This is a genomic window from Herbaspirillum sp. (assembly GCF_017744395.1).
Taxonomy (GTDB): Bacteria; Pseudomonadota; Gammaproteobacteria; order Burkholderiales; family Burkholderiaceae_D; genus Herbaspirillum.
On sequence record NZ_JAGIBI010000002.1, the window covers coordinates 506,785 to 562,320 of the forward strand.

The following is a 55,536-nucleotide window of genomic DNA, read 5'->3' on the forward strand; positions in this document are numbered from 1 at the left end:
ATCTGGATGTTGCCCGAGTTCTCCAGGGCATCCTTGAGCGCCGCACGGAAGGCGGGCGTACCGGGTTTGGCTTTCTTCAGCGCTTCCGGCACCACCTTCTGCAGCACCAGCTGGGCATCGTAGATGTGGGCCGCGAACAGGTTGCGGGTGCCGGCGCCGTATTGCTTCTCATAGCGCGTGACGAAATCGGTGGCCAGCTTCTTCGAGGCGTTGCTGTCGGGCAGCGCTTCCGGCACCACCGCCGGGCCGGACACCACGAAGGAACCCTCGACATCCTTGCCGCCCAGGCGGATCAGGTCGCGCGAGGCGGCGCTGTGGGTCTGGTAGATCTTGCCCTTGTAGCCGCGTTCGACCAGGGCCTTGTGCGGCATCGCCGCGCCGCTGCCGGAGGCCACCACCAGCACCGCATCGGGGTTGGCGCTGACTACCCGCAAGGCTTGCGCGGTGACGCTGGTGTCGGCGCGCGAGAAGCGCTCCACCGTACCGACCTTGATGCCGGCGGCCGGCGCCAGGCGCTGGACTTCCTTCAGCCAGTTTTCGCCGTAGGAGTCGGAGTAGCCGAGGAAGCCGATGGTTTTCACGCCTTGCTTTTTCATCTGGTCCACCACGCCGCCGGCCATGACCGCGGTCGACTGCGGCAGGCGGAAGGTCCAGGCATCCTTGCCTTCAGGCGTTTCGATCGGGGAGATGGCCAGTTGCACCGTCTGGGTTTCCAGTGCCACGTCGGCGATGGCCAGCGTCGGCGGCACCGCGGCCGAACCGATGATCAGGTCGACCTTGTCCTCGGCCACCAGGCGGCGCGCGTTCTTGCTGGCCTGGGTCGGGTCGGTGGCGTCGTCCAGCACGATCAGCTTGACCTTCTCGCCGCCGATGCTGTCGGGCCACAGCGCGAAGCCGTTCTTGGCGGGAATGCCCAGGCCGGAGCCGGGGCCGGTCAGCGACATGATCACGCCGATGGTCAGTTCGGCATGGGCGGCGCCCGCGCAAGCCAGCATCGATGCCAGCAGGCTGGCCTTGAATACTTGTTTCATCTTCATTGTCGTCTCCTTGTATTTATAAGATTTCTATTAGCTACACATTTCCCGGATGTCGGCCGGAATGGAGATGGCCTTGATACGGGCAGGATCGTCCGGATGCCGGATGGCGAATACCCGGGTATCGCGGCCTTCGGCCAGCAGTTCGCCATCGCGCTTGAGTTCGTGCCGCATGACGAAGGTCTTGTCGTTCCACTCGACGATGGTGGAGTGGACTTCCACGCGGTCGCCGTAGGTGGCCGGCCGCACGAAGCGCGAGCTGATGTCGACCACCGGCGTGCCGATGATGCCGCGCGTCTTTTCCGTCTCGCGCCAGGGCGGCACGCCGCATTGGTGGAAGAAGTTGCGCGAGGCCGCGTCGTACCAGCGGAAGAAGTTGGGGAAGAACACGATGCCGGCCGGATCGCAGTCGCCGAATTCGACGTTGAGGGGATAGATGACGGTTTTGCTCATGGCATGGCTCCCTTCAACGCGGCGCCAGGCGCAATGCGCCGTCGAGGCGGATCACTTCGCCGTTCAGCGACAGGTTGCCGGCGATATGCAGCGCCAGCTGCGCGAATTCTTCCGCCTTACCCAGGCGCTTGGGGAAGGGGATGGAAGCCGCCAGCGATTGCTGCACCTCTTCCGGCAGCTTGTAGAGCAGCGGCGTGAGGAACAGCCCCGGCGCGATGGTCACTACGCGGATGCCGTATTGCGCCAGGTCGCGCGCCAGCGGCAGCGTCATCGAGGTGATGCCGCCCTTGGAGGCGGCATAGCCGGCCTGGCCCACCTGGCCGTCGTAGGCGGCCACCGAGGCGGTGGCGATCACCACCCCGCGTTCGCCGTCTGCCATCGCCTCGGCGCCGGCCATGCGCGCGGCGGCCAGGCGGATCATGTTGAAGGTGCCGACCAGGTTGACGTTGACGATGCGGCTGAAGTCCTCCAGCGGCATCGGGCTACCGTCCTTGCCGACCATCCGCTTGGCGCCGCCGATGCCGGCGCAGTTGACCAGGATGCGCGGCGTGCCGTTGGCTTCCTGCGCCGCATCCAGCGCCGCTTCGACGGAAGCGCTGTCGGTGATGTCGCAGCGCGCGGCGTGGCAGCCCAGTTCGGCCGCCAGCGCTTGGGCGGCTTCGGTATTGACGTCGAGAATCGAGACGCGGGCGCCGGCGCGCGCTAGCTGGCGCACGGTCTCGGCGCCCAGTCCTGAAGCGCCGCCGGTGACCAGCGCGGCTTGTCCTTGCAATTGCATGTTCGGTTTCCTTGTCGGTTCAATGGGAGGCGGAAGGGTTTTCCAGCAGCAGTGCGATGCCCTGGCCGCCGCCGATGCAGGCCGAGGCCACGCTGTAGCGCGCGCCGCGGCGGCGCATCTCGCGCGCGGCGGTGATCGACAGGCGCACCCCGGTGGCGGCCAGCGGATGGCCCAGCGCGATGGCGCCGCCGTTGACGTTGAGCTTGCTACGGTCCAGGCCCAGCTCGCGCTCCACGGCCACGATCTGCGCGCCCTGCGCTTCGTTGATTTCGAAACAGCCGATATCGTCCAGCGACAGGCCGCTGCGTTCCAGCAGCAGGCGGATCGCCGGCGCCGGGCCGATGCCCATGATTTCCGGCGGCACGCCGACCACGGCGGCGGCGGCCACGCGCGCCAGCGGCGCGCAATCGTTACGGCGCAGGTAGTCGCCCGAGGCCACCACCGTGGCGGCGGCGGCATCGACCAGCGCCGAGCTGTTGCCGCCGGTCTGCACCCCGTCCGGGTACAGCGTGCGCAGCTTGGCCAGTACTTCCAGTGGCGAGGGGCGCGGGTGGGTATCCTGCGCGACCTGGTCGATCTTGCCCTGCAGCTTGATGTGGCGGTCGTTGTAGCCGTCCAGCCGGAAGGTTTCGTTGCCGACCGGGACGATCTCGCCGGCGTGGAAACCTTCTTCCCGGGCGCGCAGCGCGCGCTCGAATGACAGCGCGGCGTATTCGTCGACCGCGGCGCGCGCGATGCCGTATTTCTTCGCCAGGTTCTCGGCGGTCTGCGGCATGGTGATGCCGGGGGCGGGGTCGACCAGCGCTTCCCACATGTAGTCCTGGAAATCCACCGGCGCGCCGAGCTTGAAGCCGGTGCGGTGCGAGAAGGCGGCGATCGGGTTGCGCGTCATCGATTCGCTGCCCACCACCAGCGCGGTCTCGGTATAGCCGCGTTCGATCTGGTCGCCGGCCTGGCGGATCAGTTCGAACCCGGTGCCGCAGATGCGCTGGACCATGATCGCCGGCACCGTCACCGGCACGCCCGCATACAGGCCGATGTGGCGCGGCAGCATGTACTGGTAGGCATCGCCCGGCGCCATGTTGCCGGCGATGACCGAGCCGATGTCGGCGGCCGGGATGCCGGTGCGCGCCAGCACTTCGCGCGCCACCTTGATGCCCATGTCGGTGGGCGAGAGCTGGCTGAAGGCGGTGCAGTAATCGACCATGGGCGTGCGTACGCCGCCGGCCATCCAGACGTCCTTGAAACTGGAATAGAAAGCTTGTTGTGCCATGTCCTGTTGATCCTTAATGGGTGGCGACAGCATGTGCGGTCAAGACGGCGGCATCGCTGCCCTGGTACAGGGCGTCGACCAGGGCCGCACGGTGCGTCAGCACGGCGCGCTGGTTGATCGAACCCTTGTCGGTGATTTCGCCCTTGTCGAAGGATGGCGGGTCGACCAGCACCAGCGCGCGCACGACGCGGTTGGAGCTGCCCGTAGCGTGCTGCTGCAGGCGTTCCAGCATCTCCTGGAAGAACGCGCGCACCGGCGGCGCGGCCACCACCTCGGCGCGCGAGGCATCGGCGGGCAGCCGCGCCAGCTGGCGGCAGCGCTCGATGTTGGGCAGGATCAGCATGCCGACCTCGTGGCGATCCTGGCCGGTGATGACGGCGTCCTGCAGGTAGGGCGCGCCTTCATGCGCGATCAGCGCGCGCAGCGGCCCGACGCTGACCCAGGTGCCGGTGTAGAGCTTGAAGTCTTCCGCCACGCGGCCGTCGAACATGAAGCCGCGGTCGTGATGTTCCGGATCCAGCCAACGCACCGCGTCGCCGGAGCGGAAGAAACCCTCGTCGTCGAAGGACTCGGCGGTCTGTTCCGGCGCCCGCCAGTAGCCCGGCGTCACGTTGGGGCCGCGGTAGCGGATCTCCAGCTTGTCGCCGTTGGGCACCAGCTTGATTTCCATGCCCGGCGTGGGGATGCCGATCTGTCCCGCGCGCACCTGCTCGTCGACCACGAACAGCGCCGAGGGCGCGGTCTCGGTCATCCCCAGTCCGCACGACATCACGATGCGCTCGCCGCAGGCCGCTTCGGCGGTGGCGTGCAGCTTGTCCCACACCGGCTGGGCCAGTGCGGCGCCGGCGTAGAACTGCATGCGCAGGCGGCGGTAGAAGGTCTTGCGCAGCGCTTCATCCTTTTCCAGCGCATGGGCGATGCCTTCCCAGCCGACCGGGACGTTGAAATAGACCGTGGGCGAGATCTCGCGCAGGTTCTCCAGCGTCACGGCCAGGCCTTGCGGGGTCGGCTTGCCTTCGTCGATGTACATGGTGCCGCCGTTGTAGAGCACGATGCCGACGTTGTGGTTGCTGCCGAAGGTGTGGTTCCACGGCAGCCAGTCGACCAGCACCGGCGGTTCTTCGGCCAGGAAGGGGAAGGTCTGGACGATCATCTGCAGGTTGCTGCAGATCATGCGCTGGGTATTGATCACCGCCTTGGGCATCTTGGTCGAGCCCGAGGTGAACAGGAATTTGGCGATGGTGTCAGGCCCGGTGGCGGCGTGGGCGCGTTCCACTTCCTCGCCGGCGACGGTGGCCTCCAGTTCGGAGAACAGGGTGCAGGCGCGTCCGGCGGGCGGCGCTTCGGTCACTACGAATTCGATATCGGGCGCCACTGCATTGACGGCCGCGGCGAACTTCTCGCCGTGCGCGGCGAAGATCAGGCCGGGGGTGAGCAGCTGCACCGCGTGGCGCAGCTTGGCGTAATCCTTGGACAGCAGCGAATAAGCCGACGACACCGGCGCGTAAGGCACGCCGGCGTAATGGCAGCCCAGCGCCAGCATGGCGTGTTCCAGGTCGTTTTCCGACAGGATCAGCAGCGGCCGTTCGGCCGACAGGCCACGCTGCAGCAGCGCCTGGCCGATGCGCCTGGCGCTTTGCAGCGCTTGCCCATAGCTGATGCGGCGCCAGCCGCCGGCAGGGTCGCGGCGCGCCATGAAGGTACGTTCGGGATCGATCCCGGCCCAGTGGACCAGTTTGTCGGCCAGCCGGTGGGGGTAGTCCTGCAGCGGCTGGCGGGTCTTGACGATGGCCTGGCCGTCAGCGGCGGGAAATACGTCGACGCCGCCGATGCCGAACCTGACGCTGCGATAGCGAGGTGGAGTGTTCATACATGTCTCTGTTTATGTGATCCGCACGGTCGTTGCCGCGCGGTCTTGTCGTTATGTGCTGCTGTATTACTGACTGCTGGCCGGCGCTGTCCTTTATGCCGGCTTGACCTTGTTCTGCTTGTGGTCGAGGAAGGCCGCCAGGCGCCGTTTGGTGTCGGGATCGCTGCCGGCCACCGCGGCCATCAGCGACTCGGTCATCAGGCCGTCCTGGATCGACTGGTCATGGATGCGCGGCAGCACATGCATGACGCCGTAGTTGGTCATGGCCGCATTGCCGGCGATGCGTTCGGCCAGTTCGCGCGCCTTGTCCAGGCCTTTCCCGGCGGCGGTGGCGTATTGCGAGATGCCGGCCTGGTGGCCTTCCTCGGCCGACAGCACGCGCCCGGTCAGCATCATATCGGCCATGCGCGCCACGCCGATCAGGCGCGAGATGCGCACCGAGCCGCCGCCGCCGACGAACAGGCCGCGCTGGCCTTCCGGCAGTCCATAGAAGGCGCTGTCTTCTGCCACGCGGATATGCGCCGCCGCCGCCAGTTCCAGGCCGCCGCCGATGACCGCCCCATGCAATACCGCGATCACCGGCACGCGGCCGAACTGGACCTGCTCGAAGGCGGCATGCCACATGCGCGAATGGTGCATCGACTCCGGCGTGCCGCGTTCTCGCAATTCCGAGAGGTCGAGGCCGGCGCAGAAGTGTTCGCCCTTGCCATAGATGATGGCCGCCTTGACGCCTTCGGGCAGGTTTTCAAAACAATCGCGGATGGCGCGCACCAGCGGGTCGCTGAGCGCGTTGCGCTTGGCCTCGCGGTTGATGGCGATTTCGGCGATGGCGCCGCGGTGGTGGATTTCCAGGAGTTCGCTGCTGTGGATGCTCATGCTTTTGCTCGTCTCGCCGTTGCTGGTTTTTAAATTTAGTTATAAATTAGAACTGTTATTTAGTATAAATATGTGACGGGTAAACGCAAGGGCCATGCTGATGCAAGTCTGTTCGATATTCATAAAAGAGGGCGGTAACCGAACAAAATTGCGGCGTGTGGTGATGCATGGAAATGCTGCGTTGCAGGGAAAGAATCGCTCGATTCACGCGGTGGCGGAGCGTAGCCGAAGCACAATGCGGCCGCAGCAAGAAAAAACGCCGGTGTGCAATGCATCACCGGCGTTTCCTTGTTGTGTCGGACGGGATTTACTTGCCCGTGTCTTTCATGTTCTCGAACTTGTCGAACTCGACGTTGTAGGCCTCGTTGCCGATCTTTTCGACCTTGCGCACGTACACCGTCTGCACGATGTCGCGGGTGGCCGGATCGATGGCGATAGGGCCGCGCGGGCTGGTGAACTTCATGTTCTTGAGGATGGCCATGGCCTTGTCGCCTTCGATCTTGCCGTTGAGCTTTTTGGAGACGTCGTAGATCGCGGCCATGCCGTCATACGCGGCCACCGCCATGAAGTTGGGGCGGCCGGCGCCCGGGTTGGCGGCGGCGAAGCTCTTCAGGAATGCCTTGTTCTCCGGCGAATCGTGCGCGGCCGAATAGTGGAAGGTGGTGATCACGCCCAGCGTGGAGTCGCCCATGGCCGGCATGACGTGGTCGTCGGTCAGGTCGCCGGTGGCGATGACCTTGATGCCGGCTTCGGCCAGGCCGCGTTCGCGGTAGCCCTTCATGAAGGCCACGCTCTGTTCGCCGGCCGGAACGAAGATGAACACCGCCTGCGGCTTGGCGTCCTTGATGCGCTGGATGAAGGGCGCGAACTCGGGGTTGCGCAGCGGCACGCGGATCGACTCCAGCACCTGGCCGCCGCCGCCCAGCAGGTTGGTCTTGAAGGCGGTCTCGGCATCGATGCCGGGGCCGTAGTCGGCCACCAGCGTGACCACGCGCTTGATGCCGTTCTTCAGCGCCCAGGTCGCCATGGGGCCGGAGACCTGCGGCAGCGTCATCGAGAAGCGCGCGATGTAGTTGGACTTGGTGGTGATCACCGAAGTGGCGGCATTCATGACGATCATGGGCTTCTTGGCCTGTTCGGCGATCGGCGCCACGGCCAGCGCCTCGGGCGTCAGGCCGAAGCCGGCCAGGAAGTCCACCTTGTCGCGCACCACCAGTTCCTGCGCCAGGCGCTTGGCGATTTCAGGCGAAGGGCCGGTGGTGTCCTTGATGATGATTTCCACCTTCTTGCCGGCGACCTTGTCTCCGTTCTGCGCCATGTAGGCCTTGATGCCGCCTTCCATCTGCTTGCCGTAGTCGGCGAAGGGACCGGAGAAGGCGGCGATCAGGCCGACCTTGATAGTGTCTTCGGCCTGCGCGTGCGCGGCCGCGATGAAATTTGCTCCTGCCAGCAGCGCCAGCAAAGCGGTTTTTTTGCGTGTCATTTTTTGTCTCCAGGTTGCGCGTATTTCGTCGAGGTGAAACCGGTTCTTCTGCCGCCGCTATTTTCGCATCGCAGGCTTTTGTTGTTGCATCAAGGCGACGCGTTGCCTTTTCTTCCAGCCCGCGTTTTGTTGACAAGCCCCGGCGAGGACAATAGTATCGTATCGAGTGTTCGGTTAACAACATATTGTTCGATAATCGCACATCAAATAAAACGCCAAAAAATAGAAGAGCGGAGACGGTTCTTCCCCAGGCATCAGTCGATGCCATTGACATGGCTTGATGCGGTATACGTGCTTCATCGTGCGCCGCGCATCACCGCAAAACATCCCGCGCCGAGGGCGTACGCCATGCGGCCAGGGCTTGCTTGCGCCCGCGCAGGCGCGCAGGGCGAGGCAGCGCAGCACCGAAAAAGAAAGACGAAGGCATTCGCAGCAAAGAAGGGCAAGCGGACGGCGAGCAGCGAATCGCCGGCACGCGCCGGATCATGGCGCGGCCACCGGCAGCAGACCGGCCAATAACAATCGTTCACACAATAGGAGGAGACAACAATGGCAAGAAAGACGGTATACGGCGCAGTCGCACTGGCCGGGGCATTGTGCGCGGGATCGGCAATGGCCCAGAGCTCGGTCACCATCTACGGCATCATCGACACCGGCGTGGTGTACACCACCAACGCCAACGCGGCCGGCAATTCGAATTTCAAGATGCCGTCGCTGACCGGCTCGTTCCCTTCGCGTATCGGGTTCAAGGGGACGGAAGATCTCGGCGGCGGCCTGCAGGCGATGTTCGTGCTTGAGTCCGGATTCGCGCCCGACACCGGCGCGATGGGGCAGGGCAACCGCCTGTTCGGCCGCCAGTCCTTCGTCGGCCTGAAGGGCGACTGGGGCCAGGTCATGCTCGGCCGCCAGGTCAACATGACTTACCTGTCCGGACTGAAGACCGACGTGATGGGCCCGAACATCTTCGCCATCGGCAGTATCGATCCTTACCTGCCCAATGCACGCAGCGACAATGCGATCGGCTATCTGGGCACATTCAGCGGCTTCACCGTGGGCGCGACCTACAGTTTCGGCCGCGACACCGCATCCTCGGGCGGACCGGCCGCCACCAACTGCGCAGGCGAAGTGGCCGGCAACAGCAAGGCCTGCCGCCAGGTTACCGCCATGCTGGGTTATGACGGCAAGGGTTTCGGTGTCACGACTTCCTATGACATCCTGTACGGCAATACCGGCGCAGCGAATGGCTTGAGCAGCAGCGACAACACGGACCAGCGCGTGACCCTCAACGGCTACGTCATGCTGGGCGAGGCCAAGATCGGCGCCGGTGTGATCGATCGCCGCACCCGTGCGGCGGCCAATACCAATACCGACTCCGATCTGTACTACCTGGGTGTGAGCTATCCGTTCTCGGCGGCGCTGGTGCTGGATGCGCAGATCTCGCGCCTGGATGTGAAGAACAGTCCCAACGACGTCAACCTGCTGGTGGCGCGCCTGACCTACAACCTGTCCAAGCGCACCGCGCTGTACACATCGGTGGGCCGCATCACTAACGGCGGCACATCGGCGGTCGCCATCGATGCCGGCGGCACGGTCGGCGCCGGCAAGAACCAGGTCGGCGTGATGACGGGTATCCGCCACACCTTCTGAGCGGCAGTGGGAAAGTCTTGAGGAGAATGGCGAAGACGGTTTCCGTCTTTGCCTTTGGCCCGGCCATCGGAATGGATGGCCGGGCTGTTTTCTTTGCGGGAGCGGAAAGGAAGCGGATAACGCTCAGGGCAGCAGCACCGACAGTTCCTGGGCGCCGCGCAGCAGCACCGGCAGGATCTCTTCTTCCATCTGGCGCCGCGATACGCGCGCGGCTTGCGCGCCGACGTTGAGCGCGGCCAGCACATTGCCGGAGGCGCCGCGCACCGGCACGGCGATGGAACGCAGGCCCACTTCCAGTTCCTCGTCGATGATGGCGTAGCCCGCTTCACGCACGCCGGCCAGGATTTCCCGCAGGCGTTTTTGCGAGACCACGGTCTTGTCGGTCAGGGCGCGCAGCTTTACCTTTTCGAAATAGGCTTTCAGCTGGTCATCCGGCAGGTGGGACAGCATGACGCGTCCCAGAGAGGTGCAGTAGGCCGGCAGGCGGCTGCCGGTGTTGAGCGCCACCGACATCACGCGCGAGGCGGCCGAGCGCGCCACGTACAGTACTTCATTGTCGTCCAGCACGGCCAGCGAGCAGGATTCGCCCAGCGTGCGGCTGATGTTGTTGAGGTAGGGCTGGGCGGAAACCGTCAGCGGCGTCGATGACAGATAGGAGTAGCCCAGCGTCAGGATCTTCGGGCGCAGCGAGAAGTTGTTGACTTCGGAGTCGGCATAGCCCAGTTGCTTGAGCGTATGCAAGCAGCGCCGCACGGCCGCGCGCGGAATGCCGGTCTTCTGGCTGATCTGGGCGATGGTCAGGCTGCGGCGCGAATCGCTGAAGGCGCGGATCACCGCCAGCCCGCGCGCCAGCGAGGTCATGAAGCTGGGATCGGTGAGGGCGTCGATTTCCTCGGCGATGGTCAGTTCGCGTTCTTCAACGGCTTCCTTGGGCTTGGCCCTGGTCTTGCCGGTGCTGGCGGGAGTGGTTTTGCGGGCCTTCGGGGCTGGAGTGGTCGGCATATTCGATCGGTTTGCGATAACGGTCGGATGTTGTCAGGTCGGCACGGCTACGCGAAGATTTTAAACGCATGTGCGGCAAACGAACACATCCGGCGAGTTTTTCTTGACGGCGGCCAAACCGGATCGCTAAACTCTTTTTGTGCGAAAAACAAACATTAGTTCGTTTATCGAACAAAACAGGGGCGAATAAAGCTACCCTGTGACGATAATAAAAACCACTGGAGACAGCGCCGGGACGAGCCATGCAGGCGGCTTGGGCATCGGATTCATGCATCTGCCGCTCGAACTGCGGCAACAAAAGAGAGTGCAACGTGATCGATAAAACTTTTGAGTCTTTGGAACAGGCGGTGGCCGACATCCATGACGGCGCCACCATCATGATCGGCGGCTTCGGCAATGCCGGCATGCCGGCCGCGCTGATCGATGCGCTGATCGCCCAGGGCGCGCGTGACCTGACCATCGTCAACAACAATGCCGGCAACGGCGACACCGGCCTGGCCGCGCTGCTCAAGACCAAGCGGGTGAAGAAGATCATCTGCTCCTTCCCGCGCCAGGCCGATTCCCATGTGTTCGACGCGCTCTACCGCGCCGGCGAGATCGAGCTGGAGCTCACGCCCCAAGGCAACCTGGCCGAACGCATCCGCGCCGCCGGCGCCGGCATCGGCGGCTTCTTCAGCCCCACCGGCTACGGCACCATGCTGGCCGAAGGCAAGGAAACGCGCGTCATCAACGGCCGCAACTACGTGCTGGAGTCGCCGATCCACGCCGACTTCGCGCTGATCAAGGCGCTGCGCGGCGACCGCTGGGGCAACCTGGTGTACCGCAAGACCGCGCGCAACTTCGGGCCGATCATGGCCATGGCCGCCAAGTGCGCCATCGCCCAGGTCAGCGAAGTGGTGGAGCTGGGGCAGCTCGATCCGGAAGCCATCGTCACGCCGGGCATCTTCGTGCAACGGGTCGTGCAAACCAAGGAGGCACAGCAATGAACCGTTTTTCCCGCGACCAGATCGCCGCGCGCGTCGCGCAAGATATCCCCGAGGGCGCATATGTGAACCTCGGCATCGGCCTGCCGACCAAGGTCGCCAATTACCTGCCTGCCGACAAGGAAATCTTCCTGCACAGCGAAAACGGCCTGCTCGGCATGGGCCCGGCGCCGGCGCCTGGCGAGGAGGATGAAGACCTGATCAATGCCGGCAAGCAGCCGGTGACGCTGCTGACCGGCGGTTCCTACTTCCATCACGGCGACTCGTTTGCGATGATGCGCGGCGGCCACCTCGACATTTGCGTGCTGGGCGCGTTCCAGGTGTCGGCCGGCGGCGACCTGGCCAACTGGCACACCGGCGCGCCGGACGCAATCCCCGCCGTCGGCGGCGCGATGGACCTGGCCATCGGCGCCAAGCAGGTGTTCGTGATGATGGAACACCAGACCAAGAACGGCGAAAGCAAGATTGTCGGACAATGCACCTATCCGCTGACCGGCATCGGCTGCGTCAACCGCATCTATACCGACCTGGCCGTGATCGACGTCACGCCGCAGGGATTGCAGGTGCGCGAGATCGTCGACGGCCTGTCCTTCGAAGAATTGCAAAAGCTGACCGGTGCGCCGCTGCTGCCGGCGGCTTGAGTTGCATCGGAATAGCATCGGAACCATGAGGAAGCCATGAAAGACGTATTTATCTGCGACGCCATCCGCACCCCGATCGGCCGTTTCGGCGGCGCCTTGAAGGACGTGCGCGCCGACGACCTCGGCGCGGTGCCGCTGCGCGCCCTGATGGAGCGCAATCCGCAGGTCGACTGGAGCGCGGTGGACGACGTGATCTACGGCTGCGCCAACCAGGCCGGCGAAGACAACCGCAACGTGGCGCGCATGTCGCTGCTGCTGGCCGGCTTGCCCAAGGAAGTGTCCGGCTCCACCATCAACCGCCTGTGCGGTTCGGGTATGGACGCGGTCGGCACCGCCGCGCGCGCCATCAAGTCGGGCGAAGCGCAACTGATGATCGCCGGCGGCGTGGAATCGATGACGCGTGCGCCGTTCGTGATGGGCAAGGCGGAGAGCGCCTTCTCCCGCAACGCGACCATCCAGGACACCACCATCGGCTGGCGCTTCGTCAATCGCCTGATGAAAGAGCAATACGGCGTCGACGCCATGCCGGAGACGGCGGAGAACGTGGCCGACGACTACAAGGTCAATCGCCTCGACCAGGACAAGTTCGCCGTGAACAGCCAGGCCAAGGCGGCCGAAGCGCAGAAGAACGGCACCCTGGCGCAGGAGATCGTGCCGGTGGTGATCCCGCAGAAGAAGGGCGATCCGGTTACTGTTTTGCAGGATGAGCATCCGCGCGCCACCAGCATGGAGGCATTGGCCAAGCTGAAGGGCGTGGTGCGCCCCGATGGCACGGTCACGGCCGGCAATGCCTCGGGCGTGAACGACGGCGCCTGCGCCTTGCTGTTGGCCAGCGCCGAAGCGGTGGAAAAATACGGCCTGAAACCGAAGGCGCGTATCCTCGGCATGGCCGCCGCCGGCGTGGCGCCGCGCATCATGGGCATCGGCCCGGCGCCGGCCAGCAAGAAACTGCTGGCGCAGCTGGGCCTCACCATCGACCAGATGGATGTGATCGAACTGAACGAAGCCTTCGCCTCGCAAGGACTGGCGGTGTTGCGCGAGCTGGGCGTGGCCGACGACGATGCGCGCGTCAATCCCAACGGCGGCGCCATCGCGCTGGGCCACCCGCTGGGCATGAGCGGCGCGCGCCTGGTGACGACCGCGGCCTACCAGCTGCAGCGCACCGGCGGCCGCTACGCGCTGTGCACCATGTGTATCGGCGTGGGGCAGGGCATCGCGATGGTGATCGAGCGGGTCTGACGTCAACCGGCGGCGCCGCGCGTGGGCAGCGCCGCCGGGAAGACGTACAAGGAAGTACCAGGAAGCACCAATACAAAAAATATCCAATGACGAGCCGCCGGAAAAAAGAGCGGCGCAAGTGCAGAAGAGGAGACCTGCAGCAAATGTGCACGCATTGTCATTTCACGCCCGCAACGGGCGCACGGCGGCAGCGCCGGAACGGGAGGCAGCCATGATCGGCAACCTCTTCGGCGTATTGTTCGACGGCATCGCCTACGGCAGCCTGCTGTTCCTGATCAGCGTCGGCCTGTCGGTGACGATGGGCATGATGAACTTCATCAACCTGGCGCACGGCGCCTTCGCCATGCTGGGCGGCTATGTCTGCGTGACTCTGCTCAACCGCATGGGCGTACCGTTCCTGGCATCGTTGCCGCTGGCCTTCCTGGCCGCGGCCGCGGTCGGCCTGGTGCTGGAGCGTTCGCTGTATCGCCGCCTGTACAAGGCCAGCCACCTGGACCAGGTGCTGTTCTCCATCGGCCTGACCTTCATGGCGGTGGCCGGCGCCACCTGGATGTGGGGCCCGACCCAGCAGCCGGTGGTGCTGCCTGACTGGCTGCGCGGGCAGGTTTCCCTGCTCGGCCTGGACGTCGGCGCCTACCGCCTGTTCCTGATCGGCGTCGTGGTGCTGGTGACGGCGGCGCTGGGCCTGCTGATCGAGCGTACCCGTTTCGGCGCGCAGATCCGCGCCTCGGTTGACAACCAGGTGGCCGCGGCCGGCCTGGGCATCAACGTCAGCCGGGTATTCAGCCTGACCTTCGCGCTCGGCTCCGGCCTGGCCGGGCTGGGCGGCGGCCTGGGCATCGACGTGCTGGGCCTGGATCCTACCTTCCCGGTCAAGTACATGGTGTACTTCCTGCTCGTGGTGGCGGTCGGCGGAGCCGGCACCATCAAGGGGCCGCTGCTGGCGGCGATCATCCTGGGCGTGTTCGACGTGGCCGGCAAATACTATGTGCCGCAGATCGGCGCCTTCGTCATCTACGGCCTGATGGTGGTGCTGCTGATCCTGTTCCCGGCCGGTCTGGTCAGGAGGCGCGGATGAATACCGTCACTTCCACCCGGCCGCATCCGGAACGCGCGGCCGGTTCCTCGGCAACTACCCAGGGCCCGACCATGAAGCCTTCGCTACGCCTGCCCAACGGCCGCTGGACGCCGTTGGAAATCATCTTCTGGCTGCTGCCTGTGGCCGCTTACTTCGTCTTTCCGGACTACCTGATCCTGATCAGCCAGATCATGATCGTCGGCCTGTTCGCGTTGTCGCTGGACCTGATCCTGGGCTATGCCGGCATCGTCTCGCTCGGCCATGCGGCCTTCTTCGGCGTGGGCGCCTACACCGCCGGCCTGCTGGCCGCGCACGGCTGGGGCGAGCCGATCAGCGGCCTGCTGCTGGGCGGTGTGGCGGCGGCCGCGGCCGGTTTCCTGGTCAGCTTTTTGGTGGTGCGCGGCGGCGACCTGACGCGCCTGATGGTGACGCTGGGCATCGGCCTGATGCTGTTCGAGGCGGCCAACAAGGCGGCCTTCATCACCGGCGGCGTGGATGGCCTGTCGGGCATGGCGATGGACAAGATCTTCGGCCTGTTCGAATTCGACCTCAACGGCAAGGTGGCCTACGTCTACAGCTTCGTGGTGCTGTTCATCCTGTTCGTGCTGTTGCGCCGCATGGTGAATTCGCCGTTCGGCCTGGGCCTGAAAGGCATCCGCGAAGGCGGCCGCCGCATGCCCGCCATCGGCGCCGATGTCAGCCGCCGGCTGGTGGCCATCTTTACCGTGGCCGCCGCGGTCGCCGGTGTGGCCGGCGCCTTGCTGGCGCAGACCACCCAATTCGTCGGCCTCGACGTGCTGGGCTTCCCGCGCTCGGCGGAGCTGCTGATCATCCTGGTGCTGGGCGGCACCGGCCGCCTGTATGGCGGGCTGGTCGGCGCCGTGGTCTACATGCTGGCGCAGGATTACCTGTCCGGCCTGAATCCGGCCTACTGGCAATTCTGGATCGGCCTGCTGCTGATCGTCATCGTGCTGTTCGCCCGCGGCGGCCTGCTGGGCGGGCTGGCGGCGCTGCGCGACAAGTTCTTCAAGGGAGGCCGCGCATGAGCACCGCAATCCAAAGTGCAGATACCACGCTGCGCACCGAAGGCCTGACCAAGCGCTGGGGCGCCTTCGTGGCCAACAGCGAGGTGTCGCTGAGCTTCGCGCCGGGCGCGCGCCATGCGCTGATCGGCCCCAACGGCGCCGGCAAGACCACCTTCATCAACCTGCTCACCGGCGGCTTCGCGCCCAGCAGCGGCAAGGTCTGGTTCGGCGGCGACGACATCACCGCCTTGCCGCAGCACGAGCGCGTCAAGCGCGGCATGACGCGCACCTTCCAGATCAACACCCTGTTCGCCGGCCTCACCGTGCTGGAGTCGGTGGTGCTGGCGATCCAGGAACGGCGCGGCATGCAATACAAGTGGTACCAGACCGTGGCGCAGCAAGGCGACGTGATCGACGAGGCGATGGCGCTGCTGGCATCGCTCAAGCTCGACGGCGAAGCCAACAGCATCACCCGCAGCCTGGCCTACGGCAAGCAGCGCCTGGTCGAGATCGCGCTGGCGCTGGCTACCAAGCCCAAGGTGCTGCTGCTGGACGAGCCGGCCGCCGGCATTCCTTCGGCGGAGAGCCGCGAACTGTTCGAGGTGATCGCGCAATTGCCGCGCGACGTCACCATCGTCTTCATCGAACACGACATGGGCCTGGTGTTCCGCTTCGCCGAACGCATCACCGTGCTGGTGGGCGGCAAGGTGCTGGTGGAAGGCACGCCGGCCGAAATCGCCGCCGACAAGCGGGTCAAGGAAGTCTATCTGGGGGAGGCCGAACATGAGTGAGCTGCTGGCGCTCGACAAGGTGACCGCCGGCTACGGCGAGTCGATCGTATTGGAAGACGTGTCCTTCGCCATGCGGGAAGGCGAAAGCCTGGCGCTGCTGGGGCGCAACGGCGTCGGCAAGACCAGCCTGCTGGTCACGCTGATGGGCCTGACCCGCCTGCATCGCGGCAGCATCCGCTGGCGCGGCGCCGACATCGTGCGCGTGCCCACCCACAAGCGCGCCCATGCCGGCCTGGGCTGGGTGCCGCAGGAGCGCTTCATGTTCCCCTCGCTGACCGTGGAGGAACACCTGAGCGTGGTCGAACGCGGCGGCGAATGGAACCTGAAGAAGATCTACGACATCTTCCCGCGCCTGCAGGAGCGCCGCGGCAACATGGGCAACCAGCTCTCCGGCGGCGAACAGCAGATGCTGGCGATCGCCCGCGCGCTGATGGTGAGTCCGCGCATCCTGTTGCTGGACGAACCGATGGAAGGCCTGGCGCCGATCATCGTGCAGGAACTGCTGAAGGTGATCCGCTGCCTGGTCAGCGAGAACGGCATGTCGGTGATCGTGGTGGAGCAGCACGCGCGCATGGCGCTGTCGCTGACCCAGCGCGCCATCGTGCTGGACCGCGGGCGCATCGTGCACGAGTCCGACAGCGAGAGCCTGATGGCCGACGGCGATAAGCTGGACCGATTGGTGGCGGTGGCTTGAGGCGTACTGTCATGCAGCAAGGAAAAACGGAGGCAGTGGCCTCCGTTTTTCTTTGTCATCGCTGGCGTTACAGATCGATTTCCAGCACCGCAGACTTGGCCCGAGACACGCAGGGCATGAACCATTTCCCCGAGGCCTTTTCCTCCTCGCTTAAGAAGCTGTCCCGGTGATCGGCCTGGCCGTCTAGCAAGGCAGTCTGGCACGTGCCGCACACGCCGACTTCACAGGAGCAGGGTATATCCACGCCGGCTTCGTGCAAACAGGACAGGGCGGAGCGATCCGCTGCTACGCTGATTTCGCGTCCATCTTTCAACCGCAGTAAAAATGGTGCATCGCTGGCTGAGGGCTGCGGTGCGTTGAACGATTCCTGATGGAAGCAGGCCGCGCCGAAACGGGCGGTCGCTTGTTCGGCGACGGCAGCCATGAAGGGAGCCGGGCCGCAGGTATAGACCTGGGCGCCGGCGAAGCCGGACAGCAGGGCGGCGATGGCGGCGGAAGTCTGCGGCACATCCAGTCCTGTATGAAGACTGACGTGCGCTCTCAATATCGAATCCTGCAACTCGTGGCGAAATGCCAACGACGCATCATCGCGGGCGAAGCAGGCCAGGCGGAAATCCTCGCCCCGGCGCGTCAGCGCATGCGCCATGGACAGCAGCGGCGTGATGCCGATGCCGCCGGCCAGCAACAGGTGCGGGCCGGCGCCGGTGGCCAGTCCGAAGGCATTGCGCGGCGCGCCGATCTGCAAGATGTCGCCGGTTGCCGCTGTCTCATGCAGCCAGGCCGAGCCGCCGCGCGAAACCGGTTCGCGTTTGACGGCAATGCGGTAGGACGCGGGCGAGGGCTGCCGGCAGCAGAGGGAATATTGGCGCACCAGGCCATTGCCCAGCGTGACGTCGATATGGGAACCGGGCGCATAAGGCGGCAGCGGTACGCCGCCGGCGCCGGTCAGTTCGAAGATACGGATGCCCGTACCGTCGTCGGTAATGGAAGTAATGATGACATTCATGGATGTGCATGGCCGCCGGTCGCCTGGAGGCGGCCGGAGCGGTGAGTGAAAAGAGATCGGGAAGCCGGCCGAGGCATGCCGCTCCGGCCGGCAGTTCAGGCGGCTTGCTGTACCTGTGCGTTCAGCGCGTCGATGATGCGGCGCGCGCGGTTGGCGCCGGCGTCGACGTGGATGTCGATCATGCCTGCGCCGGGGAACCGGCGCATGTTGCGATATTGCGCTTCGATGATCACGCGGTCTTCCTCGAAGGTCGCGGCGGTTTGCTGGTAGACCGTTTCCAGGTTGTCGGGCGCATCCGGATGGGTGGAGCAGGCCATGGTCCAGAAGTAGTGCGAAGTGGTCTCGGTCTCCGGGGTAATGCCGTGGAAGCCGCGCATATGGAAACCGCCGCGTTGCGGATCGTCGAGCGATTCCGTCCCGGCATCAACCGCGCCGGTAAAGATGTTGAGGTGGCTGACGTGGAAGTCGATTTCCTGCCAGCGGTCGATCAGCCCCTTGAACGGCCACGCCGCACTGTAGGTGGCCGGCGGTTGCGATGCCGGCATCCTGCGCACTACGCGCACGTGTTGTCCGTCGCTGCTAACCTGGGTAGGCGCTTCCATGTGCGTCTTCGCGTTGCCGCCGATGGTCTTGGTGTGCACGTAGCCGACGTGGCTAAGGTCGAGCAGGTTGTCGTGGATCAACTGGTAGGGCGCCTGGTAGTGGAAAGCGCCGCCCTTGTAGCGATAGCGCGGGTTGTCGTGGGCGGCGATCTCGGGCGGTTCTCCCGCGACCCCTTCGCCCAGCCAGATCCAGATGATCTGGTTGCGCACGGCGACCTGGTAGGACTTGACGCAGGCCTTGCCCGGTATTTTCAGTTGGCCCGGGATTTCGACGCATTGGCCGCTGGGCGCGTACAACAGCCCATGGTAGCCGCAACGGATGCCGCCGTTTTCCAGCATGCCGCAAGACAGCGGCACGCTGCGGTGGCAGCAGCGGTCTTCGAGCGCGGCGACGGCGCCGTCGGGGCCGCGGAACATCACCACGGGATGGTTGAGCAATGTGCGGGCCAGCGGCTTGTCCTGCAATTCCCAGGCGAAGCCGGCGACATACCATTGATTGAGCGGAAACATGATGGACTCCTTGCTTGGTTGATTCCTGCGGGCCTACTTGGCCGGATCCTTGACAGAGTCATAGCGGTCGATCTCGGTGGCGATGTATTTGCCGTCCTTTTTGTCGATGCGGCGGATATAGATGCTCTGCACGATATCGCGCGTGGCGGCGTCGATGGCGACGGTGCCGCGCGGGCTGGCGGCGCTGTAGCCCTTGACCGCTTCCATGAAGGCGGCGCCGTCGGCCTTGCCGCCGGTCTTGGCCAGCGCGCCGGCGATCAGGCCCATGGCGTCATAGGCCGAGACCGACAGGAAGTTCGGCTTGAAGCGTCCGCCCACGGTCTGGGCGAACGCATCGAGGAACCTGGCGTTGTCGGCGCCGGGGCGCGAATAGGCGTAGAAGCCCGCGGTGTAGATGCCCAGCATGGCGTCGCCGCCCATGCCCAGCACATCCTCGTCGGCCCAGCCTTCGCCGCCCAGGAAGCGGATGCCGGCCTTGTCCAGGCCCTTCTCCTTGTAGGCCTTGATGAAGGACACCATGGGCTGGCCGTTGGGCAGGAACACATGGATGGCGTCGGGCTTCTCATCCTTGATGCGCTGGATGTAGGCGCTGTAGTCGACCGTGTTCAGCGGCACCCGCACCGACGAGGTCACGGTGCCGCCCAGGGCGGTGAAGGTCTTGCTGAACCAGGCGTCGGCATCCAGGCCCGGCGCGTAGTCGGAAACGATGGAGAAGACCCGGCGCGAGCCGGTCTTGTAGGCCCACTCTGCCAGCGGCTTGACCGATTGCGCGATGGTGTACGAGGTGCGCGTGATGTAGGGGGACTTGGTGGTGACGGCGGAAGAGGCGGCGTTCATCACCACCATCGGTTTCTTCGCCTTGTCGGCCACCGCGGCGGCGGCCATGGCGTTGGGCGTGAACACGAAGCCGGCCACGATGTCGGCATTCTCGCGGCCCAGCAATTCAGTGGCAAGCCGCTTGGCGACATCGGCCTGCGGGCCGGTGTCGTCCTTGTAGAGCACTTCCAGTTTCTTTCCGGCGATGGTGGCGCCATGCAGGCGCAGCCAGGTATCCACGCCGGCCTTCATCTGTTCGCCGCTTTGCGCGGCCGGGCCGGTCAGCGAGGTAATCACGCCGATGCGGATGGTGTCGGGGGCATTGGCGGCTTGCGCGCCGGGTTGCCAGGCCAGCGTCGCCAGTGTGGCCAGCGCGGCGGCGCAGGTGGTGGTGAAACGCAAGGCGATGCCTGTCCCTGCAAGCCTGGTGTGTCGCATGGTGTCTCCTCGTTGATTGTCATGGCGGCCGGCTGCGGATGCCGTGCCGATGCGGGTGCTTGTTTTTTATTGATGCATCCCGATGCCGATCGATCATACCGAAGCGAAATTATTTGAAAATAGAATTTTCAGAATAATATTTATTCGATTTTCAAATTTAATATGCAAGCTTGGCATGGCACTCTGCGGCTTGGATACATGGAAAAAAGGAGGAGGCATGGCATCGTTCGACCTGAACCTGCTGCCGATCGCGCTGGCGATCTTCGAGGAGCGCAGCGTCAGCGGCGCGGCGCGCAAGCTGGATATGAGCCAGCCGGCGGTGAGCGTGGCGCTCAACAAGCTGAGGCTGGCGCTGGGCGATCCGCTGTTCGTGCGCACCGCGCATGGCATGGAGCCGACGCCGCGCGCGCTGACGTTGATCAGCCCCACGCGCGACATCATGCAGCGGCTCCATACCGATGTCCTGGCCAGCGAAACCTTCAATCCAGCCAGCACCACGCGGCGCTTTACCATCGCGCTGTCGGATATCGGTGAGATGACCTTCCTGCCGAAGTTGCTGGACCGTTTGCGGCGCGATGCGCCGCAGGCATCCATCTTGTCATTGTCGATGGCGCCGCTGGAATTGTCGGCGGCGCTGGAGAATGGCGAGGTCGATCTGGCGGTGGGTTATTTCCCCGACCTGAAGAACCGCAATTTCTTCCAGCAACGGTTGTTCTCGCACGACTTCATCTGCCTGCTTAGCGCCGACCATCCGCATCGTTCGCGCAAGATCAGCATTGAACAGTTCCTGCAGATGGGACACGCGGTGATCAAGGCGGAAGGGCGCAGCCAGGAGTTGTTCGAACAGTTCCTGATACGCCGGAAGATACAGCGCCGCATCGTGCTGTCGACGCCGCACTTCATGTCGATTCCATTCCTGATCGCCTCGTCCGACCTGATCGCTACCGTGCCGCGCGCGGTGGGCGAGTCCTTCGCGCAATTCTCCAACATCAAGCTGGTGGAGCCGCCGTTCGAGATTCCACCCTTCGACCTGCGGCAGCATTGGCACCGCAAGTACCACAAGGATGGCGGCAATGCCTGGCTGCGCGCCGTGATCGCCGAGATGTTCTCGGCCTGAGCCCGGCTTATTCTTCCTCGCCCTGGCCGTCCTTGAGCTTGGCCAGCGGCGCCCGGCTTTGCGGGTTGTTGATGTGCACCAGTTTGTCGAGCAGGTACATGAACTGTTCCTTCTCGCCTTCGTCCAGCGGTTCGAGGATGCGCTTGCGCAGCCGTTGCAGACCGGGAATCAGTTGTTCCAGCAATTGCTCGCCCGCGGCGGTGATGCGCAGCGCGCGCTGGCGCCGGTTGTGCGGGATCACTTCGCGCACCAGCAAGCCTTTTTCCTCCAGCCGCGCGCAGACGGTGGCGCCGGTCGAGGTGTCGATCGCCACCAGGCCGGACAGCGTCACCTGGTCGATGCCGGGATGGTTGGAGAGCATGCGCAGGATGGCGTATTGCACCGGCGTGACCACGCCTTCGATTTCGTCATGGAACATCGAGACCGATATCTGCTGGGCCCGGCGCAGCAAGTGGCCGGGATGCTCGTACAGGTCCACCAGCTGGCTTTCGGCTGGCGGCTGGTTTTTCTTCGCGCTGTTTCTGGACATGGTGGAAGTCGCTGATGAGCAGGTTAGGTCATTTGCCTGGGGTGCGGCCGGCAGTGTAGCGCGCGGCCTTGTACCCGTGGCAAGTTTGGTGCGGTGCGCAACAAAAAGTTTGTCGTCCGAGTTTACTTGCGGCGCGGATTGGCGGATACTTTTTCAAACATTCAGTGTACTGAATATTAAATCAAAAAAACAGAGACCCGACAGCATCCGGATCGATCACGGACTGCGGAACAAGAACAGCAAGCATGGCGCGCCGGACATCGGCAGGAGCAGGAAGACGCGTTGTCGCCCGGTGACGGCGACCGTGAGATTCCGATGCGCGCCCATTGAGGAATTCACCCAAGGAGGAGAACGGCATGTTCCCGAAAAATACCTGGTACGTCGCATGTACCCCCGATGAAATCGAAGGCAAGCCGCTGGGTCGCCAGATCTGCGGCGAAAAGATCGTGTTCTACCGCGGCGCCGAAGGGAAAGTGGCGGCGGTGGAAGACTTTTGCCCGCACCGCGGCGCGCCCCTGTCGCTGGGCTTCGTGCGCGACGGCCAGCTGGTGTGCGGATACCACGGCCTGGAGATGGGCTGCGATGGCAAGCCGGTCGGCATGCCCGGCCAGCGCGTGCGCGGTTTTCCGTGCATCCGCAGCTTTCCGGTGGTGGAGCGTTACGGCTTCATCTGGGTCTGGCCGGGCGACAAGGAGTTGGCCGACCCGACGCAGATCCACCACTTCGAATGGGCCGTGAGCCCGGAGTGGGCTTACGGCGGCGGCCTCTATCACATCAATTGCGACTACCGCCTGATGATCGACAACCTGATGGACCTGACCCACGAGACCTATGTCCATGCTTCCAGCATCGGCCAGAAGGAGATCGACGAAGCGCCGGTCAATACCAAGGTCGAGGGCGAGCAGGTGGTCACCAGCCGTTTCATGGAGAACATCATGGCGCCGCCGTTCTGGCGCATGGCCTTGCGCGGCAACGGCCTGGCCGACGACGTGCCGGTGGACCGCTGGCAGATCTGCCGCTTCTCGCCACCCAGCCACGTGATGATCGAGGTCGGCGTGGCGCACGCAGGCAAGGGCGGCTATGACGCCGATCCGCAGCACAAGGCATCGAGCATCGTGGTCGATTTCATCACCCCCGAGACGGAAACCTCGCACTGGTATTTCTGGGGCATGGCGCGCAATTTCCGTCCCGAGGACAAGGAGCTGACCGCCACCATCCGCGAAGGGCAGGGCAAGATCTTCGGCGAAGACCGCCAGATGCTGGAGATGCAGCAGGCCAACCTGCTGAAGCACCCGGAGCGCCGCCTGCTGTCCTTGAACATCGACGCCGGCGGCGTGCAGTCGCGCCGCGTTCTCGACAAATGGCTGGCCAGGGAGGCGCAAGCCTCGTCGGCTCCGGCGGCGTGAAGGAACGGCCATGAGCCAACTGCAAGTCAAGGTCACGGCGCGCCGTGAAGAGGCCGAAGGCATCGTCAGCCTGGAACTGGCGGCGGCCGACGGCAAGCCGCTGCCGCCGTTCTCGGCCGGTTCGCATATCGATGTCCACCTGCCCGGCGGGCTGGTGCGCCAATACTCCTTGTGCAATCCTCCGCATGAAAGCCACCGTTACCAGATCGGCGTGCTGCGCGATCCCAATTCGCGCGGCGGGTCGGCGGCGGTGCATGAGGCCGTGCGGCCTGGCGACGTCATTTCCATCAGCGAACCGCGCAACCATTTCCCGCTGGTGCAGGCGCGGCGCACGCTGCTGCTGGCCGGCGGCATCGGCGTCACGCCCATCCTGTGCATGGCCGAACGGCTGGCTGCGGACGGCGCCGAATTCGACATGCACTATTGCGCGCGTTCCCCGGCGCGCACCGCGTTCCGCGAGCGTATCGCGCAATCGGCGTTCGCCGGCCGCGTTACTTACCACTACGATGATGGCGAGCCCGGGCAGAAGCTCGATCTGACAGGCCTGATTGCCGTCCCCGATGTCGATACGCATATCTATGTCTGCGGGCCGTCCGGCTTTATCGGGCACGTCGTCGACACCGCGAAGGCTATTGGCTGGCCTGCCGCCAACGTGCATTTCGAATACTTTGGCGCGGCGCCTTCCGCAGGCGACAGCGCTGGCGATGCGCCGTTCGACGTCAAGCTGGCCAGCAGCGGCCAGGTGTTCACTGTTCCCGTCGGCCGCACCGTGATCCAGGTGCTGGCCGAGCATGGCGTCGAGTTGCCGGTGTCCTGCGAACAGGGCGTGTGCGGCACTTGCCTCACGCGCGTGCTGGAGGGCGAGCCCGAGCATCGCGACCTCTACCTCACCGACGAGGAACGCGCCGCCAACGACCAGTTCACCCCTTGCTGTTCCCGCGCCAGGAGCGCGTTGCTTGTGCTGGATGTCTGACCCCATAAAAACCAAGAGAGGAGATGCAATGAACGACACCATCAATTCGCGCCGCCGCCATCTGGTGCTGGCCGGCGCCGCCATGGCTGCCGGCGCCATGCCGTTGGCGGCCATGGCAGCCGATCCGGTCAAGGTCGGCCTGATCGTGCCGATGTCCGGCCCGTTCGCTTCCACTGGCCGCCAGATCGAGGCCGCCGTGAAGCTGTACCAGCAGAAATACGGTGACAGCGTGGCCGGGCGCAAGGTCGAGATCCTGCTCAAGGATGATGGCGGCGTTTCTCCCGACGTCACCAAGCGCCTGGCGCAGGAGTTGATCACGCGCGACAAGGCGCAGGTGCTGATGGGTTTCGGCCTGACGCCGCTGGCGCTATCGGCCGCGCCCATCGCCACGCAAGCCAAGGTGCCGATGATCGTCACCGCCGCCGCGACCTCCATCATCCCCCAGCGTTCGCCCTACATCGTGCGCACCGGCTTCACGCTGGCCCAGGTTACCGCGCCGCTGGCCGGCTGGGCGGCGAAGAACGGCATCAAGAGCGTGGTGACCTTCGTCACCGACTACGGCCCGGGGCTGGATGCCGAGAAGGTGTTCGCCAAGACCTTCGGCGAAGCCGGCGGCAAGGTGCTGGAAAGCCTGCGCGTGCCGCTGCGCAATCCCGACTACGCGCCCTTCCTGCAGCGTGTGAAGGATGCCAAGCCGGAAGCCCTGTTCGTTTTCGTGCCTTCGGGCGAAGGCGCGGCCGTGCTCAAGCAATTTACCGAACGCGGCCTGGCGGCCGCGGGCATCCGCCTGATCTGTACCGGCGACGTGCTGGATGACGACCTGATGCCCAGCATCGGCGCCGCCTCCAAGGACGTGGTCAGCAGCCACCACTATTCGGCCGCGCATCCGTCGCCGGCCAACAAGGAATACGTGGAAGGCATCGCCAGGATGAACAAGGGCATGCGCGCCAATTTCCATTCGGTCGGCGCCTATGACGGCATGCACCTGCTGTATGAGGCGTTGAAGAAGACCAATGGCGACACCGACGGCGAAAAACTGCTGGCGGCGATGAAGGGCATGAGCTGGGACAGCGTGCGCGGCCCGGTCAGCATCGATGCGGCCACGCGCGACATCGTGCAGACGGTCTACATGCGCCGCGCCGAGCAGAAGGGCGGCGAGTTCTACAACATCGAGTTCGACAAGGTGGACAAGGTCAGGGATCCTGGCGTCTGAAGCCGGCAAGCGCGGCCTTCAAAAAAAATCCCGGCCTCGCAGCCGGGATTTTTTTTATGCAGGATAGCGCCGGGCGTTTCAGATCTGCGCCAGGAAACGCGTGACCAGTTCGGCAAACGCCTGCGGCTGTTCCACCGCGCTGATGTGCGAAGCGCCGTTGATGACTTCCAGCTGCGCTCCCTCAATGCCATTGGCCAGCGTTTCCGCCATCGCAATGGGTGTGCCCTGGTCCAATTCGCCGGCGATCACCAGCGTGCGTGCCTTGATCTGGCCCAGGCGCGCCGTGGTGTCGACGGTGCCCACGGCATTGCAGCAGCCGATGTAGCCCAGCGCATCGGTGCTGGTCAGGCGTTCGCGGAAGCGCGCCACCGTGGCGGCATGTCCGGCGCGGAAGGCGTCATGGAAGTAGCGGCCCATGACGGCATCGGCGATCGCTTCGATGCCCTGTTCGCGCACCGTGGCGATGCGCTGCTGCCAGGCTTCGCGCGCGGCGTCGGGATAGGCGGAGGTGGTGTTTGCCAGCACCAGCGCACGCACCAGGCCGGGATGGCGCAATGCCAGTTCCTGACCCACCATGCCACCCATCGACAAGCCTACCCACACCACCGGGCCGGTATCGAGTTCGCGCAGCATGCGCGCGGCGTCGTCGGCCAGGTCGGCCATTGAGTACAAGCCATCCGCCTTTTCCGAGCTGCCATGGCCGCGGTGGTCGTAGGCGATTACGCGGCAGTCGGCGGCCAGCTGGTTGGCCAGCCCGTCCCACATCATCAGGTCGGCGCCGATGGCGTGCGAAAGCACGACGGTGTGGCGCGGAGCACGGCCGTTGCGCGGCTCGCGCACGCTGTAGTGCAGCGCAGGGGAAGACGCGGTGCGGCCTTCCTTGCCGATGCCGGGATGGCTGCTGTCGGCCGGGCGCTGCGGCTCGACCTGGTAGCCGATGTCGGCGCTGATTTCGCGCAGGATTTTCTGCGCGTGGGTGAATGCCGTATTGGCCGCCGGCACGCCGGCATAGATGGCGGACTGGATCAGGACTTCCTTCATCTCGTCAGGAGTCAGGCCGGTGCCCTCCTTGCTGGTCAGGCCGGCGCGCACGTGCAGCTCGAACTCTTCCCAGCGGCCCAGCGCGATGGTGATGGCCAGCACGATGATGCGGCGGGTCTTGTGGTCCAGGCCGGGGCGGCCCCAAATCTCGTTCCAGGCGAAGCGGGTGATCAGGTTCTGGAAATCGGCGTTGAAATTGGTGGCGTTGGCGACCGAACGGTCGACCCATTGGTCGCCCAGCACGCTGCGCCGGTTGCGCATGCCGCGTTCGAAATCATGGTCGAGGGGATCGTAGCTCATGCTTGCCTCTTGGTCGTTGTCGGGATGGATTTGAATTGGGTCTGTAATTGCTGCAGTTGATGTTCGGCCAGCCGGCGCGCCGGCCGGGTGGCCAGCACGGGATCGAACAGGGTGCGCAGCGCCGCGATGTCGATTTGCTTGCGCAGGCCGCCGTCGGCTTCCACCGCGGCGACCAGCACCTCGGCCAGATGCTTGCCTTGTTCGACTGTCTGGCGCGTCAGCTTCTCCAGCAGCGCATGCGCGGCGGGGCGGCCGATGGCGCCGGCCAGGTGGATCGAGGCCGATTCCGCGAACACCAGCCCTTGCAGCGCGTCGATGTTGCGCAGCATGCGGACTTCGTCCACTACCAGCCCGGCGAACGCTTCGTTGAGCGCGCGCAGGGCGCCGTGCACGCCCAGGAACAGCGTCGGCCATTCGGCCAGCTCGGCTTGCCAGTTGCCCAGGCCGCGTTCGTGCTGCTGCGCCATCGCGCCCAGCAGCGCCGCCGCCTGGTGCGGCGCGCGCGCGGCCGCGGCCAGGGTGATCATGGAAGACACCGGATTGCGCTTGTGCGGCATGGCCGAGGAACCGCCGCGGCCGTTGCCCGATGGTTCGGCCAGTTCGGCGATCTCGCCTTGCGCCATCAGCGACAGGTCGGTGGCGATCTTGCCCAGGCTGCCGGCCAACACCGCCATTTCGGTGCCGAGCCGCACCCACTCGTCGCGTTGCGTATGCCAGGCGGCGTCAGGGGCTTTCAGGCCGAGCGTATCGGCCATGCGGCGGGCGACCGCCGGGCCGCGTTCGCCCAGCACCGACAGCGTGCCGACCGCGCCGCCCAGCTGCAATTGCAGTGCGCGTTGGCCGAGTTCATGCAATTGCGCGCGCGAGCGCACCAGCGGCGCGGCCCAGCCGGCCAGCTTGAAGCCGAAGCTGGTGACCTGGGCCGGTTGCATCAGGGTGCGCGCCAGCACCGGTGTATCGAGATGGCGTTGCGCCAGGTCCAGCAGTTGCTGCGCCAGCGCGGCCAGTTCGGTGTCGACCAGTTTCATCGCCTCGCGCGTGGCCAGCACCATGGCGGTGTCGAGCACGTCCTGGCTGGTGCTGCCCCAATGCACGTGGGTCGCGGCTTCCTGGCTGTACAGAGCGACCGTGCGGGTCAGTTCCTTGACCAGCGGAATGGCCAGCGCGCCGGCGCGGCGCCCGGCCACGATCAGGGCCGGGATGTCATACAGCTGCGCCTTGCAGACGCTGGCGATGGCGCGCGCGGCGGCCTCGGGAATCACGCCCTCGGCGGCCTCGGCCTCGGCCAGCGCTTCTTCGAAGCGGAACATGGCTTGCACGATGGTCTCGTCGTCGAAGACCTTGATCATCTCCGAGGTGGTGAGGAAGCTGTCGAATATCGAAACGCTCATGGAAACTCCACAGGGTGAAACGCTGAAGGGATCCGGCAGGCGCAAACCTGCGGATCCCGCGATGGCTGTGTTGCAGCGATCAGGTGTAGTCGAAGAATACCGTTTCGCGTTCGCCTTGCATGTGGATGTTCCACAGGTAGCTGCCATCGGCCTGCTTGCGCGCGATCAGCGTGCCGCGGCGCTCGGCCGGCACCTGTTCCAGCAGGGCCGACTGCGCCAGCGCCGGGTCGTCTTCCAGGAACACCGCGGTGAACTGGTGCTTGACCAGGCCGCGCGCGAATACCGTCACGTAAGCCACCGGTTGGCCGGCCGGCGCCTGCGGCTGAGAGATCGAGAAAGTGAAAGCGCCGTTCTCGTCGGTCGGCACGCGGCGATAGCCGGGGATGGCGTGCGCGGATTCGGCCGCGGCGCTGCCGGGCAGCCAGGCCTCGGCCCAGGCGTCGTTGATGGGGATGCCGTCGCCGTCGATGATGGCGCCGTGCACGCGTACCTGCGGCGCCGCGCTGTCGACGCCGGCGGTGAGTTTCACGGCCCAGGCCCAGGCTTCATGCGGGAACGGACCGATGGTTTGCGAAGTGGTGATGTCGAGCTTGCTCATGCTGTATCCCTTGTTACCTGGTTGTTCAGAGGCCCATCGGCGTGGCGTTGCGGCCGCGCAGGACGATGTCGAATTCGTAGCCGAGCATCTTGTCGTCCACCGTTTCTTCCAGCGAGAAGCGCGAGATCAGGCGCTGGCGGGCCGCCACGTCGCTGATGCTCTGGAAGATCGGGTCGTAGTCGAACAGCGGGTCGCTGGGGAAGTACATCTGCGTGACCAGGCGCTGCGCGTAGACGTTGCCGAACAGCGAGAAGTGGATGTGCGCCGGGCGCCATGCCTTGTGGTGGTTGCCCCAGGGGTACGGGCCGGGCTTGATGGTGACGAAGCGGTAGCGGCCGTCGCCGTCGGTGAGCATCTTGCCGAAGCCGGTGAAGTTGGGATCCAGCGGCGCGTCGTGCTGGTCCTTTTTGTGCCAGTAGCGGCCGGCGGCGTTGCATTGCCAGACTTCCAGCAGCGAGTCGCGCACCGGCTTGCCGTCCTCGTCGAGCACGCGGCCGGTGACGACGATCTTTTCGCCCAGCGGTTCGCCCGCGCCTTGCTTGGTCAGGTCCATGTCGTGCGGCAGGATCAGCTTGGGCGAGGCGAACAGGTTGGTGCCGGTGGCCGCGGCGTCGCGCACGCGCAGCGGGGCTTGCGTCGGGCCGCGCTTGACGGTGGATTTGTAGGGGGGATAGATCAGGTCCGGATAGACGCCGGGTGCGATGGCATCGAATTGCATGAGGTCTCCTCTCTTAGCTGGTTTGACGGTTCGGCGGATGGCGCAGCAGCGCTTGTGCGATCTGCGCGCCGTCTTTCGGGGTGAGCTGATCTTAGGCAAGCGAAACCGGGCTAACAAGGGCGGAGCAGTGCACAATATTCGGTATTCGCCCGTATTGTGCGAGAATCGCACAAATCCTTGTTTTTCTGTGTGCCATGCATTCAATCGATGAAGATGCCGAAGCCGGCGAGCCGCTCAAACGCGACCTGGTGGCGGGGCTGGAGAAGGGACTGCAGGTGATCGAGGCGTTCGACCAGGAGCGTTCGCGCCTGACCATCGCCGAAGTCGCGCAATTGACGGGGCTCACGCGCGCCGCGGCGCGCCGTTACCTGATCACGCTGACCCACCTGGGGTATATGCGGCATGACAACAAGACCTTTTCGCTCACGCCGACGGTATTGCGGCTGGGCCAGTCCTACCTGCATTCGGCGCGCCTGCCGCGCATCGTGCAGCCGTTGCTGTACCGGCTGGCCTATTCGCTGGGCGAGGCCGCCTCCTGCGGCGTACTCGACCATGACCAACTGGTCTGCGTAGCCGCGGTCAGCGCCGGGCAACTGGTATCGACCACGCTGCAGCCGGGCACCCGCGTGCCGGCCTACTGCACCGCCAATGGACGCATGCTGCTGGCCAGCCTGCCGCATGCGGAGATGCTGGATATCCTGTCCCGCACGCAAGCCGAAGCCATTACGACCCACACCATCACCGACCGCGACCGGCTGGCGCTGGAAATCGCCCGCGCGCGCGAGCAGGGCTATGCGCTGGTGGACCAGGAGCTGGAGCTGGGCTTGCGCACCATGTCGGTGCCGGTGCGCAATTTCCGCGGCGAGGTGGTGGCGGCGATGAACATCAGCGTGCATGCCGCCCGCATGAAGCTGGAAGACATGGTCGAACGCTGCCTGCCGGCGATGCTGAAGATCCAGGTCGAGCTTGGGGCGTTGTTATAAGTACCTGTTAAAAACCTGGAGCCCGGGCGGGCTCCTGGTCAGAGATAGGAAATCAGCGTATTGGCGATTTCCTGGAACACCGGCAGCACTCTCGCCACGGCCGCTTCCTTTTTCTCGTTGAGCATGGGCAGGCTGACGCTCATGGCCGCCACCACCTTGCCGCTGCGATTCTTCAAGGGCACGGCGATGCCCCGCACCCCTACTTGCAATTGCTGTTCGAGCACGGCGTAGCCGGCGGCCCTGGCTTTTTCGATCTCGGCATGGATCAGGCCGGCATCGAGCAGGGTATGGGGCGTGAAGCTGTTGAATTCCAGGCTGCCGAGGCGCGCCTGGATCTCCTCTTCTGGCAGCGCCGCCAGCATGGCGATGCCGGGCGACACCAGATGCGCCGGCACCCGGGCGCCCAAGACGAATCCGGTGGTCATCAGCCGCGTGACGCCGTTCTTGGCGATGAATACCAGATCGTGGTTGTCGAGCACGCTGACATAGACAGACTCGTTGATGGCCGCCGAGGCGCGCTGCAGGAAGGGCAGCAGCAGGCGCGGCAGCGCGGCGGAGTCGAAATACGACCAGCCCACTTTCAAGACGCGCGGCGTCAGGCCGTAGTGCCGGCCATCGCTGTACAGGTAGCCCAGGTGTTCGAGAGTCAGCAGGTAGCGCCGCGCCGCCGATAAGGTCAGGCCGCTGCGTTCGGCGGCCTGGGTGGCCGTCATGCGGGGATGCTGGTTGTCGAAGCTTTCGAGAATGGCGAGCCCGCGTTCCAGGCCGGCGATCCAGTCGCGTTTCTTCAGTTCGCTCTTCGTCATGGTGGAGTGCAAAAATAGTGCGTTAGTCGCTCGTTTGATGCGTTTATCGCACGTATTTTATGATTCGTCTATGGCTTTCCGTCCACGCGCTCCCTAAAATCTGCTCCACATAACGCATAAATAATCTCACCGGAGACATCATGGACGACACGAAAGTATCGGCGGCACAAGCGGATGGCCGCCGTTCGCAGCGCGCAAAGAAGGCTGCCTGGGGCAGCTTCGTCGGCGCGGTGGTCGATTGGTACGATTTCCTGCTGTACGGCATCACCGCCGCCCTGGTATTCAATAGCCAGTTCTTCCCCAGCGACAATCCTTCGCTTGGCACGCTGGCCGCATTCGGCACCTTCGGCGTCGGCTTCCTGTTCCGCCCGCTGGGCGGCATCGTCTTCGGCCATTTCGGCGACCGCCTCGGCCGCAAGCGCATGCTGGTCATTACCGTCGTCATGATGGGCGTGTCCACGGCGCTGATCGGCCTGTTGCCCACGTATGCGCAGATCGGCTGGTATGCGCCGCTGGCCCTGGTCGTGCTGCGCGCCTTGCAAGGCTTCGCGGTAGGAGGGGAATGGGGCGGCGCCGCGCTGATGGCGGTCGAATCGGCGCCTGTCGGCAAGAAGGCGTTCTACAGCAGCGGTGTGCAGGTGGGCTATGGCGTCGGGCTGGTGCTGGCCACCGGTATCGTTTCCCTGCTCATGCGCACGATGAGCAACGACAGCTTCATGGCCTGGGGCTGGCGCATTCCCTTCCTGGTGAGCGTGGCGCTGGTGCTGATCGCGCTGTGGATCCGCACCACCATGGAAGAGTCGGAAGAGTTCGTCAGCAAGGTGATGGCGGTCAAGGAAAAGAAGGAGCGCTTCCCGGTCCTGACCGCGCTGCGCAAGAACCCCAGGAGCTTCCTGCTGATCGTGGCGATGCGCATGGCCGAGATGTTTACGATGTATATCGTGACGGCCTTCGCGCTTTCGTATTCGACCAGGAACCTCGGCATGCCGCGCGAGTTCTTCCTCAACATCAGCCTGCTGGTGGGGGTGGTCAGCTGCGTCACCATTCCCTTGTTCGCCTATGCCGCCGACCGCGTCGGGCAAAAGAAGATCTATCTGATCGGCGCCGTGATCGGCCTGGCGTCTTCCATCCCGTTCTTCATGGCCATGGAGGCGCGCTCGGTACTGTGGATCGTGGTGTTCTCGGTGCTGCTGGCCAATATCGCGCACGACATGATCGTCAGCGTGCAGCAGCCTTTGTTCACCGAATTCTTCGGCGCGGAATACCGCTACAGCGGCGCCGGCGTCGGTTACCAGTTCGCCAGCGTGGTGTGCGGCGGCTTCACGCCGTTCATCGCGACCTTCTTGCTGGACGCCTCGGGCTCGTGGCATGCTGTAGCGGCCTATCTGGCCGGCGGCTGCCTGCTGTCGGTGGTGGTGGCCGCGCGCATGAAGATGGGCAGCGGCGCCGGTCAAAGCCATGGCGACAGCTACGCGGCGCGCAAATCCGTCGAATCGACTACCTGATATTTCACCAACTAAGGAACGGCTGTCATGCTTAACCAGGAAAAAAATCCGGAACCGAAAAATCCCTTGGGCATTTCGGGCATCGAGTTCATCGAATACGCGACCTCCGAGCCCCTGGCGCTGGGCAGCCTGCTGGAGCAGATGGGCTTTGTCGCCACTTCGCGCCACCGTTCCCGCGAAGTGACGCTGTACCGGCAAGGGCCGATGAACGTGATCGTCAATGCCGACCCCGGCGCCTTGTCGCATTCCAGCCGGGATGCCCAGTCCACCGTGGTCAGCGCCATCGCCTTGCGCGTGCGCGATGCGGATGCGGCCTACCGCCACGCGATCGACCAGGGCGCATGGGCGATCCAGACCCGCGCCGGCGTGATGGAGCTGAACATTCCCGGCGTGCATGGCGCGGGCGAGTCGATCATCTACTTCGTCGACCGCTGTGATGACTTCTCCATCTACGACGTTGACTTCAAGCCCATCGCCAATGCGCCACAGCATCCCGATGCCATCGCCGGCATGCACTTCTTTGGCGTGGTGCAAACCATCGGCGCCGGGCGCCTGCCGGAATGGATCGATTTCTACCAGCAACTGATGGAGTTCCGTCCGTTGCCGGAAGGCCGCTATTTCGGCGTCATGCAAAAGGGCACGATACTGGAAAGCCCCTGCAAGACGTTCTACCTGCAACTGGTCGAACCGCCTGACGATGCGGTGGTGCCGAGCTGGAGTGAGCAGCTGGTGCGCGTGGGCCTGGGTACGCCGGATGTGCTGGCGGCGGTGAAAGCCTTGTCGGCCCGCGGCATCGTGTTCGTCGACCGCGAACCTATCGTGGTCAGCGAGAAAGGCGCGCTGACGCAGCTGTACAAAGGCGGCATCAGCTTCGAACTGGTCATCAGCAATGCCAAGGAGGGCGCACGGTGAACCTCGGCAATTTCGGAATGGACACGATCAGCCTGGCCGGGACGCTGGAGTCCAAGTTGGCTGCGTCGAAGTCGGTGGGTTTCTCGCAGATCATGCTGTGGGCCAAGGACCTGGCCGGATACCCGGGCGGCCTGGAGGCCGCGGTCAAGGTGGTCAAGGACAGCGGGGTGCGGGTTACCGGCATCCAGGTGATGCGCGACTTCGAAGCGCTCAGCGGCCCCTTGCACGAATACAAGCTGGACATCGCCAAGAACCTGCTGCTGCTGTGCAAGGCGGTCGGAGCGCCTTTGCTGATGGTGTGCTCGACCACCTCCAGCCATGCCAGCGACGACATCAACCTGGTGGCCAGGCACCTGGCCAAGCTGGCGACCCTGGCCGTTCCGCTGGGCGTGAAGGTCGGGTTTGAAGCCTTGTCCTGGGGGCGTCACATCAACCAGTACCCGCAATCCTGGGAAGCCGTGGCGCTTGCCGACCATGCCAACCTGGGCGTGGTGCTCGATTCTTTCCATATCTTCGCCAACAACGGCGACCTGGATAACCTGGACGATATTCCCAGCGAAAAGATCGCCATGGTGCAGTTGTCCGACTATATGTGGCGCGAGATCCGCAGTCCGGAGGAGCGCCTTGAGACCGCGCGCCACTTGCGCGTTTTTCCCGGCGAAGGCACCCATTCGGCGGAGCTGTCGGAAATGCTCAACCGCCTGGACCGCGCCGGTTACCGGGGCGACTACAGTTTCGAGGTGTTCAACGACGACTACCTGCAACTGCCGCCGGAAATCGTCGCCCAGCGCGCCTATCGCAGCGCCAAGTGGGTGACGGACCAGGTGCTGCGGCGCAGCCTGAATGTGCGTGAGCGGCGCACGAGCCTGGCCGGTATTCAATAAGCGGTTTCACAGCGTAAAAGGCGACCATGGCGGCTGTCATGGTCGCCTTTTTGCGTTTTTGCCGGATGTTCCCGTTGGCCTCCCTCCTGTGCCGCTTGCCGGCATCGTCTCTTCTCCTGTTCCGACATGCGATGGCCTTGGGGCGGATTTGGCAATCGATGGGCTATTGGTCGATAATCGCTTGAAACGAGCGATTATCGAACGTTTTTAAGAATTTGCCGATGGCATTCGCACATGCTTGTCGTTAGGCTTGCCAACAACACATAAAAATAAAAACCAAGAATTCAAAAACAATCATTCAGGAGACTGACAATGAGCCAATCTGCTGCAGGCGCATTCGGCGCTGCAAAATCCACCAAGCGTACCCGCGTGCGTTTCGTCATCCTGGCCTTGCTGGCCATCGGTACCTTGATCAACTACCTGGACCGCACCGTGCTGGGCATCGCGGCGCCGGTCATGACCAAGGAATTGGGCATCGATGCCGCGATCATGGGGCTGGTGTTTTCCGCGTTTTCCTGGACGTATGCGGTCGCGCAGATTCCGGGCGGCGTGTTCCTCGACCGCTTCGGCAGCAAGCTGACCTATTTCCTGGCGCTGACATTCTGGTCGCTGTTTACGCTGTTGCAGGGGCTGGCGGTCGGCGTCAAATCCTTGCTGCTGTTCCGCTTCTGCCTGGGCGTGAGCGAGGCGCCTTGCTTCCCGACCAACAGCCGCGTGGTCAGCACCTGGTTCCCGCAGCACGAGCGCGCCCGCGCCACCGGCATCTATACGGTGGGCGAATACCTGGGCCTGGCCTGCTTTGCCCCGGCCCTTTTCTGGCTCATGGGCAACTTCGGCTGGCGCACCTTGTTTGTCGTGGTCGGGCTGGTCGGCATCGGCTTCGGCATCGTCTGGTGGATGATGTACCGCGAACCGGACCAATCCAAGAGTGTCAACCAGGCCGAGCTGGACTATATCGCCGCCGGCGGCGGCCTGGAAAAGCGCAGCGAGAAAGCCACCCCGTTCTCCTGGAGCAATGTCGGCAAGCTGATGAGCGTGCGCCAGATCTGGGGCGCCGCCATCGGCCAGTTCGCCGGCAACACCACGCTGGTCTTCTTCCTCACCTGGTTCCCGACCTATCTGGCGACGGAACGCCACATGGGCTGGCTCAAGGTCGGTTTCTTCTCCATCATGCCCTTCCTGGCGGCGGCAGTAGGCGTCATGTTCGGCGGCTGGATCTCGGATTGGCTGCTCAAGCGCACCGGATCTGCCAGCCTCGCGCGCAAGGCGCCGATCATCTTCGGCCTGCTGGCGGCTTCGACCATCATCGGCGCCAACTACGCCAGCAGCGATGCGGTCGTGATCGCCATCCTGTCGTTCGCCTTCTTCGGCCAGGGCATGGTCGGCCTGGGCTGGACGCTGATTTCCGACGTCGCACCGAAGAACCTGATGGGCCTGACCGGCGGCATCTTCAATACCTGCTCCAACCTGGCCGGCATCGTCACGCCGCTGGTGATCGGCTTCATCATCAGCGCCACCGGTTCGTTCTTCTACGCGCTGGCCTACATCGCCGCCGCCGCCTTGCTGGGCGTGATCTCCTACGTGTTCGTGGTGGGCGAGGTCAAGCGTGTCGAAATCGACTGATACACATCGAAACTGAACTGGACTGCATATGATCGACGGTAAAACCCTGCTCATCGCCCACCTGGGCTTTCCGACCGAAAGCTTCAAGGCGCCGATGATTTACAACCCCTGGTTCGAGCAACAAGGCATCAATGCCGTGGTGGTGCCCATGGGGGTCAAGCCGGAGAACTACACATCCACGCTGGCATCGCTGTTCAAGATGAGCAACATCCGCGGTGCCCTGGTGACCATGCCGCACAAGGTCACTACCGTCGGCCTGGTCGACGAGGTCTCGCCGGCCGGCCGCATCGCCGGCGCCTGCAACGCCATCTTGCTGCGCCCCGACGGCACCCTGCTGGGCGACCAGTTCGACGGCGCCGGCTTCGTGCGCGGCGTGCAGCGCAAGGGCTTGCAACTGGATGGCACGCGCGTGCTGGTTTCCGGCAGCGGCGGCGTGGGTTCGGCGATTGCGGCGTCGCTGGCGGCAGCCGGCGTCGGCGAGATGCAGCTGTTCGATACCAATGCGGCATCGGCGCAGGCATTGGCCGGGCGCCTGCAAGAACACTATCCCAAGCTGCAGGTGCGTATCGGATCGAATGATCCAGCCGGCTACGACCTGGTCGTCAACGCCACCCCCCTGGGCATGCAGGACGGCGATCCGCTGCCGTTCGATGTCAGCCGCATTGCGCCGCAGACCTTTGTCGGCGATGTCGTCATGAAGCAGGAAATCACGCCATTGCTGGCCGCGGCGCAGGCCAAGGGCTGCCGCATCCAGGTCGGCACCGACATGCTGTTCGAAATGATTCCGGCCTATCTGGAGTTTTTCGGTTTCGGCACGGCATCTCCCGAGCAGCTGCGCGCGGTCGCGAAAATCAAATACTGATCAGCGTTATTCACTGATCACTGATAAATAAATCTATAAACGAGGAGGCAACACATGAAGAAAAAAGTCATCACCATGCTGGCGCTGGCCGGATGTTCGGTCGGCGCATATGCGCAATCCAATACCAACGTGACCATCTACGGTACGGTGGACCAATACCTGGGCTATATCCACAGCAACAGCGGCAAGAGCGTAATCGGCGTGAACGACGGCGCGATCCTGCGCAGCCGCCTTGGCTTCCGTGGCGCTGAAGATCTGGGCGGCGGCTACCAGACCACGTTTACCCTGGAGCAAGGTTTCGGCGCCAACACCGGCGCGCTGGGGGATTCCACCCGCCTGTTCGACCGCCAGGCCTGGGTCGGCCTGAGCACGCCTTACGGCGAAGTCCGCATCGGCCGCCAGAATACCGAAATCCAGCAAATCGGCGGCGCCATCGATTACACCGAACGCACCACCTTCGGTTCGATCGTCAACACCTTCGGCGTGCCCTCGCGCTATGACAACGACATCTCCTTCAAGACCAAGCGCGTAGCCGGTTTCCAGGGCGCGGCGCACCTGGCGTTGGGCGAGCAGCCCGGCGGCGGCATTTCGCAAAGCGCGGTCTACCAGCTGGCGCTGGACTACACCAACGGCCCGTACCGGGCCGGCTATGCGGGCCTGATGGCCAGCCCGGCGCCGAGCGGCGCGGTGAGCGAGAAGATCAAGTACCACAACCTGTACGCCGACTACGACTACGGGCACGGCAAGATCTATCTGGCCTATGTGCGCAGCAACAACATCACCGCCAACAGCAGCGGGCTGACGGCGGCGGCGATCCTGAGCAACACGGCCGCCACCGGCAACGTCTTCAACGGTACCGATGCCAACGCCCTGCGCTACTTCAACATCTATCAGCTCTCGGCGGACTACCGCATCAGCGCCAACCTGCGCGTGGGCACCTTGTATGGCGTGATCAGGGACACCAGCGGCAGCAATGCCGGCGCCAAGGGCGGCAACGTTGGCGCGTATTACGACCTGTCCAAGCGCACCACCTTGTACGGCTTTGCCAACTACATGAAGAACGACAGCGGAGCGGGCTATCGCTTCAGCGGTTCGGCCGGCCCGACGGCGAACCTGAGCGGCGATGACGTCAACGGCAGGACGCTGATCGGTTTGCAGATGGGCATTCTGCATCGCTTCTAAATCGCACCGGCTCAACCCCGATTGCGCTGCCGGCAGATGGCTTGCCGGCGGCGCTTATGCTTTTTGCTTCAGGATTCAATATTCAATATGAAAATCTTAGTGCTGCATGGCATCAACCTGAACATGTTCGGCAAACGCGATCCGGCCCAGTACGGTACGTTGACGCTGGCCCAGATCAATGAGCAGTTGCAGGCGCTCGGCGCCGAACTGGGGGCGCAAGTCGAGTGCTTCCAGACCAATCACGAAGGCGCCATGTGCGAGCGGATCCATGCCGCCCACGGCGAGGAGATCGATGCGGTGCTGATCAACGCCGGCGCCTGGACGCACTACAGCTACGGCATCCGCGATGCGCTGGCGATCCTGTCGGTGCCGATCGTGGAGTTGCACATGTCGCATGTGCATGCGCGCGAAGCCTTCCGCCATGTCTCGGTATTTGCCGATATCGTCCGTGGACAGATTTCCGGGTTTGGCGGGGAGAGTTACTTGCTGGCGCTGCGGGCGGCGGTCAAGCTGGCGCAGGGCAAGCCATAAGACCGTCCCGATCGTTCATGGCGCGGCCGCTGCTTCGTCGAGCACGTTGGTGCGCCGGTATTGCTTGGGCGTGACGCCCATGTGGCGCTTGAACAGGCGGCTGAAGTAGGCCGGATCCTGGAAGCCCAGTTCATAGGCGATGGTCGATACGCCCGACGGCACATAAGTCAGCTTGCGGCAGGCTTCCAGGATCAGCCGCTGCTGGGCGAAGTCGAAGGCCGATTGGCCGGCCAGTTTCAGGCACAGGCGGTTGAGGCGGCTGGGCGTGACGCGCAGCTTGTCGGCATAGACGCCGACCTGCCATTGTTCCTTGAAGTGTTCCTCCACCAGTGCGCGAAAACGGCTGAACAGTTCGAATTCGCCGCGTCCCGACAATTCGGCCGAGCGGTGGTCCGCTTCCAGCCGCACCAGCAGCAGCATCACGCTGCGCGCCAGCCATTCCAGCATCAGCGTGTGCCCGGCGCGGGGCGATGCCGACTCTGCGATCAGCAGCCGCAGCACGGTTTCCATACGTTCGCGCAACTCCGGCACGCGCGCCAGGTCGATCGCCATCGGCCGCAGGAACAATGGGGAAAAGATATCGCTGTGGGCATTGTCCCCGCCCAGCGAAAACACGATGTGCGGATCTACCGTCAGCACGAAGCCGACCGCCTCTTCCGAGAAATCGAAGCCGTGCACCACCGACGGATGGATGGTGATCACCACCGGTCCGTCGTGCTCCCAGAGCTGGTCTTCCATCAGCGCATTGACATGGCCGGACATTAAAAAAAGTACCTGAAAAAGGCCGGCGTGCGTATGCGGTGAAATATGCCAGTCGTGTACGCGGCTGCGCGTCTCGATCAATTCGATGTGCACCGGCTCCGCGTTGTCGGGACGGGAAGCCTCGCCATAGAGCGAAAATTGCGGTACGTCGCGGGTCTTGGGTTTGCTTCTTGCCGTTGGCATGTCGTCTCCGTCGAAGCGGTCTTGTGTTTTTTATGGATGTAAAAATAGTACAAGTATTTGGCGGGATCATCCATTTTTTATTTGGGGCGCCGCGTCTACCATGCATCCATACCAAGAACGATCAAACCAACATGGAGACCACGCAATGCGTACCCAAGTAGCCATCATCGGCGCCGGCCCGGCCGGCCTTTTGCTTTCCCACCTGTTGCACCTGAAAGGCATCGAATCGGTCGTGCTGGAAAGCCGCAGCCGCGAAGAGATCGAAGCCACCATCCGCGCCGGCGTGCTGGAGCAGGGCACGATGGATATCCTCACCGAGGCCGGCGTGGGCGAACGGATGAAAAAGGAAGGCGCGTTGCACCACGGCATCGAACTCTCCTTCGGCGGCCGCCGCCATCGCATCGACTTGACCGAGCTGACCGGCAAGGCCATTACCGTCTATGCCCAGCATGAGGTGATCAAGGACCTTGTGGCGGCGCGTCTGGCGGCGCAGGGCAGCATTCTGTTCGGCGTGAGCGAGGTGCAGCCGCAGGGCATCGATACCGAAAATCCATCGGTGAGCTTCATGCATGCCGGAGAAAAGCGTACGCTGCAGGCCGATTTCGTGGCCGGCTGCGACGGCTTCCACGGCGTCTCGCGCCCGGCCGTTCCGGAATCGGTGCGCCAGGACTACCAGCGCATCTATCCGTTCGGCTGGTTCGGTATCTTGGTGGAATCAGCACCGTCTTCCGATGAACTGATCTATGCGCAACATGAACGCGGTTTTGCCCTGGTCAGCACGCGCTCGCTGACGGTGCAGCGCTTGTACTTCCAGTGCGACCCCAAGGACAGCGTCGACAACTGGTCGGACGACCGCATCTGGAACGAGCTGCATACCCGGCTGGAAAACAGCGACGGCTGGCGCGTGAAGGAAGGCAGGATCTTCCAGAAAGGCATCATCGGCATGCGCAGCTTCGTCTCGACGCCGATGCAGCACGGCCGCCTGTTCCTGGCCGGCGATGCGGCGCACATCGTGCCGCCTACCGGCGCCAAGGGCATGAACCTGGCAGTGGGCGACGTCAAGCTGCTGTCCCAGGCGATCGAGGCGTTCTATCGCAAATCGAGCGGCGAGCAGTTGGCGGCGTACACGGAAAATGCCTTGAAACGCGTTTGGCGCGCCGAGTATTTCTCGTGGTGGATGACCAGCATGCTGCACACGTTCGCGGATGCTTCGCCGTTCCAGCAGCAACTCCAGCGCGCCGAGCTGGAGAACGTGGTCAATTCGCGGGCATTGTCGACTGCGCTGGCGGAGAACTACGTAGGCGCGTTCTAAGTATAGGTTGCGGAATGTGTATCCCCTGTAGTCCAGGAAAGCCTGCGGGATCCAGACCTTGGCAGATTTGCGCGGGAAACGCCTGGCCATCAACAGCGGCACGACCCATATCAAGCCGCCATCGCCAAGGTAACGAATTCGCCGAACCCGGCGGATTATGCAGCGATTCCGAAAGAGCAGCTGTCGGCGATCCAGAGGAAAAAGTAAATCTCTCATCGCCAGCATCATGTTCGAAGAAAACAGTCCGCAGTAATGTGGGCTGTTTTTTTATACCCGTATCGGGAAGCCGCGCCTCTTTGGCGGCGGGAATAACCGGAGCCGCACGGTTTCCAGTCATGCAGTCAGTGATCCAGGGAATGTTCTTGCGATCTGCTGGCCTGAGGCATTTGCATGACATGCGTGGAAAACAACGCCCAATAAGGGGGCGAGGTGTTGAAACGAAGCAATTACGAAGCGGGATTCAACGTAAGTCTTTGATTGTGATCGCTTGCGCCTTTACCGGAGAGCCTCCCGCGATATAAGGAAGCATCAATTCCCACCATGGTTTTTCTGCATCTTGTACGATAGTCAGGAATTCAAAAAACCGGGGGGAGGGGATGGAGGTTTCCGCGATATCCAAAAGACTGCTCCGGTTCTGGGCGATCGAACGGGACAAGCCTGAATTATTGAAGGCGCAGTACAAAGCGTTCGCTAGCAAGATACCGATGATGTACATGATCTTGATAGTGAATAGCTGGGCGCTCGCGCTGACGCACATTCATTCCGCTCCCCACTGGCTTTCCATCTATTACCCAAGCGCGCTGACTTTGTTTTGTGCCATCCGCTTTGCGGTGTGGCTCAAAAGCAAGAACATAGACCCGGACGCCGAGCAGGCCTGGAGAGCATTGAGGAGGACCAACCGGCTGGTCATGCCGATCGCGCTGAGCTTCTCGATATGGTCGATCCTGCTCTTTCCGTATGGCGATGAGTATGCGCAAGCCCATGTGGCTTTCTACATGGGAATTACCGTCATCAGCTGCATCTTTTGCCTGATGTACCTCCGCTCGGCGGCATTGACCTGCGCCTTGATCGTCAACAGCATCTTCACGGTCTTTTTCCTCTCTTCGGACATTCCGACCTTCATCGCCGCGGCGCTCAACGTTGTGTTGGTGACGGCGGCAATGCTGGTGATCGTTGCAAGCCACTATCGCGACTTCACCCTTCTTATCGAGGCGCAGGTGAAAACAGCGGCGCTCAGCAACGAGAATTCCCAGCTCGCCAACCTGGACGCGCTCACCCAGATTCCGAACCGGAGAAAATTCTTTGCAATGCTTGACGCGGTCTGCGATGACGCCAGGACGCGCGGCACCCGCTTTTCCGTCGCGATCATGGACATTGACGGATTCAAATCGATCAACGATCTCTATGGCCACGCGCATGGGGACCGGCTGTTATCGGCAGTGGGGAAAAGGCTGCTCAATATCTGCGACGAAAATACGCACCTGGCCCGATTGGGCGGCGATGAATTCGCCCTGATCATCAATCGCAACATGAGCGACCAGGAAATACGGGCATTTGGCGACCAGGTGTGCCTGGCGCTGCGTCCGCCGTTCGTGCTCTATAACACGATAGTGAAGGTGGCGGCATCCCTTGGCGTGGCGACATTTCCAGACATGGCCGCGGACGCTTATACCCTCTATGAACATGCGGACTATGCGCTCTATCATGGAAAGCGCAACAACCGGGGTACCGTCACGTTGTTTTCCAGCGCGGACAAAGAGCAGATCCAAAGGAACGCGAACATCGAGCAGGCCTTGCGATTGGCGGATTTCGAGAGCGAGCTATCCGTCTGTTTCCAGCCAGTCGTCAGCATCGACAATTCGTCGACGGTCGCTTTCGAAGCCCTGGCCCGCTGGAAGAGCCCCATGATGGGGCCGATATCGCCGGCGGAATTCATTCCTGCCGCAGAGCGGATGGGCATCATCGGCCAACTTAGCGAAATCTTATTTGCGAAGGCGCTGAGGGTGGCAAGCGGGTGGCCGGCCGATATCAACCTCTCCTTCAACTTGTCGGCCAACGATCTCAATGACACGGATGGTTTGGACAGGATCATCAAAACCATTCACGAAACCGATTTTCCCCCGCACCGGGTGGATTTTGAAATTACGGAAACGGCCACCCTCTACGACCTGAAAAAGACCGAGCATGCGATCCGGTCGCTGCGCCAGCTGGGATGCGGCGTGACGCTGGACGATTTTGGAACGGGTTATTCAAGCCTCAGCCAGTTGCATGCGCTTCCATTGACGCGAATCAAGATAGACAAGAGCTTTGTCACCGAAATCCACGACAACCCGGTCAGCTATAAGATCGTCAAGTCGCTGCTCGCCTTGAGCCGGGATATGGATCTGGCTTGCGTCGTCGAAGGCGTTGAAACCGAGAGGGAGCTGGCCGTGCTGAAGGAGCTGGGAGCATCGTTCGTCCAGGGCTATCTTTTCGCGGCGCCGCTCACGGAAGCGGAGGCCCTTGCGTGGATCGCCACTGGAAGAACTGCAATAACGCATTGAGACAGCCATAAAGCGCAACCGGGATGATTTCCCCTGACGGGCATGCAGGTTCTCAGCCTTTGCCGATGACGCCGGCCACTCCACCTGCCGCTCCAAGCAGAAGCACGACCATCCAGGGCGGCAATTTCCAGAACATCAAGGCGACCTGCGCCACGATCGCCATGGCGAAATCCATCGGCTGGCGGATCGCGCTCGTCCATACCGGCTGGTATAACGCCGCCAGCAGCAGGCCGACCACGCCGGCGTTGACGCCGGCAAGCGCGGCTTGCATCCGGGCGTTTCTGCGCAGGCTGTCCCAGAATGGGATGGCGCCGCCCACCAGCAGGAATGACGGCGCGAATATCGCCAGCAGGCAAATCAGGCCGCCGGACCAGCCGGATGGCGCGGTATGCATGGAGGCGCCCAGAAAGGCGGCGAAGGTGAACAAGGGGCCGGGGACGGCTTGGGCGGCGCCGTAGCCGGCCAGGAAGGTATCGTTGTCGACCAGGCCTGTCGGCACCACTTCCGATTGGAGCAAGGGCAGGACGACATGGCCGCCGCCGAAGACCAGCGAGCCGACCCGGAAAAATGCATTGATGTCGGCAATGGCCCCGTGCGGGTATGCCGCGGCCAACAGCGGCAAGCAGAGAATCAGGCCGGCGAAGAGCAGCAACAGCAATATGCCCGTGCGGCGGCTTGCGCGCAGCGGCAGGGCTTCATCGGCAAGGGGGGCGGTTGGCTTGAACGCCAGCAGCCCGGTAAGCCCGGCGGCGGCGATCACCGCCAGCTGGCCGAAGGTCCCGGGCAGGAGCAGGGCCGCGCAGGCCGCCACCGCCATGATGGAAACGCGGGCGGCATCGGCGCACAGGTTGCGCGCCATGCCCCACACCGCTTGCGCCACCACCGCCACGGCAACGACCTTCAGGCCGTGCAGGGCTTCCGGAGGAATGGCCGTGCCGAAGTGGGAAAGGCCCAGGGCAAAGCAGATCAGGGCGATGGCCGAAGGCAGGGTAAAGCCTGCCCAGGAGGCCAAGGCGCCGGGATAGCCGTGCCGCAGCAGGCCGATGGCGATGCCCACCTGGCTGCTGGCGGGGCCGGGGAGGAACTGGCACAGCGCCACCAGGTCGGCGTAGCTGCGTTCGGAGAGGAAGCGCCGCTTGCTGACGAATTCGGCGCGGAAGTAGCCCAGGTGGGCAATCGGGCCGCCGAAGGAAGTCAGGCCAAGGCGCAGGAAAATGAGGAAGAGGCCGAAGACGCTTTCCCGGCGCCCGGTCTCGGCTGTTTCTTGCTGATCGGGCTTCATGGGCGGGTGCGCGCCGTTCAGCGCCGGGGCTTGATCTTGGGCGTGGGCAGCGCTGTCTTGTACTTGATCTGCTTGAGCGCGAAGCTGGAGCGGATGTTCTTGATGCCGGGGATCTTGGTCAGGTGGTCGACGATGAAGTGCTCCAGCGTCAGCAGGTCGGGCACGACGATGCGCAGCAAGTAATCCTCGTCGCCGGTCATCAGGTACACCTCCATGACCTCATCGAACGCGCTCACCGCGGTTTCGAACTGGGCCAGCGCCTCGGCGCCCTGGCGCTCCAGGATCACCTTGACGAACACGTTGACCTTCAGTCCCAGCAGGTGCGGATCGGCCAGCGCCACGTAGCGCGAGATGATGCCCTCCGTTTCAAGGCGCTTGACGCGCGCCAGGGTCGGCGACGGGGAAAGGTTGATGCGGCTGGCGAGTTCCAGATTGCTGATCGAGCTGTTCTCCTGGAGGATGTTCAGGATCCGCAAATCGGTGGTATCTAGTTCCATTATTGAAATTTAATTCTGTAAGTTTCAATTTTTCAGCATGTGATGCTGAATATTGTATGACAACTTCCTATTTTTGGTGACTCATGCCGGTGCATCAGGCGTATCGTAGACCAATTACCAATAAAAACGCTGCAGTTGAAAGCGTCCAGCATGAGGAGACCGAAGGCGCGGCCTGTGTTTTACCGGCTTTTTGTCTCTTTGCATAGATTTGTGTAGCGCCTGCCCATGATGGGAGCGCATTGCAACAACAGGAGATCAGGAAGTGGATATGTCGTCAGCCAATGGTATTGCCCGCGATATTGATATCGATGCCCAGGAAACCCAGGAATGGCTGGAGGCGCTGCAAAGCGTGCTGGCTGAAGCCGGTCCGGAGCGGGCGCGCTTCCTGTTGTCCCGGTTGTCGGCGGCGGCCCAGCAGCAGGGCGTCAATTGGCGCGATGCGCGCAATACCCCCTACATCAACACCATCCGTCCCGAGCAGGAGCCGCCGTTCCCCGGCGGCTCCGACGCGCAGGCTATCGAGGAGCGCATCGCCAGCATCATGCGCTGGAACGCGCTGGCCATGGTGGTGCGCGCCAACCGTTCCTACGGCGAACTGGGCGGCCATATCGCCAGCTTCGCCTCGGCCGCCGACCTGTTCGAAGTCGGCTTCAACCATTTCTTCCGCGCGCGCGACGACCAGTTCGCCGGCGACATCGTGTACTTCCAGCCGCATTCGGCGCCGGGCATCTATGCCCGCGCTTTCCTGGAAGGCGCGCTGTCTGAGGAAGACCTCGGCTACTACCGCCGCGAGATCGAGGCCAAGCGCGCCGGCAAGCAGGGTTTGTCATCCTATCCGCACCCCTGGCTGATGCCGAACTTCTGGCAGTTCCCCACCGGTTCGATGGGCATCGGCCCGATCAATGCGATCTACCAGGCGCGCTTCCTGCGCTACATGGAGCACCGCGGCCTGCTGCAGGACCAGAACCGCAAGGTCTGGGGCGTGTTCGGCGACGGCGAGATGGACGAGCCGGAATCGCTGGCCGCGCTCTCGCTGGCCTCGCGCGAGAAGCTGGACAACCTGATCTTCGTGGTCAACTGCAACCTGCAGCGGCTGGACGGCCCGGTGCGCGGCAACGGCCATATCGTCGATGAGCTGGAAACCCTGTTCGCCGGCGCCGGCTGGAACGTGATCAAGCTGCTGTGGGGCTCGGACTGGGACGGTCTGTTCGCGCGCGATACCGACGGCGAACTGGTCGACGCGCTCAACCGCACCGTGGATGGCCAGTTGCAGACCTTCGCCGCCAACGACGGCGCCTTCAACCGCGAACACTTCTTCGGCCAGACGCCGGCTACCCGTGCCATCGGCGCACGCCTGACCGATGAGGAAATCAACCGCCTGCGCCGCGGCGGGCACGACATGAAGAAGATCTTCTCGGCCTACCAGGCCGCGGCCGAGCATCGCGGCCAGCCGACCGTGATCCTGGCGCAGACCAAGAAGGGCTACGGCATGGGTGCGGCGGGCGAAGGCAAGATGACCACCCACCAGCAGAAGAAGCTCGACGAAGACAGCCTGCTGCAGTTCCGCGACCGCTTCAAGCTGCCGCTGTCGGATGAGCAATGCCGTTCGCTGGCTTTCTACAAGCCGGCCGACGACAGCGCCGAGATGAAGCACCTGCACGCGCGCCGCGCGGCGCTGGGCGGCTACATGCCGCGCCGCAAGGCCGGCGACGCCAAGCGCCAGGTGCCGGCGCTGGAATCGCACAGCAAGTTCGCGCTGGAAGCCGACGGCAAGGAAATGTCCTCGACCATGGCGCTGGTGCGCCAGCTCGGCAACCTGCTCAAGGACAAGGAGTTCGGCCAGTACGTGGTGCCCATCGTGGCCGACGAGGCGCGCACCTTCGGCATGGCCAACCTGTTCCGCCAGGTCGGCATCTATTCCTCGCAGGGGCAGCTGTACGAGCCGGAAGACATCGGCTCCATCCTCTATTACCGCGAAGCCAAGGACGGCCAGATCCTGGAAGAGGGCATTACCGAAGCCGGCGCGATCTCCTCGTGGACGGCGGCGGCCACCGCCTACTCGGTGCACGGCACGCCGATGCTGCCGTTCTACATTTATTACTCGATGTTCGGCTTCCAGCGCATCGGCGACCTGATCTGGGCCGCGGCTGACCAGCGTGCGCGCGGCTTCCTGATCGGCGCCACTTCGGGGCGCACCACGCTGGGCGGCGAAGGCCTGCAGCACCAGGACGGCAGCAGCCACGTGGTGGCGGCGTCGATTCCGAACTGCGTGTCTTACGATCCGGCCTATGCGTACGAACTGGCGGTGATCATCGATGACGGCATGCGCCGCATGCTGGAACGTAACGACGACGTGTTCTACTACGTCACCGTGACCAATGAAAACGAGGCGCAGCCGAGCATGCCTGCCGGCGTCGAGCAAGGCATCCTGCGCGGCATGTATTGCCTGGGCAGGAAGGAGAAGGCGCAGGCCCGCCTGCTGGCATCGGGGCCGATCCTGAAGGAAGCGCTGGCCGCCGCCGAGCTGCTCGCCAAGCATTGGCAGGTCGAAGCCGAGGTGTGGAGCGTCACCAGCTTCACCGAACTGGCGCGCGACGGCGTGGCCGCGCAGCGCGAGCGCCGCTTGTCGGGCGGCGATGCGCAGCCTTACGTGACGCAGCAGTTGCAGGGCAGCGCGGCGCCGGTGATCGCGGTGAGCGACTACATCCGCACGCTGCAGGAAAGCATCCGCGCTTTCGTGCCGGCGACCTATGTCACGCTGGGCACCGACGGCTTCGGCCGCAGCGATACCCGCGTCAACCTGCGCGACTTCTTCGAGATCGATGCGCGCTGGATCGCCTACACCGCGCTGACCGAAGTGTTCGGCGGCGACCGCGCCAGGCTGGAAGCTGCCGCCCGCACGCTCGGCATCGATACCGGCAAGCCGTTGTCGTCCACCGTGTGAGCCGGCCGTGGACGATTGAAAATCTCTCATCGAAGCGGCATGCCGCATTTGCTATAGTGAAAGCCGCCTGTGCGCAGCAGGTGGCTTTTTCTTTGGGAAGCTTATCCGGCCGCGCGCACATTTTTTCAATAAGGAGCAGACAAACATGGCAGCACCGAAACGAATTGCGCTGGTGACCGGCGCGGGCTCCGGCATCGGCCGGCAGATCACCCTGGCGCTGCTGCGCGACGGCTATGGCGTGGCCCTGGCCGGCCGCCGCCAGGATGCGCTGGAGGAGACCGTCAAGCTGGCCGGCGAGCATGGCGCCAATGCGCTGGTGGTGGCCGCCGACGTCACCGATCCGGCTTCGGTGAAGAACCTGTTCGCCAAGACCAAGGAACGTTTCGGCCGCCTTGATATGGTATTCAACAATGCCGGCATCTTCGCGCCGCCGGTGTCGCTGGAAGAGCTGAGCGTGGAGCAGTGGAAGTCGGCGGTGGACATCAACCTGACCGGCGTCTTCCTGTGCACCCAGGAAGCCTTCCGGATCATGAAGGACCAGTCGCCGCGCGGCGGGCGCATCATCAACAACGGCTCGATCTCGGCGCACGCGCCGCGTCCGTATTCGGCGTCCTACACCGCCACCAAGCACGCCATCACCGGCCTGACCAAGGCCACTTCGCTGGACGGCCGCGCCTATGACATCGCCTGCGGCCAGATCGATATCGGCAACGCCGCCACCGACATGACCACGCTGATGAAGAAGGGCACGCTGCAAGCCGACATGTCGGTCAAGGTCGAGCCCACCATGGACGCCGAGCACGTGGCCAAGGCCATCCTCTACATGGACAGCCTGCCGCTGGACGCCAACGTGCAGTTCATGACCGTGATGGCGACCAAGATGCCTTATATCGGCCGCGGCTGATCGCCGGTCGTTCGCCGGATGTGAAAAACGCGCCGCAGGATTGCCTGCGGCGCGTTTTGTTTTGAAAGCTTGTTTCCGTTCAATCGGCTGAAGAGGCTTTCATCCCTTGCCATTCCGGCGTGAGCTGGTGCTCGATGCCGAACAGGTCGAGCACCCGTCCCAGCGTGTGGTCGACCATCTGTTCCATCGATGCCGGACGGTGGTAGAAGCCGGGCAGCGGCGGGAAGATCACGCCGCCCATCTCGGTCACCGCCGTCATGTTGCGCAGGTGGGCCAGGTTGAACGGTGTTTCGCGCACCATCATGACCAGGCGGCGGCGCTCCTTGAGCACCACGTCGGCGGCGCGCGCGATCAGGTTGTCGGACAGGCCGTGCGCCACCGAGGCCAGCGTCTTCATCGAGCAGGGGGCGATCACCATGCCGGCCGAGGCGAAGGAGCCGCTGGCGATGGAGGCGCCGACATCGCGCACGTTGTAGACCACGTCGGCCAGCGCTTCGACGTCCTTGCGGTTGAGGTCGAGTTCCTGGTGGAGGTTGAGCACGCCGGCATCGGAAATCAGCAGGTGCGTCTCGACCTGCGCATGGCCGCGCAGGTGTTCGAGCAGGCGCACGCCATAGATGGCGCCCGTGGCGCCGGTGATGGCGATGATCAGGCGCTGGCGCGGCATGAGCAGGGAATCAGCCCTTGAGCAGGGTCTGCAGCTCGCCCGAGGCGTACATTTCGCTCATGATGTCCGAACCGCCGATGAATTCGCCCTTCACGTACAGTTGGGGAATGGTCGGCCAGTTCGAGTACTCCTTGATGCCCTGGCGCACGTCCGGGCTTTCCAGCACGTTGACGGTCACGATGTTCTCGGCGCCGCTGGCCTTGAGCAATTGGATCGCCTTGCCGGAGAAGCCGCATTGCGGGAATTGCGCGGTGCCCTTCATGAACAGCACGACGGGATTTTGGGTGACGGTTTCTTTGATCCAGGATTGGACGTCGCTCATGGCTATGCCTTAAAAAATGGTGATTGCCGACATTATATGAAAAAGCCGCAATCCGCGTTGGAAACGCGGCGTACGGAGCCGGGCCCCGGGCCATTGCGCCGCGTAAATTATTTGAATGATTTGCAATGTTGCCTGCTGGTCATGTCCGCCGGCGCCGCCATGCCGGAGGGCAATGAAAAAGGGCGCTTGCGCGCCCTTTCCTCGATGAAGGGGCCGCTGGAAAGGGCCCCTTGTTGGCGGATTATCCGCTATGCACTTGCAGCCGCTCCGGAGATGGTGTCATCCGGCAGGCGCTTGGCCATCGAATGGTGCTCCTGCAGGCGATCCTTGTGCTTGATGACCTGGCGATCGAGCTTGTCTATCAATGCATCGATGGCAGCGTAGAGATCGTGGGCGATGCTTTCCGCATGCAAATCCTTCCCTTTGATATGGACGTTGATTTCCGCCTTTTGCCTTTTTTCTTTTTCTGTCAGTTTGTCTACGCTCAGGATGACGCTGATGTCGATCACGTTGTCGAAATGGCGCTTGATCCGTACCAGCTTGCTTTGCACGTATTCCCGCAGGGCGGGGGTCAGTTCGAGGTGGTGTCCACTAATGGTCAGATTCATACAACACTCCTATCGTGAAGTCACTGGAGGTTCGTGCGTCTCATCCAATACGCCTTGAGGGCACATCATTCGTGGTCAGATGGCACCGGATGGTTGGCCTGAACACAGCGACGGCTGCAAAGTACAACAGAAAAACAAACTCAGAGGGATTTGCGGAGATTGACTGGAGGAATCTTCAGCACTTCTCGGTACTTGGCGACCGTGCGTCGCGCGACCACCATGCCTTGTTCTGCCAGCATATCCGCAATCTTGCTATCGGATAATGGGGTCTGCGGGTTTTCAGCTCCTATCAATTGTTTGATCAGCGCCCGGATCGCAGTGGAGGATGCTTCGCCTCCGGTTTCCGTTGCGACATGGCTGCCGAAGAAGTACTTCAACTCGAACATGCCGTGCGGCGTAAGCATGTATTTTTGAGTTGTGACACGAGAAATAGTGCTCTCGTGTAGACCCAGTGTATCAGCAATTTCACGCAGCACAAGGGGGCGCATCGCAACTGCGCCGTGCGAAAAGAAGTTTCTTTGACGTTCGACAATAGCTTGCGCGACTCGCAAAATCGTATCGAAGCGCTGCCGCATGTTTTTGATCAGCCACTTCGCCTCTTGCAGCTGCGATGTGAGCGAAACATCGCCTTTGGACTGCTTCAGGGCGCTCGCATACATGGCGTTCACGCGCAGCCTGGGCATCACGTCATGGTTGAGCATGACCTGCCAGCCGTTCTTTGCCTGTTTGACAATCACGTCCGGCACCACGTAGTCGGAGGCGTCGCGCGCGAATTCGGCGCCCGGGTGCGGGCGGCATTGGCGGATCACGGCCTGGGCTTCGCGCAGGTCTTCGTCGTCGCAGTCGAGCGCCTTCTTGATCTTGTTGAAGTCGCGCTGGGCGAACAGCGGCAGGCAGTCCTCGACGATCCTCAGCGCCAGCCGGCGCGTGACGAACGGAACCTTGGGCAGGCGGCGGATCTGCAGCGCCAGGCATTCGCCGGGGCTGCGCGCGCCGACGCCGGCGGGATCCAGGCTCTGCAGCAGCTTGAGCGCGATCGACAGTTCTTCGAGGTCGATACCCAGTTCCTGCGGCAGGTACGACAGGATGTCTTCCAGCGGTTCGTCCAGGTAGCCGTCGTCATCCAGCGCATCGGCCAGCAGCTCCAGCAGCGCGCGGTCGCGCGGCGTGCGGGCGGTGATGCGGATCTGTTCCAGCAGGTGTTCGCGCAGCGTGGTCTGGTGCGCTTCCAGTTGCGGCCGGGCATCTTCGTCGTCGGACGATTTGCCGCTGCGGGCGACGTCGTCGAAGCTCCACTCGGACTCTCCGCTGACGCTGTTGTCGGGCGCGTTGTCCTGGTATTCGAGGTTGGATTCGCCGTCGCCGGCGGGGGCTGCCGTTTCATTGCCGCTGTCGCCGGCGGCGGGGCTTTCCGCCACGCCGCTCGAAGGCGAGGCCGAGAGGGCACCGTCGGCCAGCAGGCGCACCGAGTTGTCGAGCGCGTCGTCGAGCCGTTCGAGCAGCGGATTGTCGGACAGGATCTGTTCCAGCTCCTGGTGTAGCTCCAGCGTGGACAATTGCAGCAGCCTGATCGACTGCTGCAGTTGCGGCGTCAATGCGAGGTGTTGCGATGTGCGTAGCTGGAGAGACTGTTTCATCTGGTTTTCAGGAGCCGCATGCCCGGCTTGCCGCCTGTGCGTTGGCGGCGCGGCCTGGCCTGGCGGGGTGCTTACATGCGGAAATGTTCGCCCAGGTAGACGCGCCGCACCGATTCGTTGGCGATGATGTCGTCCGGGCTGCCGCTGGCCAGCACCGTTCCCTGGTTGATGATATAGGCGCGGTCGCAGATGCCCAGCGTCTCGCGCACGTTGTGGTCGGTGATCAGCACGCCGATGCCGCGCTCCTTGAGGAAGCGCACGATGCGCTGGATCTCGATCACGGCGATCGGGTCGATGCCGGCGAACGGTTCGTCCAGCAGCACGAAGCGCGGATCGGTCGCCAGCGCGCGCGCGATTTCGACGCGGCGCCGTTCGCCGCCCGACAGCGACAGCGCCTGGCTGTCGCGCAGCTTCTCGATCTGCAGTTCGTGCAGCAGGTTGTTGAGGCGGCCTTCGATCTCGTCGCGCGAGAGCGGCTTGCCGTTTTCCTGGCGCAGCTCGAGCACGGCGCGGATATTGTCTTCCACCGTCAGCTTGCGGAACACCGAGGCTTCCTGCGGCAGGTAGGACAGGCCCAGCGTGGCGCGCTTGTGGATCGGCAGGCCGGAGATGGCCGAGCCGTCCAGGTCGATCGCGCCGCCATCGGCCGGCACCAGACCGACGATCATATAGAACGAGGTCGTCTTGCCCGCGCCGTTGGGGCCGAGCAGGCCGACCACTTCGCCGCTTTGCACTTCCATCGATACGTCGCGCACCACCTGGCGCGCGCCATAGCTTTTCTTCAGTCCGCGTACTACCAGCGAGCTCACCATCTTATTGGGCCTTTCCGGGTTGGGCCGGCTGTGCCGGCGGCGCGGGCTGGGCAGGCGGGTTCTTGGGCTGGATGACCGCGGTGATGCGGCCCGCGCCCGGCTTGCTTTCACCCGAGGCGGTATTGTTGACCGAATAGAATTCGGCGCGGCTGTCGTAGGAGATGAACTCGCCGTTGACCTCGTCGGTGATGCGCTTGCCGTCCATGCGCTGGATGTGGGCGCGGTTGAACAGCTTGGAAATCTCGGTCTGCTCGGAATACTCGATGCGCTCGGCCTGGCCTTCGATCCACAGGTCGGGGCCGCCGTCGCGCTTCTGGCGGAAGCTGGCCAGCGTACCCGGCGCCGCGTACAGCACCGCATATTCATAGCCGTACTGGTCGGTGGTCAGCACCACGCGGCCGGCCTTGATCAGCAGCGTGCCGCGCGTGAGCACCACGTTGCCGGTAAAGGTCTTCACCTGGCGCACGTCGTCGTAGACCATCTGGTCGGCCTCGATGTTGGTCGGCTTGGTGGAGTCGGCCTTTTCCGCGCGCGCCGCGCCGCAGGCGGCGATCAGCAGCAAGCAGGGCAGCAAGAGTGAGCGTTTCATAAATTCCTGTCAGGTCGATTCTTGGCGATATTTTTCAACGGTCGCCGGTTCAGCGCTTCTTCGGCGCCGGTTCGTAATGGCCGCGCACGCTGCCCAGCAACTGCAGTTCCTGCGTGGCGTTGTTGGCGATCATCCCCACGCCGTTCAATCTGGTGGTTCCCATCGTCATGGCAACCGCTTTGTCGGTCTTGACGATCTCGTCGTCCGGCAGCAGCAGCAGGTATTCCGAGACCAGGCGCATCGGGTCGCCGCCCTTGGCGCCGCCGCGGATGGCGTTGGCGTTGCCGTACATGTGGATCCTGGTCTGGTCGTCGGTGACGCGCGCGGTGTCGGAGTACAGCTCCATCGGCGGCTTGTCCTTGTCCAGGTTGTGCACCACCGGCTTGGTGATTTCGAAGGAGTCGTCGCTCGGGAAGTGGACCATCCTGGTGCCGGAGACGTCGTAGCGCGGCAGCCCGGTCGGGCCCAGCTTCACGTAGCTGAAGTTATCCAGGTAGTAGTCGGGTTTGCCGGTGGGACGCGCGGCCGGCTGCAGGTCGCCGCTGGTGCGCAGCGTCTGCAGGATCCAGAAGCTGCCCAGCGCCAGCGCGATCAGCACCACCAGCAGCACGCCCAGGCGGATGCGTTGCGCCGCGCGTTCGCCGCTGTGGTTGCTCATGCCAGGTACGGCGCCAGCGCCGCCTCGTAGTTGCCCTGCGCGGCCAGCACCAGGTCGCATATTTCGCGCACGGCGCCGTTGCCGCCGGTGGCGCTGGTCACATAGTCGGCGCGCGCTTTGACTTCGCGATGGCCGTTGGCCACGCAAGCCTTGAAGCCGACCTTGGTCAGCACCGGCAGGTCGATGATGTCGTCACCCAGGTAGCCGCAGTCGGCGGCCTGCAGGCCGGTGTGCTGCAGCAAGTCGCGGAATGCCAGGCGCTTGTCGTGCGCGCCCTGGAACACGTGGGCGATGCCCAGGTCCCTGGCGCGGCGCTGCACGAAGGGCGACTGGCGCGCGGTGATGATCGCCGCGGCCACGCCGAACTGCTGCAGCATCTTGATGCCGTGGCCGTCCAGCGCGTTGAAGCGTTTCACCGATTCGCCGTCTTCCCCGTAGAACAGGCCGCCATCGGTCAGCACGCCGTCGACGTCGAAGATCATCAGCCGCGTGGCGGCGGCCTTGGCGAGGACGGCGGGGGCGAAGGTGTCGGCGAAGGCGCTCGTCATCAGATCACCTTGGCACGGGTCAGGTCGTGGATATGCAGTGCGCCTGTCAGCACGCCTTGGGCATCGGTCACCAGCAACTGGTTGATGCGGAACTCTTCCATCAGCTGCACGGCGTCCACCGCCAGCTGGTCCTGGTTCACGGTGCGCGGGCCGGCATGCATGACGTCGGCGATGGAGAACTTGCTGAAATCATGGCCGCGCTCCAGCAGGCGGCGCAGGTCGCCGTCGGTGAACACGCCGATCGGGTGGAATTGCTCGTCGACCACGGCGGTCATGGCGATGCCCTTGCGCGTGATCTCCATCAGCGCCTCCGACAGCGAGACGTCCGGCCGCACCGCGGGGATGGCGTCGCCGCTGCGCATGACGTCGCGCACATGGGTCAGCAGGCGGCGGCCGAGGGCGCCGCCCGGATGGGAGCGCGCGAAATCCTCTTCCAGGAAGCCGCGCGCATCCAG

Annotated in this window: 54 protein-coding genes (2 of these 54 cut by a window edge); 24 read left to right on the top strand and 30 right to left on the bottom strand. The window is 63.8% G+C overall.

Features of this window, described 5'->3' with window-relative positions; translation table 11 throughout:
• The 7 genes from J7548_RS08270 to J7548_RS08300 form a co-directional block, all read right to left on the bottom strand.
• A protein-coding gene (locus tag J7548_RS08270) for an ABC transporter substrate-binding protein (RefSeq protein ID WP_290973007.1) crosses the window boundary here: on the bottom strand, positions 1–1,037 show its 5' portion. Its footprint begins 109 nt before the window's first position; only the first 1,037 of its 1,146 coding nucleotides appear in the window; it begins with the start codon at positions 1,035–1,037; the stop codon falls past the left edge of the window.
• A gap of 30 nt (positions 1,038–1,067) precedes the next feature.
• Entirely contained in the window at positions 1,068–1,487 is a 420-nt protein-coding gene (locus tag J7548_RS08275; RefSeq protein WP_290973011.1) for an acyl-CoA thioesterase, read from the bottom strand.
• A gap of 13 nt (positions 1,488–1,500) precedes the next feature.
• Complete coding sequence (locus J7548_RS08280) at positions 1,501–2,265, bottom strand: SDR family NAD(P)-dependent oxidoreductase (RefSeq protein WP_290973014.1); 765 nt, start codon at positions 2,263–2,265, stop codon at positions 1,501–1,503.
• A 19-nt stretch (positions 2,266–2,284) separates the two neighbouring features.
• Positions 2,285–3,538 (bottom strand): thiolase family protein, encoded by a 1,254-nt coding sequence (locus J7548_RS08285; protein ID WP_290973020.1) that lies wholly within the window; start codon positions 3,536–3,538, stop codon positions 2,285–2,287.
• A 13-nt stretch (positions 3,539–3,551) separates the two neighbouring features.
• The gene (locus J7548_RS08290; protein ID WP_290973023.1) at positions 3,552–5,408 is read right to left on the bottom strand and encodes a feruloyl-CoA synthase; all 1,857 of its coding nucleotides are present in this window, start codon (positions 5,406–5,408) and stop codon (positions 3,552–3,554) included.
• A 93-nt stretch (positions 5,409–5,501) separates the two neighbouring features.
• Positions 5,502–6,284, bottom strand: coding sequence for a crotonase/enoyl-CoA hydratase family protein (locus tag J7548_RS08295; protein ID WP_290973026.1), 783 nt, complete (start codon positions 6,282–6,284; stop codon positions 5,502–5,504).
• 307 nt (positions 6,285–6,591) lie between these two features.
• Entirely contained in the window at positions 6,592–7,767 is a 1,176-nt protein-coding gene (locus J7548_RS08300) for an ABC transporter substrate-binding protein (protein ID WP_290973029.1), read from the bottom strand.
• Between the two features lie 549 nt (positions 7,768–8,316).
• Between J7548_RS08300 and J7548_RS08305 the strand changes: the two genes are divergently transcribed.
• A complete protein-coding gene (locus J7548_RS08305; protein ID WP_290973032.1) occupies positions 8,317–9,414 on the top strand; it encodes a porin in 1,098 nt (365 codons plus the stop codon).
• 123 nt (positions 9,415–9,537) lie between these two features.
• Here the strand turns inward: J7548_RS08305 and J7548_RS08310 are convergent, their stop codons facing one another.
• Both J7548_RS08310 and J7548_RS08315 read right to left on the bottom strand, forming a co-directional pair.
• On the bottom strand, positions 9,538–10,416 hold the full coding sequence (locus J7548_RS08310; RefSeq protein ID WP_290973035.1) for an IclR family transcriptional regulator C-terminal domain-containing protein: 879 nt from the start codon (positions 10,414–10,416) through the stop codon (positions 9,538–9,540).
• Positions 10,331–10,774: a hypothetical protein gene (locus J7548_RS08315; RefSeq protein ID WP_290973364.1), complete on the bottom strand. Its 444-nt coding sequence runs from the start codon at positions 10,772–10,774 to the stop codon at positions 10,331–10,333. Before J7548_RS08315 ends, J7548_RS08310 begins: the two co-directional genes overlap by 86 nt.
• Here J7548_RS08315 and J7548_RS08320 point away from each other — a divergent pair.
• The 7 genes from J7548_RS08320 to J7548_RS08350 all read left to right on the top strand — a co-directional run bounded on the left by J7548_RS08320 (position 10,728) and on the right by J7548_RS08350 (position 16,867).
• A complete protein-coding gene (locus J7548_RS08320; RefSeq protein ID WP_290973037.1) occupies positions 10,728–11,402 on the top strand; it encodes a 3-oxoacid CoA-transferase subunit A in 675 nt (224 codons plus the stop codon). The two genes, J7548_RS08315 and J7548_RS08320, sit on opposite strands and share 47 nt — an antisense overlap.
• Complete coding sequence (locus J7548_RS08325) at positions 11,399–12,040, top strand: CoA transferase subunit B (protein ID WP_290973039.1); 642 nt, start codon at positions 11,399–11,401, stop codon at positions 12,038–12,040. Before J7548_RS08320 ends, J7548_RS08325 begins: the two co-directional genes overlap by 4 nt.
• Positions 12,041–12,076: 36 nt before the next feature.
• Positions 12,077–13,279, top strand: coding sequence for a 3-oxoadipyl-CoA thiolase (gene pcaF, locus J7548_RS08330; RefSeq protein ID WP_290973042.1), 1,203 nt, complete (start codon positions 12,077–12,079; stop codon positions 13,277–13,279).
• A gap of 211 nt (positions 13,280–13,490) precedes the next feature.
• Entirely contained in the window at positions 13,491–14,357 is an 867-nt protein-coding gene (locus tag J7548_RS08335; RefSeq protein ID WP_290973045.1) for a branched-chain amino acid ABC transporter permease, read from the top strand.
• Positions 14,354–15,403: a branched-chain amino acid ABC transporter permease gene (locus J7548_RS08340; RefSeq protein ID WP_290973048.1), complete on the top strand. Its 1,050-nt coding sequence runs from the start codon at positions 14,354–14,356 to the stop codon at positions 15,401–15,403. The genes J7548_RS08335 and J7548_RS08340 overlap by 4 nt, the downstream gene beginning before the upstream one ends.
• Entirely contained in the window at positions 15,400–16,173 is a 774-nt protein-coding gene (locus J7548_RS08345; RefSeq protein WP_290973051.1) for an ABC transporter ATP-binding protein, read from the top strand. The genes J7548_RS08340 and J7548_RS08345 overlap by 4 nt, the downstream gene beginning before the upstream one ends.
• Positions 16,166–16,867: an ABC transporter ATP-binding protein gene (locus J7548_RS08350; protein ID WP_290973054.1), complete on the top strand. Its 702-nt coding sequence runs from the start codon at positions 16,166–16,168 to the stop codon at positions 16,865–16,867. Before J7548_RS08345 ends, J7548_RS08350 begins: the two co-directional genes overlap by 8 nt.
• 67 nt (positions 16,868–16,934) lie before the next feature.
• Here the strand turns inward: J7548_RS08350 and J7548_RS08355 are convergent, their stop codons facing one another.
• The 3 genes from J7548_RS08355 to J7548_RS08365 form a co-directional block, all read right to left on the bottom strand.
• Positions 16,935–17,873, bottom strand: a complete 939-nt coding sequence (locus J7548_RS08355) for a PDR/VanB family oxidoreductase (RefSeq protein WP_290973057.1) — start codon at positions 17,871–17,873, stop codon at positions 16,935–16,937.
• Positions 17,874–17,968: 95 nt separating this feature from the next.
• Positions 17,969–18,985, bottom strand: coding sequence for an aromatic ring-hydroxylating dioxygenase subunit alpha (locus J7548_RS08360; protein WP_290973059.1), 1,017 nt, complete (start codon positions 18,983–18,985; stop codon positions 17,969–17,971).
• Positions 18,986–19,018: 33 nt separating this feature from the next.
• Positions 19,019–20,239: an ABC transporter substrate-binding protein gene (locus J7548_RS08365; protein WP_290973062.1), complete on the bottom strand. Its 1,221-nt coding sequence runs from the start codon at positions 20,237–20,239 to the stop codon at positions 19,019–19,021.
• A gap of 217 nt (positions 20,240–20,456) precedes the next feature.
• Between J7548_RS08365 and J7548_RS08370 the strand changes: the two genes are divergently transcribed.
• A complete protein-coding gene (locus J7548_RS08370) occupies positions 20,457–21,356 on the top strand; it encodes a LysR family transcriptional regulator (protein ID WP_290973065.1) in 900 nt (299 codons plus the stop codon).
• A gap of 7 nt (positions 21,357–21,363) precedes the next feature.
• On the opposite strand, the gene J7548_RS08375 is transcribed toward J7548_RS08370, so the two are convergent.
• Positions 21,364–21,885 carry a MarR family transcriptional regulator gene (locus J7548_RS08375; RefSeq protein ID WP_290973068.1) on the bottom strand — a complete coding sequence of 174 codons (522 nt, stop codon included), beginning with the start codon at positions 21,883–21,885 and terminating at the stop codon, positions 21,364–21,366.
• Between the two features lie 356 nt (positions 21,886–22,241).
• Between J7548_RS08375 and J7548_RS08380 the strand changes: the two genes are divergently transcribed.
• Genes J7548_RS08380 through J7548_RS08390 form a run of 3 tightly spaced genes read left to right on the top strand, consistent with a single transcriptional unit; the run spans position 22,242 to position 25,477 of the window.
• Positions 22,242–23,291 carry an aromatic ring-hydroxylating dioxygenase subunit alpha gene (locus tag J7548_RS08380; RefSeq protein ID WP_290973071.1) on the top strand — a complete coding sequence of 350 codons (1,050 nt, stop codon included), beginning with the start codon at positions 22,242–22,244 and terminating at the stop codon, positions 23,289–23,291.
• Positions 23,292–23,301: 10 nt separating this feature from the next.
• Positions 23,302–24,264 carry a PDR/VanB family oxidoreductase gene (locus tag J7548_RS08385; protein WP_290973073.1) on the top strand — a complete coding sequence of 321 codons (963 nt, stop codon included), beginning with the start codon at positions 23,302–23,304 and terminating at the stop codon, positions 24,262–24,264.
• Between the two features lie 28 nt (positions 24,265–24,292).
• The gene (locus J7548_RS08390) at positions 24,293–25,477 is read left to right on the top strand and encodes an ABC transporter substrate-binding protein (protein ID WP_290973076.1); all 1,185 of its coding nucleotides are present in this window, start codon (positions 24,293–24,295) and stop codon (positions 25,475–25,477) included.
• A gap of 78 nt (positions 25,478–25,555) precedes the next feature.
• On the opposite strand, the gene J7548_RS08395 is transcribed toward J7548_RS08390, so the two are convergent.
• From J7548_RS08395 to pcaH, 4 genes are all read right to left on the bottom strand, one after another.
• A complete protein-coding gene (locus tag J7548_RS08395) occupies positions 25,556–26,818 on the bottom strand; it encodes an alpha/beta fold hydrolase (protein ID WP_290973078.1) in 1,263 nt (420 codons plus the stop codon).
• Positions 26,815–28,209 (bottom strand): 3-carboxy-cis,cis-muconate cycloisomerase, encoded by a 1,395-nt coding sequence (pcaB, locus tag J7548_RS08400; RefSeq protein ID WP_290973083.1) that lies wholly within the window; start codon positions 28,207–28,209, stop codon positions 26,815–26,817. Before pcaB ends, J7548_RS08395 begins: the two co-directional genes overlap by 4 nt.
• Positions 28,210–28,288: 79 nt before the next feature.
• Positions 28,289–28,807 (bottom strand): protocatechuate 3,4-dioxygenase, encoded by a 519-nt coding sequence (locus J7548_RS08405; RefSeq protein WP_290973086.1) that lies wholly within the window; start codon positions 28,805–28,807, stop codon positions 28,289–28,291.
• A gap of 25 nt (positions 28,808–28,832) precedes the next feature.
• Positions 28,833–29,525 carry a protocatechuate 3,4-dioxygenase subunit beta gene (pcaH, locus tag J7548_RS08410; protein ID WP_290973088.1) on the bottom strand — a complete coding sequence of 231 codons (693 nt, stop codon included), beginning with the start codon at positions 29,523–29,525 and terminating at the stop codon, positions 28,833–28,835.
• A gap of 194 nt (positions 29,526–29,719) precedes the next feature.
• Here pcaH and J7548_RS08415 point away from each other — a divergent pair, with 194 nt between their 5' ends.
• The gene (locus J7548_RS08415) at positions 29,720–30,508 is read left to right on the top strand and encodes an IclR family transcriptional regulator C-terminal domain-containing protein (protein ID WP_290973091.1); all 789 of its coding nucleotides are present in this window, start codon (positions 29,720–29,722) and stop codon (positions 30,506–30,508) included.
• Positions 30,509–30,546: 38 nt separating this feature from the next.
• On the opposite strand, the gene J7548_RS08420 is transcribed toward J7548_RS08415, so the two are convergent.
• Complete coding sequence (locus J7548_RS08420; RefSeq protein ID WP_290973095.1) at positions 30,547–31,314, bottom strand: IclR family transcriptional regulator C-terminal domain-containing protein; 768 nt, start codon at positions 31,312–31,314, stop codon at positions 30,547–30,549.
• Between the two features lie 140 nt (positions 31,315–31,454).
• On the opposite strand from J7548_RS08420, the gene shiA reads away from it, so the two are divergent.
• The 7 genes from shiA to aroQ all read left to right on the top strand — a co-directional run bounded on the left by shiA (position 31,455) and on the right by aroQ (position 38,813).
• On the top strand, positions 31,455–32,819 hold the full coding sequence (shiA, locus tag J7548_RS08425) for a shikimate transporter (RefSeq protein WP_290973098.1): 1,365 nt from the start codon (positions 31,455–31,457) through the stop codon (positions 32,817–32,819).
• Positions 32,820–32,846: 27 nt separating this feature from the next.
• Positions 32,847–33,731 carry a 4-hydroxyphenylpyruvate dioxygenase gene (locus J7548_RS08430; RefSeq protein ID WP_290973101.1) on the top strand — a complete coding sequence of 295 codons (885 nt, stop codon included), beginning with the start codon at positions 32,847–32,849 and terminating at the stop codon, positions 33,729–33,731.
• The gene (locus J7548_RS08435; protein WP_290973104.1) at positions 33,728–34,615 is read left to right on the top strand and encodes a sugar phosphate isomerase/epimerase; all 888 of its coding nucleotides are present in this window, start codon (positions 33,728–33,730) and stop codon (positions 34,613–34,615) included. The genes J7548_RS08430 and J7548_RS08435 overlap by 4 nt, the downstream gene beginning before the upstream one ends.
• A 312-nt stretch (positions 34,616–34,927) precedes the next feature.
• Positions 34,928–36,238: an MFS transporter gene (locus J7548_RS08440; protein ID WP_290973107.1), complete on the top strand. Its 1,311-nt coding sequence runs from the start codon at positions 34,928–34,930 to the stop codon at positions 36,236–36,238.
• A 28-nt stretch (positions 36,239–36,266) separates the two neighbouring features.
• Positions 36,267–37,100, top strand: coding sequence for a ThiF family adenylyltransferase (locus J7548_RS08445; RefSeq protein ID WP_290973110.1), 834 nt, complete (start codon positions 36,267–36,269; stop codon positions 37,098–37,100).
• A gap of 54 nt (positions 37,101–37,154) precedes the next feature.
• Positions 37,155–38,282, top strand: a complete 1,128-nt coding sequence (locus tag J7548_RS08450) for a porin (protein ID WP_290973113.1) — start codon at positions 37,155–37,157, stop codon at positions 38,280–38,282.
• A gap of 87 nt (positions 38,283–38,369) precedes the next feature.
• Entirely contained in the window at positions 38,370–38,813 is a 444-nt protein-coding gene (gene aroQ, locus J7548_RS08455) for a type II 3-dehydroquinate dehydratase (RefSeq protein WP_290973115.1), read from the top strand.
• 15 nt (positions 38,814–38,828) lie between these two features.
• Here the strand turns inward: aroQ and J7548_RS08460 are convergent, their stop codons facing one another.
• Complete coding sequence (locus tag J7548_RS08460; protein WP_290973118.1) at positions 38,829–39,758, bottom strand: helix-turn-helix domain-containing protein; 930 nt, start codon at positions 39,756–39,758, stop codon at positions 38,829–38,831.
• Positions 39,759–39,903: 145 nt separating this feature from the next.
• Between J7548_RS08460 and J7548_RS08465 the strand changes: the two genes are divergently transcribed.
• A complete protein-coding gene (locus J7548_RS08465; RefSeq protein WP_290973121.1) occupies positions 39,904–41,070 on the top strand; it encodes a 4-hydroxybenzoate 3-monooxygenase in 1,167 nt (388 codons plus the stop codon).
• A 596-nt stretch (positions 41,071–41,666) separates the two neighbouring features.
• On the top strand, positions 41,667–43,613 hold the full coding sequence (locus J7548_RS08470) for an EAL domain-containing protein (RefSeq protein ID WP_290973124.1): 1,947 nt from the start codon (positions 41,667–41,669) through the stop codon (positions 43,611–43,613).
• A gap of 52 nt (positions 43,614–43,665) precedes the next feature.
• On the opposite strand, the gene chrA is transcribed toward J7548_RS08470, so the two are convergent.
• Positions 43,666–44,895, bottom strand: coding sequence for a chromate efflux transporter (chrA, locus tag J7548_RS08475; RefSeq protein ID WP_290973127.1), 1,230 nt, complete (start codon positions 44,893–44,895; stop codon positions 43,666–43,668).
• A 17-nt stretch (positions 44,896–44,912) separates the two neighbouring features.
• Entirely contained in the window at positions 44,913–45,392 is a 480-nt protein-coding gene (locus J7548_RS08480) for an Lrp/AsnC family transcriptional regulator (RefSeq protein ID WP_290973130.1), read from the bottom strand.
• 268 nt (positions 45,393–45,660) lie between these two features.
• Between J7548_RS08480 and mdeB the strand changes: the two genes are divergently transcribed.
• Both mdeB and J7548_RS08490 read left to right on the top strand, forming a co-directional pair.
• The gene (mdeB, locus tag J7548_RS08485; protein ID WP_290973135.1) at positions 45,661–48,336 is read left to right on the top strand and encodes an alpha-ketoglutarate dehydrogenase; all 2,676 of its coding nucleotides are present in this window, start codon (positions 45,661–45,663) and stop codon (positions 48,334–48,336) included.
• Between the two features lie 145 nt (positions 48,337–48,481).
• Positions 48,482–49,240, top strand: coding sequence for an SDR family oxidoreductase (locus J7548_RS08490; RefSeq protein ID WP_290973137.1), 759 nt, complete (start codon positions 48,482–48,484; stop codon positions 49,238–49,240).
• Between the two features lie 79 nt (positions 49,241–49,319).
• Here the strand turns inward: J7548_RS08490 and J7548_RS08495 are convergent, their stop codons facing one another.
• The 9 genes from J7548_RS08495 to J7548_RS08535 form a co-directional block, all read right to left on the bottom strand.
• Positions 49,320–49,907: a UbiX family flavin prenyltransferase gene (locus J7548_RS08495; RefSeq protein WP_290973138.1), complete on the bottom strand. Its 588-nt coding sequence runs from the start codon at positions 49,905–49,907 to the stop codon at positions 49,320–49,322.
• Between the two features lie 10 nt (positions 49,908–49,917).
• Complete coding sequence (gene grxD / locus J7548_RS08500; RefSeq protein WP_290973143.1) at positions 49,918–50,229, bottom strand: Grx4 family monothiol glutaredoxin; 312 nt, start codon at positions 50,227–50,229, stop codon at positions 49,918–49,920.
• Between the two features lie 248 nt (positions 50,230–50,477).
• Complete coding sequence (gene raiA / locus J7548_RS08505) at positions 50,478–50,837, bottom strand: ribosome-associated translation inhibitor RaiA (protein WP_290973146.1); 360 nt, start codon at positions 50,835–50,837, stop codon at positions 50,478–50,480.
• 140 nt (positions 50,838–50,977) lie between these two features.
• Positions 50,978–52,474 (bottom strand): RNA polymerase factor sigma-54, encoded by a 1,497-nt coding sequence (locus J7548_RS08510; RefSeq protein ID WP_290973149.1) that lies wholly within the window; start codon positions 52,472–52,474, stop codon positions 50,978–50,980.
• 71 nt (positions 52,475–52,545) lie between these two features.
• Entirely contained in the window at positions 52,546–53,286 is a 741-nt protein-coding gene (gene lptB, locus J7548_RS08515; protein WP_290973152.1) for an LPS export ABC transporter ATP-binding protein, read from the bottom strand.
• Between the two features lies 1 nt (position 53,287).
• A complete protein-coding gene (lptA, locus tag J7548_RS08520) occupies positions 53,288–53,875 on the bottom strand; it encodes a lipopolysaccharide transport periplasmic protein LptA (protein WP_290973155.1) in 588 nt (195 codons plus the stop codon).
• A gap of 49 nt (positions 53,876–53,924) precedes the next feature.
• The gene (lptC, locus tag J7548_RS08525; protein ID WP_290973157.1) at positions 53,925–54,533 is read right to left on the bottom strand and encodes an LPS export ABC transporter periplasmic protein LptC; all 609 of its coding nucleotides are present in this window, start codon (positions 54,531–54,533) and stop codon (positions 53,925–53,927) included.
• Entirely contained in the window at positions 54,530–55,081 is a 552-nt protein-coding gene (locus tag J7548_RS08530) for an HAD family hydrolase (RefSeq protein WP_290973159.1), read from the bottom strand. Before J7548_RS08530 ends, lptC begins: the two co-directional genes overlap by 4 nt.
• Positions 55,081–55,536, bottom strand: the 3' portion of a protein-coding gene (locus tag J7548_RS08535) for a KpsF/GutQ family sugar-phosphate isomerase (RefSeq protein ID WP_290973162.1). Its footprint extends 573 nt past the window's final position; the window shows 456 of its 1,029 coding nt (coding positions 574–1,029); its start codon lies beyond the right edge, outside the window — the gene reads right to left on this strand; it ends in the stop codon at positions 55,081–55,083. Before J7548_RS08535 ends, J7548_RS08530 begins: the two co-directional genes overlap by 1 nt.

Bases quoted from the DNA above. Each gene is read 5' to 3' on its own strand.
- J7548_RS08340 (WP_290973048.1), top strand. From the start codon at position 14,354: ATGAATACCGTCACTTCCACCCGGCCGCATCCGGAACGCGCGGCCGGT.
- J7548_RS08385 (WP_290973073.1), top strand. From the start codon at position 23,302: ATGAGCCAACTGCAAGTCAAGGTCACGGCGCGCCGTGAAGAGGCCGAA.
- J7548_RS08445 (WP_290973110.1), top strand. From the start codon at position 36,267: ATGATCGACGGTAAAACCCTGCTCATCGCCCACCTGGGCTTTCCGACC.
- J7548_RS08295 (WP_290973026.1), bottom strand. From the start codon at position 6,284: ATGAGCATCCACAGCAGCGAACTCCTGGAAATCCACCACCGCGGCGCC.
- J7548_RS08465 (WP_290973121.1), top strand. From the start codon at position 39,904: ATGCGTACCCAAGTAGCCATCATCGGCGCCGGCCCGGCCGGCCTTTTG.
- J7548_RS08495 (WP_290973138.1), bottom strand. From the start codon at position 49,907: ATGCCGCGCCAGCGCCTGATCATCGCCATCACCGGCGCCACGGGCGCC.
- lptA (WP_290973155.1), bottom strand. From the start codon at position 53,875: ATGAAACGCTCACTCTTGCTGCCCTGCTTGCTGCTGATCGCCGCCTGC.
- J7548_RS08510 (WP_290973149.1), bottom strand. From the start codon at position 52,474: ATGAAACAGTCTCTCCAGCTACGCACATCGCAACACCTCGCATTGACG.
- J7548_RS08530 (WP_290973159.1), bottom strand. From the start codon at position 55,081: ATGACGAGCGCCTTCGCCGACACCTTCGCCCCCGCCGTCCTCGCCAAG.
- J7548_RS08420 (WP_290973095.1), bottom strand. From the start codon at position 31,314: ATGACGAAGAGCGAACTGAAGAAACGCGACTGGATCGCCGGCCTGGAA.
- J7548_RS08310 (WP_290973035.1), bottom strand. From the start codon at position 10,416: ATGCCGACCACTCCAGCCCCGAAGGCCCGCAAAACCACTCCCGCCAGC.
- J7548_RS08365 (WP_290973062.1), bottom strand. From the start codon at position 20,239: ATGCGACACACCAGGCTTGCAGGGACAGGCATCGCCTTGCGTTTCACC.
- J7548_RS08300 (WP_290973029.1), bottom strand. From the start codon at position 7,767: ATGACACGCAAAAAAACCGCTTTGCTGGCGCTGCTGGCAGGAGCAAAT.
- pcaB (WP_290973083.1), bottom strand. From the start codon at position 28,209: ATGAGCGTTTCGATATTCGACAGCTTCCTCACCACCTCGGAGATGATC.
- J7548_RS08275 (WP_290973011.1), bottom strand. From the start codon at position 1,487: ATGAGCAAAACCGTCATCTATCCCCTCAACGTCGAATTCGGCGACTGC.
- J7548_RS08405 (WP_290973086.1), bottom strand. From the start codon at position 28,807: ATGAGCAAGCTCGACATCACCACTTCGCAAACCATCGGTCCGTTCCCG.
- lptC (WP_290973157.1), bottom strand. From the start codon at position 54,533: ATGAGCAACCACAGCGGCGAACGCGCGGCGCAACGCATCCGCCTGGGC.
- J7548_RS08290 (WP_290973023.1), bottom strand. From the start codon at position 5,408: ATGAACACTCCACCTCGCTATCGCAGCGTCAGGTTCGGCATCGGCGGC.
- J7548_RS08285 (WP_290973020.1), bottom strand. From the start codon at position 3,538: ATGGCACAACAAGCTTTCTATTCCAGTTTCAAGGACGTCTGGATGGCC.
- raiA (WP_290973146.1), bottom strand. From the start codon at position 50,837: ATGAATCTGACCATTAGTGGACACCACCTCGAACTGACCCCCGCCCTG.
- J7548_RS08375 (WP_290973068.1), bottom strand. From the start codon at position 21,885: ATGTCCAGAAACAGCGCGAAGAAAAACCAGCCGCCAGCCGAAAGCCAG.
- J7548_RS08440 (WP_290973107.1), top strand. From the start codon at position 34,928: ATGAGCCAATCTGCTGCAGGCGCATTCGGCGCTGCAAAATCCACCAAG.
- grxD (WP_290973143.1), bottom strand. From the start codon at position 50,229: ATGAGCGACGTCCAATCCTGGATCAAAGAAACCGTCACCCAAAATCCC.
- J7548_RS08325 (WP_290973039.1), top strand. From the start codon at position 11,399: ATGAACCGTTTTTCCCGCGACCAGATCGCCGCGCGCGTCGCGCAAGAT.
- J7548_RS08450 (WP_290973113.1), top strand. From the start codon at position 37,155: ATGAAGAAAAAAGTCATCACCATGCTGGCGCTGGCCGGATGTTCGGTC.
- J7548_RS08280 (WP_290973014.1), bottom strand. From the start codon at position 2,265: ATGCAATTGCAAGGACAAGCCGCGCTGGTCACCGGCGGCGCTTCAGGA.
- J7548_RS08360 (WP_290973059.1), bottom strand. From the start codon at position 18,985: ATGTTTCCGCTCAATCAATGGTATGTCGCCGGCTTCGCCTGGGAATTG.
- J7548_RS08460 (WP_290973118.1), bottom strand. From the start codon at position 39,758: ATGCCAACGGCAAGAAGCAAACCCAAGACCCGCGACGTACCGCAATTT.
- J7548_RS08350 (WP_290973054.1), top strand. From the start codon at position 16,166: ATGAGTGAGCTGCTGGCGCTCGACAAGGTGACCGCCGGCTACGGCGAG.
- J7548_RS08470 (WP_290973124.1), top strand. From the start codon at position 41,667: ATGGAGGTTTCCGCGATATCCAAAAGACTGCTCCGGTTCTGGGCGATC.
- J7548_RS08315 (WP_290973364.1), bottom strand. From the start codon at position 10,774: ATGTCGGCCACCGCCTGTTCCAAAGACTCAAAAGTTTTATCGATCACG.
- J7548_RS08395 (WP_290973078.1), bottom strand. From the start codon at position 26,818: ATGAGCTACGATCCCCTCGACCATGATTTCGAACGCGGCATGCGCAAC.
- J7548_RS08490 (WP_290973137.1), top strand. From the start codon at position 48,482: ATGGCAGCACCGAAACGAATTGCGCTGGTGACCGGCGCGGGCTCCGGC.
- J7548_RS08390 (WP_290973076.1), top strand. From the start codon at position 24,293: ATGAACGACACCATCAATTCGCGCCGCCGCCATCTGGTGCTGGCCGGC.
- J7548_RS08335 (WP_290973045.1), top strand. From the start codon at position 13,491: ATGATCGGCAACCTCTTCGGCGTATTGTTCGACGGCATCGCCTACGGC.
- J7548_RS08345 (WP_290973051.1), top strand. From the start codon at position 15,400: ATGAGCACCGCAATCCAAAGTGCAGATACCACGCTGCGCACCGAAGGC.
- mdeB (WP_290973135.1), top strand. From the start codon at position 45,661: ATGTCGTCAGCCAATGGTATTGCCCGCGATATTGATATCGATGCCCAG.
- shiA (WP_290973098.1), top strand. From the start codon at position 31,455: ATGGACGACACGAAAGTATCGGCGGCACAAGCGGATGGCCGCCGTTCG.
- J7548_RS08370 (WP_290973065.1), top strand. From the start codon at position 20,457: ATGGCATCGTTCGACCTGAACCTGCTGCCGATCGCGCTGGCGATCTTC.
- J7548_RS08415 (WP_290973091.1), top strand. From the start codon at position 29,720: ATGCATTCAATCGATGAAGATGCCGAAGCCGGCGAGCCGCTCAAACGC.
- J7548_RS08480 (WP_290973130.1), bottom strand. From the start codon at position 45,392: ATGGAACTAGATACCACCGATTTGCGGATCCTGAACATCCTCCAGGAG.
- pcaF (WP_290973042.1), top strand. From the start codon at position 12,077: ATGAAAGACGTATTTATCTGCGACGCCATCCGCACCCCGATCGGCCGT.
- J7548_RS08380 (WP_290973071.1), top strand. From the start codon at position 22,242: ATGTTCCCGAAAAATACCTGGTACGTCGCATGTACCCCCGATGAAATC.
- J7548_RS08355 (WP_290973057.1), bottom strand. From the start codon at position 17,873: ATGAATGTCATCATTACTTCCATTACCGACGACGGTACGGGCATCCGT.
- chrA (WP_290973127.1), bottom strand. From the start codon at position 44,895: ATGAAGCCCGATCAGCAAGAAACAGCCGAGACCGGGCGCCGGGAAAGC.
- aroQ (WP_290973115.1), top strand. From the start codon at position 38,370: ATGAAAATCTTAGTGCTGCATGGCATCAACCTGAACATGTTCGGCAAA.
- J7548_RS08430 (WP_290973101.1), top strand. From the start codon at position 32,847: ATGCTTAACCAGGAAAAAAATCCGGAACCGAAAAATCCCTTGGGCATT.
- pcaH (WP_290973088.1), bottom strand. From the start codon at position 29,525: ATGCAATTCGATGCCATCGCACCCGGCGTCTATCCGGACCTGATCTAT.
- lptB (WP_290973152.1), bottom strand. From the start codon at position 53,286: ATGGTGAGCTCGCTGGTAGTACGCGGACTGAAGAAAAGCTATGGCGCG.
- J7548_RS08305 (WP_290973032.1), top strand. From the start codon at position 8,317: ATGGCAAGAAAGACGGTATACGGCGCAGTCGCACTGGCCGGGGCATTG.